Raw genomic sequence first — 57,671 nt, forward strand, 5'->3', positions numbered from 1 at the left:
GCCAGACAATCGTTCTTGAAAGCGGAACATACAATCTTACAAGCACAGTTAAGATTGACAGAGGAATTGACGGAACACCTGATAAGCCGATCAGAATGGTGACAGATGGTGGAAGAGCAATATTTGATTTCGGCAGAAGGTGCGCTGGATTTATCCTGGCAGGTAACTACTGGTATATTAATGGAATTGACTGCACTAAGTCAGCTAATTCACAGAAGGGTATCCAGGTTTCCGGAAGTCATATAACTCTTGAGGATATCCGTACATATGAGAACGGCAACACAGGTATTCAGGTTAGCAGATATCTATCGACAGATGACAGAGACTTATGGCCTTCATATGACCTGATCCTCAACTGCACATCATACAGCAATGCGGATGCAGGTTATGAGGATGCTGACGGATTTGCGGCTAAGCTCACATGTGGAGAGGGAATCGTATTTGACGGTTGTATCGCATACAACAACGCTGACGACGGTTGGGATCTCTTTGCAAAGGTTGAGACAGGCTCTATCGGCCAGGTTACAATCCAGAACTGTGTGGCATTTGACAACGGCTATGGCGTTGACGGAACAAACGAAGGAAACGGTAACGGATTCAAGATGGGTGGTTCAAGCATTGCAGGTAACCACAAGCTCATCAACTCTGTTGCATGGGACAATAAGGCCAAGGGAATTGATTCAAACTCAGGCCCTGATATTCAGGTTTACAACTCAATGTCCTTCAACAACGGATCAAACAACGTAGCTCTTTATACAAACGATACAGCTAATACAAATTACTACGTAGACGGTGTTATTTCTTTCAGAACAGATAACACGGGAACCAATGAGAATATCAAGCCTAAGGGAACACAGGATGAGAACAATATCTACGGAAGTCTCAACTTCTTCTGGAATGACAATAAGTCTGCCAACAAGGATGGACTTACTGTAACAGAGGACTGGTTCGTATCACTTAGTGCACCTAAGGCGGATGCTCAGAATCCTATTGCAGTCGCTGAAAGACTCAGGGCAGCAGACGGCTCAATTGATCTCGGAGATTTCATGAAGCTTTCCGAGACAGGGCTTAAGGCGCTTGCAGCTGCAGGACTTGATGCAAAAGACATTGTGGCTGACCTTGGAGGCGACTATGCTTCTATAAAGGATGAGAGAGATATTAACGGATCATCTGAAGCTGCTGATAAAGATAAAGAGATTCCGGAACCTGGAAGCAGTGAATCCGGAACAGGCAGCAGCGAGTCGGGAACAGGCAGCAGCGCAGAGTCAGGCAGCGGAAGCAGCTCGGAGTCAGGCAGTGGAAGCAGTTCAGAGACCGGAAGTGGAAGCGGCTCAGAGACTGGCAGTGGAAGCAGTTCAGAGACAGGAAGCAGCACCGATTCAGGATCAGGCTCAGAAAGCGGATCAACAAGCGGATCAACAAGCGGATCGGGCAGCGCGAACACCGGAAGCTCAAGCGGTTCCGGAAGTTCGGATAACTCTGACAGCAGTGCAACGGGGTCTGGAAGTGAATCAACCGGCTCAGGAAGCAGTTCAACAGGTTCAGGAAGCACATCAGGCAGCACCGGAAGTTCATCAGGCAGCACATCAAGCAGCACAGGCAGCAGCTCAGCTTCAAGTGCAACATCCGGATCCACAACAGGTACGACTGCAGAAGCCGGAATCGGCGCATCGACAGCCACAGGAACAACTACAGGTACCGGAACAGGAACTACAACCGGAGGAAATACATCCGTAACAGGCAATACCGGTAATAACGATGACACTTCAGTTGCAGGAGCTACAAGGGATGAGAACCAGACAACAGAGACTCAGTCTGCAGACAGCCAGAGTACTGAGGAGCAGTCTACAGATACTCCTTCAACTGGTGATGGTAATCAGCAGTCAATCCCAGAGGAGCAGCAGCCTACATCAGACAAGCCTGAAAATCCTGTATCACCTGTACTTCCTATAGCAGGTGCAACAGTGGTTGTGATTGCAGCGGTTGGCATTGCAATAAAGACAGGATTTTTAGCTAAGATACTTGCAATCCTTCATATCGTGAAGTAATGCGGATTTGCATTTACTGCACACCTTTCATTATACATTTGGGACAGCCTCGGACTTACTCATCCGGGGCTGTTTCATTTTTCAAAATGACCCCTTGACTCCGTCCCCAGGGACCATTTCTTTAAGTTTTCTTCTATGCTATAATCATCTAGTATGATGAAATTTGAATTGATAGCCCCATGCCATTTTGGGCTGGAGGCAGTACTGAAAAAAGAAATAATAGACCTGGGATATGACATCACAGAAGTGGCTGACGGCCGTGTTACCTTTGCGGGTGATCCGGACGCTGTTTGTCGTGCCAATATCGGCCTGAGGACAGCAGAGAGGATACTGATCAAGGTTGGAAGCTTTCATGCTGAGAGCTTTGAAGAACTGTTTCAGGGTACTAAGGCGCTTCCGTGGGAAGACTATATCCCGAGGGACGGAAGATTCTGGGTCAAGAAGGCGAGCAGTGTTAAGAGTAAGCTCTTTTCCCCGTCAGACATACAGTCCATCATGAAGAAAGCCATGGTGGAGAGGATGAAGTTGAGCTATCGCACCGACTGGTTTGAAGAAAAGGGCGATGATTTCCCTGTGAGGGTGTTCATCATGAAGGATGAGGTCACAGTGGCTCTTGATACCACAGGAGATTCCCTTCACAAGAGAGGCTACAGGAAGCTGGAATCCAAGGCTCCTATTGCAGAGAATCTGGCTGCTGCGCTTATTATGCTTACGCCATGGAGAGGCGACAGGATATTGGTTGATCCTTTCTGCGGAAGCGGAACTATACCGATTGAGGCTGCTATGATGGCTGCGCATATTGCACCGGGCATGAACAGGAATTTTACGGCTGAGAGCTGGACTCATATCATAGACAGGCAGAACTGGGCGGATGTCAGGGATGAAGCAAGAGATGAGATCCTGACAGATGTTGAGACCGACATTCAGGGCTATGATATTGACCCTGAGATGATCGAGATAGCCAGAATAAATGCAAGAAAGGCCGGAGTTGAGAATATGATACACTTCCAGGCCAGAGATATTGCTGATTTGAGCCACAGGAAGAAATACGGCTTTATCATCACCAATCCGCCGTACGGAGAGAGAATTGGCGACAATAACCTTCTTCCTCAGCTTTACAAGACCATTGGCGAGAGATATAAAGCTCTCGATTCCTGGTCGATGTATCTTATCACCGGTTTTGAAACTGCCGAGAAGTACATCGGCAAAAAGGCTGATAAGAACAGAAAGATCTACAACGGAATGCTTAAGACCTACTTCTATCAGTATATGGGACCTAAGCCACCCAGGAGAAATGATAAGGCATGACTAATAAAGAAATGAAAAAAGTGGCCGTTAAGGCTTCAGTTTTCGCTATTGTCTCCATTTCTCTGATGCTCTACAGGGCATCTACCAAGCATATCATGATCACTGATGCTGCGGGGGTACAAATAGACAGGGGCAAAAGCGAAAATGCATATACACTGCTGGTGGATAAGAATGTTCCTGAGGGCAAGAGCGGAGTGCTTACAATTCCACTTCCGAAGAGTGTCAGTTCAGACAATATTGTGCTGGAGGACAGGTACATTGACCATCAGCTAAGGATTTATATAGACAGCAGGGAAGAGGGCTTCTACAAGGACAACGCCATAGTTACCGATCTTGATATCATTGACAGTGCGGTTTGCGTAAATCAGAATGATACGGGAAGTGTTTGCCTTGATTTTGAGCTTGACGGTCTTTATGTCAACGAGAGCTCTTTGACGGAAGCCAGTACCATTGAGGTTAAGTTCTTCAGACCTTCCGATAAATATGACCGCATAGTAGTCGTGGATGCTGCCGCCGGAGGCCGGAATAACGGCTCTGCAAGCGGACTTCTTTTGGAAAAAGACATTGCTCTTGAGACAGCTCTTTTGCTGAAAAATAAGGTATCGCGGGAGCAGAACAGTGAAGTTAAGTTCTATTTCACAAGACAGAATGATGAAGATGTGGATCCTGAAAAGAGAAGAGCGCTTATCCGCGACAGTCAGGCTGATTTATTTGTGGAACTGTCGGCAAGCTCTTCGGAGAATGCATCGGATAACGGGATCACATGCTATTACAATGACAGGTTTTTCTTAAGAAGGCTTAACAATGCAACCTTCGCGGACATTATGGAGAGAAATTGTGCTTCCAAAGCCGGTGCAATAGCGCTGGGAGTTGCTCCGTCGACGGGAGATGAGCTTCTTGAGGGAGCAGGTATACCGGCAGTAAGGGTCAGTCTGGGATTTGTATCGGGGGATACAGACAGCGTAAACCTTGCGGAACAGTCTTATCTGAGCAAGGTATCAGACGGCGTTTATAACGCTGTTTTAGAAGCTTTTGAGGTGATGGAATGAGAATAGTATTTGCAACGGGTAATAAGGACAAAATGAGGGAAATTCGACAGATTCTTGCGGATCTGGATGCGGAGGTCCTCTCTATGAAGGAAGCCGGAGTTTTTGAGGATGTAGTGGAGGACGGACAGACTTTTGCAGAGAACGCCAGGATCAAGGCTGATGCAATATACAAGCTTCTTCAGGAAAAAGAGCCTGACAAGGCTGCTGAGACTGTTGTTTTGGCCGATGATTCGGGACTGGAGATTGATTATCTGAACGGAGAACCCGGCATCTATTCAGCAAGATATCTCGGAAAAGATACTCCGTACAGCGAAAAGAACAGTATCATCCTTGAGAGAATGGAAGGTGTCAAGGATGAGGACAGAAGTGCAAGATTCGTATGCGCCATAGCTGCTACACTGCCCGAGGGCAAAAAGCTTGATGCCCTTGGCAAGATGGAGGGAAGAATAGCCTACAGTATCGCAGGGGAGAACGGTTTTGGCTATGATCCTATTTTCTTTTTGCCGGAATATGGCAAGACAAGCGCTGAGATATCAGGTGAGGAGAAGAACGCCATAAGCCACAGGGGCAAGGCGCTCAGGGAGATAGAGGCTCTTCTTAGAAAAGAGCTTATGAAATAAGTTACGGTGGTAATTGATGCAAAAGATTTTAGTGGTGAGTGATACTCACGGCCATGACAACAATTTTTACGACGTGCTGGACATAGAAGAGCCCATTGATGGCATTATTCATTGCGGCGATTTTGAAGGTTCGGAAGGCAAGTTTGCTCTGGCAGCAAACTGTCCTGTGTATTTTGTGGCGGGGAATAATGACTTTTTTGCAGATTTAAATCGGGAGATTGAGTTTGATCTGGGAAGTCATCATTGCTTTGCTACTCACGGACATCAGTATCTTGTGTCCATGGATTTGGAGAATATTAAGGCTGAAGGGATATCAAGAGGCGCTGATATGATATTTTTCGGTCACACGCATAAGCCTGTGGCAAGAAATGTCGACGGAGTATATCTCTTTAACCCGGGAAGCTTATCCTATCCAAGACAGGAAGGAAGGCGTCCGAGCTATCTGGTAATAACGCTAAAAGACAGTGGTGACGTGGGTTTCGAGATAAAATATCTTTAATTAAAAAATTGTGTTGACAATCGATTCCCGAGCGTTATATAATAGCTATTGCGTTACGGCTTAAGACATAAGCTTGCAGAACGGGGTGTGGCTCAGCTTGGCTAGAGCACCTGCTTTGGGAGCAGGGGGTCGCAGGTTCGAATCCTGTCACCCCGACTTGAATACATTAAGTCGTCAATTAAATACTACATGCGGGTGTAGTTCAATGGTAGAACACCAGCCTTCCAAGCTGGATACGTGGGTTCGATTCCCATCACCCGCTTTGAGCAGAACAATGTTTCTACTCATATTTTAAATGTGTCCGTAGCTCAGCTGGATAGAGCAACGGCCTTCTAAGCCGTGGGTCGGGGGTTCGAATCCCTTCGGGCACATTTTTTTACATGGTGGCTATAGCGTAGTTGGTTAACGCGCCAGATTGTGGTTCTGGAGACCGAGGGTTCGAGTCCCTCTAGCCACCCTCTCACTACAGTAGTTACTGTTGATAATGGGCCATCGCCAAGCGGTAAGGCACAGCACTTTGACTGCTGCATACGACGGTTCGAATCCGGCTGGCCCAGTTCCTAGCTTTTTTGAGCCGCATTTTGTTTAAATGGGATACTAGCTCAGGTGGTAGAGCACTTGACTTTTAATCAAGTTGTCGGGGGTTCGAATCCCCCGTGTCTCATTCAATCCCTATTCTTTACGGAGTAGGGATTTTTATTTACCATAATGAGCGGGTATGGCGGAATTGGCAGACGCGCTGGATTTAGGTTCCAGTGGGCGACCGTGCAGGTTCAAGTCCTGTTACCCGCATCATAAGATGAAATCCGTTAATCAGGTATACCAATGCCGGGTTACCGGATTTTTTCTTTGGGGCAATTGCCGTAATTGTAGCGCCGGAGTATTATTTTTGTTTATAATATATCTAATGGTTTTAAAAAATATCTGGGGCATAGGAGTTGTGTATGAATCCTCGAAGAAGTCAGAACCCTTTTACAACGTTTGGTTTATTATTCCTTTGTGCAATCGGTTTTCTGTGGTTTGCAAGGGAAGTTAAGAATACGGATGAGATCTATAAGCGCCTTTGGGCTATAGAAGGTGTTACCGGCGTAGAAAAGCTTAGTTTTGAAAGAACTCATGAAGGCTGTATTCAGGATAAGTATCTTGTTACTTTTGAGCAGCCGATTGACTGGGAAAATCCTGAACTTGGCACGTTTTCCCAGAGAGTTGAAATAGGAATAACCGATAAGGCAACTGTCAATTTAATGCATTTGGATGGATATGCGCTTCAAAGTGATCTGCTTGGGCGGGATTATGTTCCTGAACTGGTGGAGATGTACAGGGCTAACTATATCCATGTTGAGCACAGGTTTTTTGGCGCATCAAGTCCGGACGACCTTTCCTATGATCAGACAGGGTATTGGGAATATCTGACAAGCCAGAACGCTGCTGCGGATTATCACAGTATTTATACCAGGCTGGCACCGCTTTTGGGGGAAAACTGGATGAGCTATGGTGAAAACTACGGAGGGCTTTTGTCAAATGTTTATGCAAGCCTCTATCCGGAGGATTGCAAGCTTTATGTATCCTTTGCTGCGCCATGCCCGGATGGTGCCAATGACAAGCGCTTATTTGATTATATATATACAGATATAGGTACTGATGCTTACGGTAAAACGCAGGCTAAGGAATACAGAAATCTCATTACACAATTTCAGGTTGATCTGATTAAGAATAAACAGGAGCTTCTGGGATTATACAATGATGCTATAGATAATACCGGTATGAGATTCAGAGAACACGCGTCAAAAGAAGTGTTGTATGATATCAATGTTCTTGAGTTTGCCGTTAAATTCTGGCAGTATAATCAGGAATTTGATAAGCTTGAGCAATTGCTGACAATGCCTGAAGATACTGCAGCCAACAGACATGCTAAGGCTAGGGCTGAATTTGAATATATGATAAGTGTGCAGGGACCTGAAGACTGGTCGCCTGATAAGTATACATGGCCGTATTATGTTGCGGCAGCTATAGAAACCGGCGAGTATTACTATGACTTTTTATATTTAAGAGCTGCTCTTACGGAGGCGGGAATACATAGCGGAATGACTGTTACTCCGGACATGGAAGAAACACTGCTTTGGGATTTAACATTTACGGTTGAGCAAAAGAATGCTTTTAGCTATAACGGTAATTTCCGTGAACAGCTCATTTCATCTCTGAAGAATACAGATGCCAAGATGCTGATGATCTATGGAACCACTGATCCGTTGTATGCAGTAAGACTTCCGAACATCAGCAATGACAACATCAAGCAGTATGTTCATCCCGAATTGGCGCATACGATCAACATACAGAGTTTTCCTGATGACACCTTAAGAGAAATAAAAGGATATATAGATCAGTGCATTAGTGAATAAACGGATTATAGAATCTGCTTCCGTTAATGTAAGTTAAAGTGAGGGAAATAACCAGTAACAGTGCACATACGATAATGCTGATATAGTCAAGGGGCTTGAATTTCTGAGCCATATACCAGGTTCTCTTTTTGTTCTTGCCAAAGCATCTCAGTTCCATGGCATTTGAAATTATTTCTATCCTGTCCATGCTGCTGAGGATCAGCGGTACTAAAATAGCAGATGCAGATTTAAGGCGTTTCACAAGAGACGCCTTTTTGCTTAGTTCAACGCCTCTAGCCTGTGAGGCCTGACTTATCTCATGGTACTGTTTCTGGATGTCTGGTATGTAACGGAGAGCAAGAGCTACAGAGTAGGATACCGAATAGCTTACACCGATCTTGTTCAGTGATGCGGCAAACTCGCTGGGATTTGTGGTGCAGACAAACAACAGCACGAAGGGAATTGTCGCAAAGTATTTCAGGATATAGTTAAACTGGAAAAATAACTGCTCTGCTGTCGGGGCAAATCTACCGGACATGCCGAATAAAAAAGTACAGGTGCCGTAAATCTCAGTTCCGTGGCGTGGAGAGAACAGATACACCAGTATCGTATTCAGAACCAGAAAAACGAGAGTAAACCACAGCATAAACGAAATGTCTTTTACCCCTATCTTACCTATGGGAAAAAGAGCTATTCCAAAGATGGCCAGCACCAGCAAAAGCCTGGTGTCATATGTAGTCATGGCTGCCATACTCCATAGAAAAAGGCACACGAGCTTGGTGGCTCCTGTCAGTCCGTGTATCGGAGATTCTTTTTCGATATAATTAAAGAGATTATTCATGTTTCCTTACGTTATCCCTCTCATAATAGATAAAGTTCTGCACAAAATCTGTGCTGTCATTTATTCCGCAGTGTCCTGCGAGATGATACAGGCTGGTCTCCTTGAGGCTGGCTCTGTCTACAATATCTGTGTTTGTCAGAACCTCTGCACAGCTCATATCGGCAATTATCCTGCCATCTGAAAAGACAATACTCCTGTCCGCATATTCAAGCATGAGATGCATGTCGTGAGTGATCATGACTATTGTGATGCCTCTTTCGTTGAGGTCCTTCAAAAATTCCATTATTCTTGTGTAATTTCTGTAATCCTGACCTGCTGTGGGCTCATCGAGGATCATCATATCGGGCTCAAGGACCAGGATGGAGCAGATGGTAACCCTCTTTTTCTGGCCATAGCTAAGAGCAGAAATAGGCCAGTTACGCATCTTGTACAGACCACATATTTCCAGAGCTTTTTCGACACGCGTTTTGACTTCGTCCTCCGGAACTCCTCTTAGCCTGAGGCCCATGGCAACTTCATCGAATATCATGATGTTGGAGATCATCTGATTGGGGTTCTGCATGACGTATCCAACATGCTCGGCACGTTCCTTGATGGAAAGCGCTGTGAAGTCAGATCCGCCAAACAGGATTTCTCCTGAATCCTGAGTCTCCATTCCGCAGATGACCTTGGAGAAGGTGGATTTGCCGGCGCCGTTTGTACCTACAATTGCGATCATTTCACCTTTGCCAATGCTGACTGAGATATCACTGAGGGTTTTCTGATGAGTCTTTTCATAGGTAAAAGACAAGTCCTTAACCTCCAGCAGCTTCTCAAACGGATGGGCTTCCTTTGGCTTTTGGTTTGCGATAAAGAACTGCCTGACCTTTTCTTTGTGCTGCTCGGAGAGAGTCAGATATTCAAGGCTGGAAGGATGGATTGTGGGATCGATATCAACTCCCGCATATTTAAGTGCAGTAAGATACAGGGGCTCCCTGACTCCGCATTCCGCAAGCCTTTTGGATGACAAAAGCTCATCGGGAGATGTGTCGGAGACAATTCGACCTTCATTCATAAGAACAATCCTGTCTACGGGTCTGTGAAGGACGTCTTCGATACGATGCTCAATGATAATGACAGCGGCTCCGGTGCTCTTTTGCAGCTCGTCGATAAGCTCAATGGCCTGTTTGCCGGTCTTGGGATCAAGGTTGGCAAGCGGCTCATCGAAGAGAAAAAGGTCCACGTCGCTGACCATTACGCCACCTACGGACACACGCTGCTTCTGACCTCCGGAGAGTTCGGAAGGCGCATGGAGCAGCACAGAGTTCAGATTCAGGGTTTTAGCAACTTCATGTACCCGATTTTTCATTCGGTCCTGTGGAATGCAGTCGTTTTCAAGCGCAAAGGCAAGGTCTTCTGCGACAGTCATTCCTACGAACTGTGCATCGCTGTCCTGAAGCACGGTACCCACAATGTGAGAGATGTCGAAAAGGGACATCTTTCTGGATTCTGTGCCGTTTATAAGAAGAGATCCGGTTATGGTTCCCTTATAGGAAAACGGGATAAGTCCGTTTATCAGGCTTGCCATGGTGGATTTGCCACAGCCTGAAGGGCCTGCAATCAGAATCTTTTCACCCTTTTCAACCTTCAGATTAATATTATAGAGCGTAGGGTTGGCCTGCGCTCTATACTGAAATCCCAGTTCTTTAAATTCAATGATAGTCTTACTCAATTTTCTTCCTTTAAGCTGCCCTTCTGAGGGATTGTCTTAGCGTATGCAAGGCAAACGATAGTGCCGATGATAGCTGTTGTGATGATATTGATGATTGCACCGGTGATACCCTGAAGGAATACCTTGTCGACTGGTTCCTGATACATAAGGATATCGAGGCATGGAGCTACGCCAACCCATGCAAGTAAATGGGAAATGGCCTGAGCAACGTTGAATGTGATGATTCCTTTTACGCTGAATTCGCCTTCGTCAATCTTGAGCTTGCTGCTGAAGATTCCCATGAGGCATCCGAATACTGCGGAAGCAATAACCCAGCTCCACCATATACCCCATCCGAAGCTGAAATCGATGAAGAAGTGTCCGATAAGGCCTGCAAGAGCTCCTGCGAAAGGTCCGAATACAGCGGCGATGAATGCCAAGAGGCCATACTGGATGGAAATGTTGGTGTTAGGAATAGGACTCGGGATGGCTACGAATCTTCCGAGAACAAAGAAAAGTGCAGCACCAATACCGATTGCAACAATTGTTTTAACAGTGAATTTTCTCATACATCTTCCTCCTTAACTATCACAATATAAACTCATTATACATCAAAACATAGTTTACTTTGACAGGTTTTTTCGTATAATAAGTTAGCAAGGAGTCTGACTTAAAAAACATGAAGAATAACAGTATTATTGAAGGACCCATTTGGAAGAACATGCTCTCGTATTTCTTTGCACTTCTTCTGGGGGCCTTTTTTCAACAGTTCTACAATACAATAGATGCAGTCATCGTATCCAGAGCGGTCAGCAGTGATGCTCTTGGAGCGGTAGGCGGCTCGGCAGCCATGATAGTAAATCTGTTTGTGGGTTTTTTCATGGGACTGTCCTCCGGAGCAGCGGTAGTTATATCCCAGTTTTACGGAGCATCCAGAAGGGAAGAGGTGGAAAAGGCCGTACATACTGCCATTGCACTGGCTGTCGCTGGCGGCCTTCTGATAACCCTTATAGGCGTTTTTGCATCGCCTTGGATAATCCGGACCATGAATACGCCGATAGAGCAGGAAGCGGCTTCTATTATCTATTTGCGCATATATTTCCTGGGGATGATACCAAACCTTGTTTACAACATGGGTGCCGGAATACTGAGGGCGGTGGGAGACTCCAGAAGACCTCTGATAATCCTTATAATAAGCAGTTTCTTTAATATCATCCTTGATCTTTTGTTTGTGATAGGACTTGGATTCGGTGAAAGAGGAGATGTATCCGGCGTAATGGGTGTAGCTGTGGCAACTATTATCAGTCAGCTCATCAGCGCTGTTATGGTGGTGGTTATGCTTGCAAAGAGCAATGATTCCTACAGGCTGGATATCAGGAGAATCCGATTTGACTCTCCGCTCCTTGGCAGGATTGTCCGGATAGGTATTCCTGCCGGACTTCAGTCTACAATGTATACTCTTTCAAACATTCTTATACAGGCGGCCATTAATGGCTTCGGAAAAGACACTACATCTGCATGGGCTGCATATGGCAAGATTGACGTACTGTTCTGGATGACAATGAATTCGCTTGGAACAGCGGTTACTACCTTTGCGGGACAAAACTATGGCGTGGGAAGGTATGACAGGGTGAGAAGATCTGCAAGAGAAGGCGCACTTATTGCGCTGGTTCTTACGATACCACTGAGCACTTTTCTGTGCATATTCGGAGAATTCATTCTGAGGATATTTGTTAAGAATGAAGAGGTTATCAGGATCGGATATCAGATGATAAGATTCCTGGCTCCCTTCTACGTGATATATATAGGAGTGGAGATATTCTCCGGTGTACTCAGGGGGATGGGAGATGCTCTTTTCCCGATGATAATTACAATGAGCGGAGTATGCGTTCTGAGGGTTATCTGGATCCTGTTCGTGTTCCCTCTCAATAAGACGCTGGAAATGGTGGAATTTAGTTATCCCATGACGTGGGCGGTGACATCGCTGCTGTATCTGGGGTATTACAATATTTTTATTCGGAAGAAAAATATATTAACTAAGTAAGGACAAGGGATGCTACGCGCAAGCGCGGCATCCCTTGACTTTTATACCCTTTATCACTTAATTCCCTGCAGCTACATTTTCCGGAACCTGATCAACCACTGTTTCCTGAGCCGGTTGTTCAGGCTGAGCGCCTTCTCCTGCGGCTGCAGCAGCTGCGGCCGCTGCGTCTTGGAGAAGCTGCCATTCTCCGGCTATAATTCCTTCAATTCCTTCCTGTTGCATATATTCAGGAGTATGACGGCACTGCTTCAGCACCATTACTGTTTCACCGTTTTCATTGACGGTGGTGGTATACGCTGAATTCTCCGGTGTGTAATTTACGAATCCGGACTGAAGAGCAGCGGGTACTTCAGGTGTGAGTTCAAATACACCCTGGGCCTTGAAAGGACATGTGTCACATGCCGGGAGCCCGTCCAGAGCACATATCTGACCGCCGTAATGTACATCACAGCTTTCTGTCGGAACTGTTCCCTCCTCAAAGTATTCTGAGATAAGAGTACCGTCGCAAAGTCCTGCTATCGGCTGCTTGCCGCTTCTTGCACATACTGTTGCAGATACGATTCCGCTTGGAGTAGTGAAGGATGAGTAAGGAAGGTCTTTGTGAACCTGTTCCATAACCTTTCTCCACATGGTCTTGGCGAGGTTCTTCTCTGCTGAGACTGTCATCTTGGCGTTGTTGTCGTAACCTGCCCATGTTGTTGCTGTGTAGTAGTTGGTGTAACCTGCAAACCAAACATCGTTGTAATCTGAGGTTGTACCTGTCTTGCCGGCGATGGCAGTTGTACCGAAGTTAACTGATCCGCCTGTACCGCTTGTTACAACGTCCTGCATAGCACTGGTAAGAAGGAAAGCAGTTGTTTCCTTGAGTACACGCTTTGATTCCGGTTCTGTGTTGTCCAGAATAACATTTCCGTCGTGATCTATGATCTTGGTATAGAGCTTGGGCTTGATATAAACGCCGCCGTTTGCGATGGATGCGTAAGCTGCATTGAGCTCGATGTTCTTAACACCCTTGGTAAGTCCGCCAAGCGCTGTTGATTGCTGGATATCGGAGAATACCTGGCCGTTGATCTCTTCTTTTTCAACAAGAGTCGTGAAACCGAAATTCTTGAGGTAGTCAAAACCGAGCTGAGGAGTGATGAGTGTAAGGGCCTCTACGGCAATTACGTTCATGGAATCTCTTATGGCTGTTCTGACTGTGTTAAGACCTCTGTATTCTGAGCCCCACCAGTTTCTTACAAGTGTTCCGTTTGTATAAGCAAAAGGAGCATCATTGAATACCGTTGCAAGAGTAAGCCCTGCACTGTCGATTCCGGGAGCATAGGTTGAAAGAACCTTGTAGGTTGATCCCGGCTGACGGTAGGAGTCGGTAGCACGGTTGAGGGTACGGCTGGCAGTCTTTTGACCACGTCCGCCCACCATGGCTACGATATAACCTGTATTCTGCTCTTCGATAGTGATTGAAACCTGTGGCTGAGGAGTCAGGGTTATCTTTTCGCCGAGAACCTCATCGCCTGCGTTCATGACCACGGACTTGTATTCCTCAATAGCTGCTTCTGCAGACTCATGAGAGTCGTAGATCATGTTAAAAGAGCTCTTTTGCTGCTTGAAATATGCCTGGAACATCTCACTGCTGTGATTGGTTACTGTTCCGTCTGCAGCCTTTACTGAAAGCTCATAGGCAAGCAGATACTTGGTACCTTCAGGATAATTGCTCTCGTCCTGGAATACTGAATCGCAGATTCTCTGGATATCAGGATCCTGAGTTGAATAAATCTTAAGACCGCCGCTGTAGAGCAGTGTGTAAGCCTGAGTCTCGTTATATCCCGCTGCTATAAGGTCAGCGATAACATCGTTGGTAAGAGCGTCAACAAAGTAGGAGTTGATAGTGGAATCACCGCCTGTCTCCTGGTTGACATTCTGTATCCTTGAATAGACATCATCAGCCATTGCCTTGTCATACTCAATCTGTGTTATGAACTCGTGCTTGAGCATGTTGTTAAGAACTTTGGTACGACGCTCGGCGTTCTTATCAGGGTGAGTGATGGGGTTGAATCTGCTGGGATTCTGGGTGATGGCAGCGATAACCGCACACTCTGAAAGGTTAAGATCTGAGACCGGTTTGTTGAAGTATCTAAGGGAAGCAGCCTGTACGCCAAGTGTATTCTGGCCAAGGTTAATGGTGTTCATGTAATTGAGAAGAATGTCTTCCTTGGACATCTGCTTCTCAAGCTGAACTGCCAGGTACTGCTCCTGGATCTTACGCTTAACGCTCTGAAGCTTGGTCTCGTTGGTCCATCCTGAGAACACGCTGTTCTTAAGAAGCTGCTGTGTAATGGTACTGGCACCCTGTGAAAAGTCACCGCCGGAGGTAATTCCGACATAACCTGCACGGATGATACCCTGGATATCTATACCGTTGTGTTCATAGAACCTCTCATCCTCGATGGCAACGAAGGCTTTTGAAAGAAGATCCGGGATCATATCTCCTGTGACAGGAATACGGTTTGAATCCGTCGATACGAGCTTCGCAATCTGATTGCCGTCAGTGTCATAAACGAAGGTGGAGAAACCCTTAGGTGTAACGTTAATGCTTGAAATGTCGGGAGCATTGTCCCTGATTCCGTTGAATACACCGATTCCTGCGCTTGTTCCGATGATTACTACACCAAGGATCAGCGCAAGCATAATATAGAATCCGAAAAGACTGAATTTCTTTCCCCATTTGTCGGTACCTGAATTCAGCGCTCGTGCCTGCTGAATGATACCTCTTTTTCCATAATTCATATTCTTTCCTCGCTGTTTTTAAAACTATTAAACCAATCTATTATACCATAAGCTACGGATTGCGCAAAATTTTGGTCCCCTGACTCCGTCCCCAGGGACCCAAATATGGTATACTCACTTTATGAGCAGAGAATCATATAAGGTTATAACTAAAGATGGCACAGGTGAGATCGTTGAGAAGAAGTCCCGTTTCATCGGTGCAGTATATAATGTGGAGAGCACAGAAGAAGCAGAGGCCAGGATTGCTGAGATTTCCAAGAAGTACTGGGATGCGAGGCACAATTGCTACGCTTATGTAATAGGAGAAAACAGCGAGATATCAAAGTGCAGCGATAACGGAGAACCCTCGGGAACGGCAGGTAAGCCGATACTGGAAGTCATAAACGGAGCAGGTATTACCAATGCCCTGATAATCGTCACAAGATATTTCGGAGGAGTACTTCTCGGGACAGGAGGGCTTGTAAGAGCCTACACTCAGGCGGCACAGTCAGCTCTTGCGGATGCTGAGGTTGGTGAAAAGGTCTTTTCCCAGAAACTCACACTGACCGTTGGCTATAACATGATAAATAATGTCCAATACTATCTCGGGCAGAACAATATAGCTATCGCCGATTCAAGATATGAAGCAGATGTAAGCTTCGATATCTGCGTAAAAGAGTCAGACCTTGAGACCATAAAAAACGGCCTTACACAGAAGTGCGAAGGCCAGATAACCATCACCGAAGGCGATAAGGGCTACTACATACTATAAAAGAAAAAGCAAGAACCGAATGTTACGGTCCTTGCTTTTATTATTTTATCAGTTGTTCTTCTTGAAACCTGCTCTCTTACGGAGTGTAGGATCAAGGATTCTCTTACGGATACGAAGGCTTGTAGGTGTTACCTCAAGGAGTTCGTCATTGTCGATGAACTCGATGCACTGCTCAAGGCTCATTACACGAGGGGGAACGAGACGAAGAGCTTCATCTGATGCGGAAGTTCTTGTGTTTGTAAGATGCTTGGTCTTGCATACGTTAACCTCTACATCCTCACTCTTACCGCTGGTTCCGATAACCATTCCGGAGTAAACCTTGTCACCTGTCTTGATGAAGAGCTGTCCACGGTCCTGAGCATTGAAAAGACCGTATGCTGTAGCTTCGCCATTCTCGAATGCGATGAGGGAACCTGTCTTACGATAGTTCATATCTCCCTTGTAAGGTGCATAGCCGTCAAAGATTGTATTGATGATTCCGTTACCCTTTGTATCTGTCATGAACTCACCACGATAACCGATAAGTCCGCGGGAGGGAATATTGAACTCAATTCTGGTATAACCACCGTTTCCGGCACCCATGTTGACAAGCTCACCCTTTCTCTCGCCGAGCTTCTGGATAACGCTTCCTGAGAACTCGTCGGGCACGTCGATGTAGCACTTCTCCATAGGCTCAAGCTTGTGACCCTGCTCGTCTGTGTGGTAGATAACTTCTGCCTTACTTACTGCAAACTCAAAGCCCTCACGACGCATGGTCTCGATAAGAACTGAAAGGTGAAGCTCACCACGTCCTGATACCTTGAAGGTCTCTGTTGTCTCTGTATCCTCAACTCTGAGAGAAACGTCAGTGTTAAGCTCTCTGTAAAGTCTGTCACGAAGGTGACGGCTGGTTACGTACTTACCTTCCTGACCTGCAAGAGGAGAGTCGTTAACGATGAAGTTCATTGAAATTGTAGGCTCTGAGATCTTCTGGAAAGGAATTGCAACCTGATTGTCTACTGAGCAAAGAGTATCACCGATCTTGAGATCCTCGATACCTGAGATGGCAACGATGGAACCGATCTTGGCTTCCTGAACCTCTACTCTTCCAAGTCCGTCGTACTCATAGAGCTTACCGATCTTGGTCTTGATGCGGCGCTCGGGATCGTGATGGTTTACAACAACGACCTCCTGGTTAACCTTAACAACGCCGTTGTCAACCTTACCTACACCGATACGACCAACGTACTCATTGTAGTCGATGGTGCTGATAAGTACCTGTGTGCTGCTGTCAGGATCGCCGACAGGAGCAGGAATGTAGTTGATGATAGTATCAAGAAGAGGCTTCATATCAGGACCCTGCTCATCAGGTGAAAGAGAGGAGGTTCCTGCCTTGGCTGATGCAAATACGAACGGGCAGTCAAGCTGCTTGTCGTCTGCGCCAAGATCCATAAGAAGCTCAAGTACCTCGTCGATAACTTCATTAGGTCTTGCCTCAGGTCTGTCAATCTTGTTGATACATACGATAACAGGGAGTCCTAATTCCATTGCCTTTCCAAGAACGAACTTGGTCTGTGGCATAGGTCCTTCAAAAGCGTCAACAACAAGGATAACGCCGTTAACCATCTTAAGTACACGCTCAACCTCTCCGCCGAAATCAGCATGGCCGGGAGTGTCGATGATGTTGATCTTGATATCTTTGTATGTGATAGCTGTATTCTTAGACATGATGGTGATTCCACGCTCTTTTTCAATATCGCCGGAATCCATAACACGCTCAACAACCTCCTGGCCTTCACGGAAAATTCCGCTCTGGCGGAGAAGTCCGTCTACAAGAGTTGTCTTACCATGGTCTACGTGTGCAATGATCGCAACGTTTCTTACATCATTTCTAGTCTGCTTCATAAATCTTTTGTCTCCTTAATATAGAAAAAACACATCCATTTCAAACTAAGGAATTATAGCACGCGTATATTACTTGTTCAACATAAAATTTTCACAGAAAACAAGGGCCTTTTATGATAAAATTAAGCATGGTTGCGCAAAAAGCGGCCAAATCATGTTATGAAAGGGGAAAATATGAAGGCGAAATTTTCCACATATTTAAATGAAATCGCGCCTGGATTGAAGGAAATGATAGCAGAGCTTGGGAAGAGCTACGACTATGTCAGCGTTCTTTCCACGGATTCTGTCGGATTCAATGTCAGAGTATCGCAGCGCGTTAAGGCTATTAATGGATCAACACTTACCACAGAGAGAGGAAACGTTGTCAGGGTTTACAAAGACGGTCTTTACAGCGAATACTCTTTTAACAGATTTGATCATGATAAGGCAAAAGACATGGCGGCAGAGGTGAAAAGCGTTCTGGACGCCCAGCTGTCCGTACTAAAGACCACCAATTCTGAAGTCTACAACACACCAAAGCTTGATGATGAGAAGCAGGAGCTCTTCGTGGAGATGGAGACAGGGTCTCTTCCCGAGGAGACAGATCTCTCGGCGCTTGTTGATAAGCTCCAGAAATTCAGCGACGAGGGTGTGGCGCTCTCCGATGAAGTCATCGACTGCAACTGCGTGGCTCAGTCCACCCACATCTGCAAGATGTTTTTGACGGCCAATAAAGATCTTCGCCAGAGCTATGTATATTCGGAAGGAACCGTGTTCATGATCGGCGCAAGGGATGGCAAGAGCGACCAGGGCTACAGCGGAATATCCGACAGGCTCGGACCTGAGATCTTTGACGGTCTGGGAGAAACTGTAAAAGAGAGCTTCAGAGGCCTTAACGATACTCTCGGTGCAGACCATGTCATTCCGGGAGAATATGAGATCATCACTTCTCCCGAAGTTTCCGGACTTATCGCCCACGAGGCTTTCGGTCACGGCGTTGAGATGGATATGTTCGTTAAAAAGAGAGCTCTCGGAGCTGAATATATCGGCAAGAGAGTCGGCTCTGATATGGTGACCATGCATGAAGGCGCAAAGTGCGTAAGAGACGTTACAAGCTATGCCTTTGACGACGAGGGAACACCTGCAGGTGATGTCATCGAGATCGACAAGGGAATCCTTAAGACCGGCGTTTGCGACGCACTCGCGGCTTTAAGGCTTGGAACAAAGCCCACAGGAAACGGTAAGAGAGAGAACTTCGAGCACAAGGTTTACACCAGAATGACCAATACGATGTTTGATCCCGGAACTTCCACCAAAGAAGAGATGATAGCAAGCGTCAAGAAGGGATATCTTCTTGAGGGCATGGACTCAGGCATGGAGGATCCCAAGCATTGGGGAATTCAGTGCATCGTGTCCAGGGGATATGAGATCATTGACGGCAAGCTCACGGGCAAAGTTATTTCACCTGTTATCATGACCGGATATGTGCCGGATCTTCTGGGCTCAATATCCATGGCAAGCACAGACTACGAATCTCACGGAAACGGCGCATGCGGTAAAGGCCACAAGGAATGGGTCAAGACTGTTGACGGAGGCCCGTATCTCAAGGCTGTTGCCAAACTCGGTTGATAACAAATTCAGATAGAGGAAGTAAATTATGACTGACAGAATAATACAACTTTTGAAAAACTCAGGCGCAGATGCCTGGGAAGTTAAAGATAAAAGCGTCAAGGCCTGGGAGTTTTACTTTATAAGACATCAGCTTGACCAGAACAGAGTGCGCGACGTCGAGCACATAGAAGTTACCGTATACAGAAAGCTGGAGGACGGCAAATTTCTAGGAAGTGCAACTCAGGAGATAGCGCCCACTGCTTCCGATGAGGAAGCACAAAAGATCATAGCAGACCTCTATAACAGAGCTGCCTATGTCAAAAACCCTTACTTTGAACTCAACAAAAAGCCGGTCAAGGGAGGCGGAGAAAGCTTTGATCCCGCCAAGATGGCAAGAGATTTCATAGAGGTAATGCAGCAGATCCCCGAGACAAGCGGAGAGGACATCAATTCATACGAGATTTTTGCCGAGAGCTGCACAAGAAGATATGTAAACTCAGAGGGTATCGACGTTACAGTAAGCTACCCGTCTTCAACGGTTGAGGTGGTTGTAAATGCAAGAAATGACGACCATGAGATCGAGCTCTATCGCATGTACACTTCAGGAACCTGCGACAAGGAGAATCTGGTAAAAGAGATCTCGAAGACCCTGAACTTCGGAAAAGACAGACTTGTGGCCGTTCCTACACCTGCCCTGGATAAGGCAGACGTTCTTTTTACAACTTCTGATGCCGTGGAGCTCTTTAAATGGTTCGCAATGAAGATGCACGCAGCATTTAAGTATCGTGGACTTTCGGACTGGGAGAAGGGCAAGGCTATCTGCGAAAATGTTGAGGGCGATACTTTCACCGTCAAGGCGGTAAAAGAGCTTCCGAACTCTTCTTACAATGCACCTGTGGATTCACAGGGAGCAGAGATCCGTGACATGTACATCTTAAAGGACAATGTTCCGGAGAACTTCTGGGGAGATGTACAGTTCAGCTATTATCTGGGAGTGCAGGATTCTTTTATTGCAAGTAATTTTGCTGCCGAGGGCGGAGAACTCTCAGAGAGTGAGCTTAGATGTGGCAATTATCTTGAGCCTGTCGAGTTTTCCGATTTCAGCGTTGATCCGATCACAGGAGATATCGCAGGTGAGATAAGACTTGCTTACTGGCATGAGGGTGACAAGGTAACACCTGTCACCGGTGGCTCCGTTTCAGGGACTCTTTCTGACCTGATCAAAAATGTCAGACTCTCTAAAGAACTCAGCCAGTACGATACTTCGCTGATCCCAAGTGCAATAAAGATCGCTGACGTCACAGTTACAGGAGCCTGAAGACACCTTGGATAATGCTCAGTTCATGGCAAAAAATGCCAATGTATTGACAGAGCATTGACCTGCGTTGTACTATTTAAAAAACACATAAGACATTAGATAGAGGTTGCGTATTTAATGAGTAACTTCGTGGATGCTTCAGGAGCAGTTGATACGGAGCGAAAGGGAAATACGCCGAAAGGTTCAGTGCCTGTACGCTGAACGCTTGGGCATACAGTTAAGAACTGTATGACTGTCATCGCAAGATGGGGCGCTATCAATAAGCTTAATCATTATGGTTTATTTTTGTTAGGCTTTTGGCGGCTCATCAGGATTTCTGATGAGCCTTTCTTTATCTAAGGTGATCAAGAAGGAGGAAAACATGGCTATATTTAAGGGAGCAGGAGTTGCCATTGCGACTCCATTCAAAGCAAATGGAGAGGTTAATTACGAGGAGTTCGAAAGACTTATTGAATTCCAGGTTCAGAACGGAACAGATGCCATCATCGTCTGCGGAACTACAGGCGAAGCAGCAACCATGTCTGAGAAAGAGCACATGGAAGTAGTCAAGTTCTGTATCGACAAGGTAGCAAAGAGAATCCCGGTAATTGCCGGAACAGGTTCCAACTGCACAGAGACAGCAATCGAGCTTTCAAAGCTTGCGCAGGAGTACGGTGCAGACGGTGTACTTCAGGTAACTCCATACTACAACAAGGCTACTCAGGGTGGACTTATTGCTCACTTCTCAGCCATTGCGGATGCTATAGATATTCCGATCATTCTTTACAATGTGCCCAGCAGAACAGGCTGTAACATTCTGCCTGAGACAGCTGTTAAGCTTGCAAAAGAGCACAAGAACATTGTGGGAATCAAGGATGCAACAGGCAATATTTCGCAGACCATCAAGATGATGCAGCTTGCAGAAGGATGTATCGATCTCTACTCAGGAGACGATGATCAGATTGTTCCTATCATGTCTGTAGGAGGACTTGGTGTAATCTCAGTTCTTTCAAACATAGCTCCGAGACAGACTCACGAGATCTGCCAGAAGTGTCTGGACGGTGATTTTGCTGCGGCACGTGAGCTTCAGTTCAAGGCTTATCCTCTTGTAAAAGCTCTTTTCTCAGAGGTCAATCCTATTCCCGTTAAATCAGCACTTAAGATGATCGGATTTAACGCAGGGCCTCTTCGTCTTCCTCTCACAGAGATGGAGCCACAGAATCAGGAGAAGCTCAGGGAAGAGATGATAAAGTTCGGTCTGGAGGTTAAATAATGGTTAAGATGATAATGCACGGCTGCAACGGCCGTATGGGTCATGTGATCGTTGATCTCTGCAAAGAAGATCAGGATATTCAGGTTGTAGCAGGCGTTGATGCTTTTGGAGAGAGCAGCTACGACTTCCCTGTATTTAAGAGCCTTTCGGAGTGTAATGTCGATGCGGATGTAATTGTTGATTTCTCCAATGCATCTGCAGTGGACGGACTGCTTGATTTTTGCACAGCCAAGGGGGTTCCGGTAGTTCTTTGTTCAACCGGTCTTTCAGCTGAGCAGCTTGATAAGGTAAAAGAGGCTTCGGCTAAGGTTGCTGTACTCAAGTCAGCTAACATGTCAGTCGGAGTAAATGCACTGATAAAAGTGCTTAAGGAGGTTTCGCCTCTTTTTGCGGCAGCAGGATTTGATATTGAAATCGTTGAGAAGCATCACAACCAGAAGCTTGATGCTCCTTCGGGAACAGCAATCGCTCTGGCTGATTCAATCAATGAGTCTCTTAACAATGAATATGAATATGTGTATGACAGGAGCACCAGAAGAGAAAAGCGTCCTGTAAAAGAGATTGGAATCTCAGCGGTACGCGGCGGAACAATCGTGGGAGATCACGACATTATCTTTGCAGGACTTGATGAGGTTGTTACTCTTTCACACAGAGCATATTCAAGAGCTATTTTTGGAAAGGGCGCCATTCAGGCAGCCAAGTTCCTGGCAGGAAAGAGCGCAGGAATGTACGATATGAGCGATGTACTTCAGTGAGGTTTGAAAGTATATGAGATTCAGGCCCTGTATTGATATTCACAACGGCAAAGTAAAACAGATTGTTGGCGGAAGCCTTGACAGCAGGGAAAGTGCCACAGAGAATTTTGTATCTGAAAAAGGTGCTGACTTTTATGCCAATATGTACAGAGAGATGGGATTTTACGGAGGACACATAATTCTTCTTAATCCTCCGGGAAGTCCTTACTATGAACTGACAAGAGAGCAGGCTATGGCAGCTCTTAAGGCAACACCGGGACTATTGCAGATAGGCGGCGGAATAACCGATGAAAATGCTGCCGGATTCATAGAAGCCGGAGCATCACATGTTATTGTGACGTCGTTTGTTTTCAAGAACGGCAATATCAGTATCCCTTCGATAAAAAAGCTTGTGAAGGCGGTAGGCAGGGAACGTATTGTTCTTGACCTCTCTTGCAGGGAAAAAGACGGTGACTACTATATTGTCACTGACAGGTGGCAGAAGTTCACCAAGGTGAAGCTCTCTGAAGAGACGCTTGATGAACTGTCAGAGTATTGTGATGAGTTTCTGGTTCATGCAGCTGATGTTGAGGGTAAGCAGCAGGGGATTGAAGAGAACGTGGCAAGGATCCTGGGCGACTGGGGCAAGATTCCCACAACCTACGCAGGCGGTGTTAAGAGTCTTAGCGATCTTGAACTCTTAAAAGAAGTCGGAAAAGGGAAAATAGATGTGACTGTTGGCAGTGCCCTTGATATATTCGGCGGCTCCATAAAGATAGCAGACATGCAGAAAATATTCAGTAAGTAAATAGCCAAAAAAAGCCATCCGATAAAATCGGATGGCTCTTTTTATTAATCATTGTTACAATCTTGCAAATTCAAAATAAATCTATTTTAGAATAAGGCACCTTGTAGTCTGATTAATTCGCTTTAGTTACGTTGAATTAAAGCTTGTTTACGTTTACGGCCTGAGGTCCCTTTTCGCCCTGGATTACATCATACTCTACAGAAGCGCCCTCTTCGAGAGACTTGAAACCTTCCATGTTGAGTCCTGAATAATGTACGAATACATCATTTCCAGCCTCGTCAGAAATGAAGCCGTAACCCTTCTGGTTGTTGAACCACTTAACAGTACCTTTGTTCATCGTAATACCTCCACAAAAATAAAAAGATAAATATGTTACGTTGTCTATGACAACATATTTACGATATCACATTAGTACGCAAAAGTAAAGCGATTTTAGCCAAGAGAGTGGAGGGATAACAGATCGATGAAAGCCCTGTAATATCTAAAGTGTGTCTGATTCCACAGTATTGTTTTTCCGACAGTGGAAATGATGAATATACATTTTCTGTTATCTTTGTCAAAAAACCTGATATAGATTATTGAGTATGTCTCTCTTTTATCCAGGAATTCCTTGATTTTATGGGCAAAAGGCGGGAGCGTTTCGGGGCGGTTTATAACAACGAAATCGTCCAGCGCAAAGTATTGTTCCAGCTCGGGACTATCTAATATCTTTACAACGAAGTCTGTTGCAACTTTGTCGTTTATAGCATCGCTTCCTGCTGAATATCTGTGTTTAAAGGGTTCTCCTACAAACAGCATAACATTTTGGAGACCGAAGGCCTCGGCAAATTCCGACATGTACTGCTCAATGGTGCTGGCTTTGTCATGAAGGGCCATGTTGAACATTTTGACGATCACATCACCATAGGAGAGATCTCTTTCATTTATCTTTCTTGTATTCTTTTGTTTGTGCCTTATCTCTTCAAGAGTTCCGTGTTTCTCGGGTGTGTATATGATATACCTGTTTCGGCCTTTTTCCTTGGCAAGATACAGGCAGTGATCGGTGATCTCAAACAGCTCGTCGTAGTTTTCTGCGTCCTTGGGGAAAACAGCTGCACCGATGGAAACCGAAAGAGGATTGTCTTTATCAATTCCTTTATCGGGGAATGTAGCTGTTACCTTGTTTTTTATTCCCTTAAGTTTGGCTCTTAGTTCTTTTTCTGATTCTATATCATAGAGCACAACAAGGAACTCATCGCCGCCGAATCGCCCGGATATGCCATCGGTTCCAACTTCATTGGATATGATGCTGGCAATTCTTTTGACAACTTCATCACCAAACTGATGACCAAAGGTGTCGTTTACGGTCTTGAAAAAGTCTATATCTATGATTGCAAGGGCAGTGCCTTCAAGCCTTCTCTCATCAATCCTCTCTTTGGCAATTCTAAGGATATCGCTTTTTTCAAGAAGCCCGGTCATGGAATCGTGTTTGATGCTGTTTATCTTGACGGCTCCCTGATTCCTTAAGAGCTGAATATGCCCTACAACACCTTTTGTTTCTTGATCATAGAAGACAAAGGATTCATCCAGGATAGTATGTGAAACGTCCGGATCATTGTTTAAAAGATTGCCCTTTACGGTTGTGGTACTTCTGCCGACGCAGGATTTTACCTGAGTGATAAAGCTCTTTACGCTATCAATCTGATCACCCACAGCTCTTGAGAGCAGGATATGCTCAAATTCACTTAAGGAATAAAGCTTTGTCTGGAAATCGGAAACTTCTGTATTGAATACGCTGACACTTTCTTCGCCGGGGGTGAATACAAAGTAAACATCCTCATACATATCAAGCTGAGCCTGAAATATATTTATGACCCTCATTAAGGAACTGTGAGCATTAAGGAGATCGGCGGCGTCTACGATGGTGAGCCTTATGAAGTCCTCATTTTCCCTGACTGCCTTCATATAGGTGTAATACATGGTATGAGGGCAGAGAAACTTGCTGGGATACCAGTTTCCATCGCAATTCTTAATGTTATTCAGATATATATCCATGTCCTCGACAGCTATGAGCTCATTCATGGGCTTTACTGCATAATTGCCGAGCTGATCATAGATCCAGGAATCCGCAGATACTATTTTCTGGTCCTTTTTTGAGATGACTATGTCGTAAAAACTAACGTCCTTCATATATTTTCCTCATAAATGAAATAACATTAACTCTATTATATATCAAAATATGACGGTTAAAAAGCATGTGAGCTGCGGACTTTACTTTAAAGTTTTAGCGTGATAAAATATTTAAGCATGAAAGTTTTGTTGACGGAATATAGTCAACATCAAATTTAATGGTTGGAGGGACCGAAATGAACAAAAAAATCAGAACAGATGCTGTTGATCACTTGTTTGATGCAATACTCTGCCTGCAAAATAAAGAGGAGTGCTACAGCTTCTTTGAGGATCTGTGTACAGTAAATGAGCTTTTATCACTTTCACAGAGATTTGAAGTTGCTTCGATGCTAAGAGATAAAAAGACATATCTTGAGATTGCCGAGAAGACCGGAGCTTCTACAGCAACAATCAGTAGAGTAAACAGATCTCTTAACTATGGAGATGACGGATACGAGCTGGTGTTTACCAGAATGCAGGATTAAATGATGACGTTAAAAAAAGAGGCTACATTGTAGCCTCTTTTTATGTGATCATTTTTTGTTTTTCTTGTCTTTATTATCCTTATCATCTTCCTTATTTTCTTCTTTTTTCTCTTCTGAGTTTTCTTCGGAAGACTTGTCGGCAACGGCGCGCTCTTTGGCAATCTCTGCAGAACTCTTGTCAATAGATGTCATATCGCATTTGCCATGGAATACTGCGTTCTCATCAATGATGATTCCCTTGCAGGTCACATCTCCGATAACCTTGCCGGTATCACTGATCTCAACCTTCCCCTGAGGTGCGGATACATTGCCGTTTATCTCGCCTGCAACGTATGCGTTCATTGCTGAAACGGTACCTGTGATCTTGCCTTCCTGTCCTACAATAAGTGCTCCGCTGATGGTTACGTTGCCATTTACGGTGCCATCGATTCTCGTGGAATCTTTGGTGGTAAGAGGACCATCAAGGATGGCTCCGGGACCGATAATGGTTCCGACCTGTTCCAATGCAGGATCTACATTGTTTTCTTTTTTGCTTCCAAACATGAAATTCCCTCCATCTAATACCCGGGTTATCACCCGTTGATTTCTATAAGTTCCTCCGGGTCGATATACTGCTCGTTCTGTTGTATCTGATAGCCTAGCGATATGTTGTTATCAGATATAACAAAGATGATATCACCCTTATCAATGGCGGATCCTTCTGTCACAAGAGGATCGCCGCTGTTTCTGTAAATTGAGATATAACCGTTGCCATGATCGATGGTGACCATGTTTCCGAATTTGACATCGGTAGTAACTGTCTGAACAGTACCGGAACCTGATGCAATTACACTGTTTCCGGCTGCGGAATCAAATAGAACAATAGGATTGCCTGTGGCTGTATCCTTGTTGTCTTCCGTAATCTTAGTTACCTGGGTTTCGTTCGGGTCATCTAAAGCCGGTGTCATGGACGCGGTTCCTGTCAAAGGAAATCCTGTGGGAACAGCAAGTGTTTCTGCTTCCTCGGCGGAAATCTGTTCGTCTTCAATTCTCTGATTGAGTGCAGCCGAAAGCTGCTGTACCTTGGTCTCAAGCTCGTTGTTGGAAGCTTCAAGAGTGGCGCTCTCGGTAGTAAGTTCATCAATCCGGGTTTTCTGATCAAGTTCAATTGAACGAAGATGATTGATGGTAATAGCTGAGTAAATAATATAACAGATGATGGCAAGTACTATACCAAAAGCTATGTAAGCTAAAAGCTGTGTCTTAAAGTGATTGAGATGGAGCCTCTTTGTGCTTCCGTCAGAATCACCGGATATAACCATGAAAGTATAGTGCCTCTTATGTCTGTGTTTTCTGGGCTTTGTATCTTTGCTCATATAAACCTCCGCCTTAAACACTTTATTTTAACATATATGATAGGTTTTGCGCAACCAAAAGCCCGGATGCGATGATCGCACCCGGGCTCCGGTTTTTGTTGTATTTAAGAAGGTTGTTAACCGAGGATAGCTTCTACAGTGTATTCCTTAACACCTTCCTCGTAAGGAATAACATTGCCCTGAACTTCCTTGCCGTTTACAGTGAGCTTGCTGATGCCCTTCTGAGCACCATTCTGCTTAACTGAAATGTTGTAGGTTGCTCCGCGATACTTTCTTGTGATCTGGAAATCGCCGAAGTCTTCAGGTACACAAGGATTAATTGAAAGTCCGTTGTGTGTAGGATATACACCCAGAATGTACTGGGAGATGTTTACAAATGTCCAAGCTGCTGTACCTGTGAGCCAGCTGTTCTTGCCCTGACCGTGGAACTTGGCATCTCTGCCGGCAACCATCTGTGAATAAACATAAGGCTCTGTGCAGTGGATGTCGCTGATCTCTTCAACGTATGCAGGACATGTCTTCTTGTAGATATCGAAAGCTCTGTTTCCGTGGCCGAGAACTGTCTCTGCGATAGAAACCCAAGGATTGTTGTGGCAGAAGATACCTGCGTTCTCCTTGTATCCCGGTGGATATGAGCTGACTTCACCGAGTTCTAAGTGATACTTGGTATATGCGGGCTGAAGGATCATGATTCCGTACTTGGTATCAAGTCTCTCTTCAACACTCTTAAGAGCTTTCTCTGCGAGACCTTCTTCAACACCGATTCCTGCAAGAACACAGAAGCCCTGAGGCTCGATGTAGATCTGTCCCTCTTCACACTCTTTGGATCCGACCTTATTGGAGTTGGCATCGTAAGCACGTACGAACCATTCTCCGTCCCAACCTGCTGTTGTAGCAGCATCGTAAACTTTCTTGATCTCAGCTCTTGCGCGTTCTGCCTCTGCCTTGTCACCCTTGAGTTCTGCAAGCTGAGCATACTCTTCACCGTATTTAACAAACATTCCGGCGATGAATACTGACTCTGCAACAGGTCCCTCTGAAGGTCCGAAGGTCTGGAATGACTCACCGGGATGCTCAGAGAAGCAGTTGAGGTTCAGACAGTCGTTCCAGTCAGCACGTCCGATAAGAGGAAGACCATGAGGTCCCTTGTGGGTTGCTGTGAAGTCAAATGAGCACTTAAGGTGTCCCATAAGAGTCTTGGCAACGCTCATGTCGTTATCGAAAGGAACCATCTCATCAAGGATTGAAAGGTCACCTGTTTCTCTTATATATGCGCTTGTGCCTGCAATGAGCCAAAGCGGATCATCATTGAAACCTGATCCGATATCGGAGTTGCCCTTCTTGGTAAGTGGCTGGTACTGGTGATATGCACTACCATCCTGGAACTGAGTAGAAGCGATATCAATGATACGCTGTCTTGCTCTGTCGGGGATAAGGTGAACGAATCCGAGAAGATCCTGACATGAATCTCTGAATCCCATTCCACGGCCGATACCTGACTCATAGTAAGAAGCAGATCTTGACATGTTGAATGTTACCATGCACTGATACTGGTTCCAGATATTAACCATGCGGTCAACTTTCTCATTGGAAGAAGATACATGGTAGATTGAAAGGAGCTCGCTCCAGTATTTCTTGAGTTCAGCAAGAGCTGCGTCTACAGCAGCTTCGTTGTTGTACTTGGCAAGCATTGCTACAGCAGGCTTCTTGTTAACTACTGAAGGTGCTTCCCACTTGTCATCCTCAGGATTCTCAATGTAACCGAGAGTGAAGACGAAGGTCTTGGACTCGCCGGGCTTAAGATCAACGTTGATCTGATGAGCTGCGATTGGTGACCATCCGCTTGCTATTGAATTGGTGCACTTGCCTGCAGCTACTGCATCCGGGCTGTCAGGTCCGTTGTATGCACCAAGGAAATCATCACGGCTTGTATCAAAACCGTCTACCTTGGTGTTAACGCCGTAAATAGCATAGTGGTTACGACGCTCTCTGTACTCAGTCTTGTGATAGATAACGCTTCCGCCATCTGTTACCTCAACTTCACCTGTTGAAAGGTTTCTCTGGAAGTTCTTCATATCATCGTCAGCGTTCCACAGACACCACTCTACATATGAAAAGAGAGTTACCTTCGCATCGCTGCTCTTCTTATTAGTAAGAGTTACTTTTGAAACCTCACAGTTGTCCTCCATAGGAACGAAGGTAAGAACCTTGGCTTCGATATCGTTCTTGGTTGAAACCCATGTGCTGTAGCCGAGACCGTGTCTGCACTCATAACTGTCCAGAGCTGTCTTTACAGGCTGCCATCCGGGATTCCAAACAGTATCACCATCTTTAATAAAGAAGTATTTACCGTTGTTATCATAAGGAACATTGTTGTAACGATATCTTGTAAGACGCAGGAGCTTAGCATCCTTATAGAATGTATAACCTCCGCAGGTATTGGAAATAAGTGAAAAGAACTCTTTGTTGCCCAGGTAGTTGATCCATGGAAGTGGAGTCTTGGGCGTTGTTATTACATATTCAAGAGCTTTGTCGTCGAAATAGCCGTACTTCATAGGTAACCTCCTCTGTACTTAAACGTTTAAGAAAAATTCTAGGCATATTATATATGTTAATGTACAGGATTTCAACATAAAATTCAACTTTTTTACAACTCCCCAAAAGCGCATAAATACTAGGTTTACATTTACTTATGCGTATAAGCTTTGCAAAAGCCGCACGCAGAGTGCGTTTAAATCGAAAACGTTTAAAGAAAATATGAACAAACTATGGACAAACTTGGAAAAATATATGAAATGACGTTAGCAAATTTGTAAAAGACTCACAAAAATATCAAAATTGCACAAAAACTAAAAAACTCAACTTGATTTTAGAGTAATTTCGTTGTATATTGAAACTACGAAAACGATTAAGTGAGAAAACGTGAGAAAAACAGATGGCTAGACGTATTGTTTCATTGAAAGACATATCGAAGGCCTGTGGAGTGTCAATAGCAACAGTTTCCAAGGCGCTTAATGATCACAGCGACATCAGTAAGGAAACCAAGGAGAGAGTCAGAGAGATTGCTGACAAGCTCGGATATCATCCCAATGCAGCAGCTCAGGCGCTCAAGACAAACAGGTCCAATAATATCGGAGTGCTCTTTGTAGACGAAGCCAACAGTGGACTTACCCACGATTACTTCTCTCACGTGCTCGACAGCTTCAAGAAAAAAGCTGAGCAGGAAGGTTTCGACATTACCTTTATTAATGGAGACAGATCAAGATCCAACAAGATGAGTTATCTGTCCCACGCAATATACAGAGGATTTGACGGAGTGGTCATAGCCTGTGTAGAGTTTTCGGATCCGGAAGTGGATGAGCTTATTAAGAGTAACATCCCGGTGGTTACAATTGACCACACCTTCTATAACAGAATTGCAATTGTCTCTGACAATATTAAGGGAATAAGAGATCTTGTTACTTATATATATGAACAGGGACATCGGAAGATAGCATACGTACATGGACTTGAGAATACAGCAGTAACTCAGTCACGACTTACCAGTTTTTACAACACTCTACAGGATTTGGGAGTTACGGTAAGAGACGAGTACATGGTAGCAAGTCCATACAGAAATACAGAAAAAGCTTTTGAAGCTACTGCCAAGCTTTTAGAGCTTCCCGATCCGCCGACATGCATCATGTATTCTGATGATTTCGCAGCTTTCGGCGGGATGAACGCCATCAGGCAAAAGGGACTTAGGATTCCGGAAGATATATCCGTAGCAGGATATGACGGAATTGAACTTGCCAGAAGGATAAGTCCTCTGATGACAACAATAGTTCAGGATACAGATAAGATAGGAAGAGTTGCAGCAAGTAAGCTCATTGATCTTATCAACAATCCCAAGGGAACTCTCATAGAGCAGATAGTAGTAGAAGGAACCTTGGAAAAAGGCGAATCAGTCGCCAATATTAACCCGGTTTAAAATGGCTATAGCCGTTTTAAATATAACTCAAAATTCTTTTAAGAGAAAAGGGAGGTAAAAGTAGTTATGAGAAAGAAAATACTTGGCGTATTACTTTCAACAACAATGGTAGCCGGAATGCTTTCAGCATGTGGATCAGCAGCTGAGGCACCTGCTACAGAGGCACCTGCAGCAGAAGCACCTGCAGCAGAGGCACCCGCAGCTGAGACACCTGCAGCAGAAGCAGAAGCACCTGCAGCAGAAGCAGAAGCACCTGCAGCTGATGAGGGCAAGGTTCTCAATATTTCAGCATGGAACGAGGAGTTCAAGAGCCGTCTTACAGATCACTATCCTGGATATGAGGTAGTTGATGGAACAACAGGTAAGATCGGTGATGTTACAGTTAACTGGCTGATCACTCCTAACGAGGAGAATGCTTACCAGAACAGACTTGATGAGCTTCTTCTTGCACAGGATAGCGCTGCAGCAGATGACAAGATTGACCTTTTCCTTGTAGAGGCTGACTACGCAGTTAAGTACACAGATACAGATTACACAATGCCTATTAAGGACCTTGGAATCACAGATGATGAGCTCAAGGATCAGTACTCATACACACAGGCAGTTGTAACAGATTCTAACGGTGTTCTTAAGGGATCATCATGGCAGGGCTGCCCTGGTGTTATGATCTACAACAGAGCAATCGCTAAGGAAGTATTCGGAACAGATGAGCCTGCAGACATCCAGGCTAAGTTCGCTGATTGGGATAAGTTCTTCGAGTCAGCCGGTGAGCTTGACAAGGCTGGTTACGATGTAATTTCTTCAACAGCTGATACATTCCGTGTATATCAGAACAACGCTAAGCTTCCTTGGGTTAATGGAACACAGATCCAGGTTGATGACAACCTTAAGAAGTGGGTTGAGGATTCTAAGAAGCTTGCAGACGCTGGCTACTGCAACACATGGGGCCAGTGGGGCGAGGACTGGAACAAGGGATTCTATCCTGAAGGAAAGGTATTTGCTTACTTTGGACCAGCTTGGCTGATCGACTTCTGTATGGCAGCTGACGTAGAAGGCTCAGTAGCACACGATGGTGGCTGGGCAGCTACAGAGGGACCTCAGGGCTTCTACTGGGGCGGAACATGGATCTGCGCTGCAACAGGTACAGACAATGCTAACCTCGTTGCTGATATCATGAGAAAGATGACAATGGATCCTGCAGTTATGAAGGACATCGTTCTTAAGGACAATGACTTCGTAAACAACAGACCTGTTATGGAAGAGCTTGCAAACGATCCTTCTTACCAGAACGCAGTTCTTGGCGGACAGAACCCTCTTAAGATGTTCTGTGCAGGCGCTGACAACATCGACATGGCTAACCTTACAGCTTATGACCAGGGTCTTCTTGGTGACTTCCAGACAGCTATGGGCGACTACATCAATGGCAACTATGCTACATATGATGAGGCTCTTGAGCAGTTCTACACACTTGCACTTCAGAGATATCCTGAGCTTACAAGATAATTTCTGCTAAAGTGTCAGAGTTTTAAAATTAAGTTGCCTGCCGGTTTGTCCGGCAGGCAATTTCTTGAAAAATCCAAGGGTAAAGAGTAAATATTTGCGGAGGTAAGGGTATGGACAAAAACAAGTCCACTAAAGCCAATCATAATGTGGTTAAGTTCAACCGCTGGGGATATATTTTCCTTATACCATTCTTTGTGACATATATCATCTTCAGTCTTATTCCACTTTTTTCAACTATATACAACAGTTTCTTTGAAAACTATCGTTCCGGACTTAAGCAGATCGGACCCAACTTTGTTGGTGGGGCCAACTATGTAAACCTGCTTACAACACCGGAAATTTGGAAATATTTAGGCAACACACTTATCATGTGGGTTGGTGGTTTCATCCCACAGATTGTTATAGCTCTTTTGCTGGCTTACTGGTTCTCAGATCCTTCACTCAGACTGAAAGGACAGAGATTCTTCAAGACAGTAATCTATATGCCGAACCTGATCATGGCATCAGCGTTCTCAATGTTGTTCTTTGCACTGTTTTCAGACAGTGGCCCTGTTAACCAGATTCTTATGAGTCTCGGTGCTATCAAAGAGCCTTTCAAGTTCTTCCAGTTTGTTACTGCTTCAAGAATTCTTGTAATGCTCATGAACTTTTTGATGTGGTTTGGTAATACCACCATCCTCCTTATGGCAGGTATGCTTGGTATTGATGCATCACTTTATGAAGCTGCCCAGGTTGACGGAGCTACAGCTTCACAGGTATTCTTCAAGATCACAATGCCTATTCTCCGTCCTATATTCATCTATGTATTGATCACATCTCTTATCGGTGGTCTGCAGATGTTCGATGTTCCTCAGATCTTGACAAACGGTCGTGGTAATCCTATGGATGCCCTTACCACAGTAATCATGCTCCTTAACAGATATCTTACAAGTAAGGACGTAGGTCGTGGTGGTGCTTTGTCAGTATTCTTGTTTGTTGTAACCGGTATTCTGAGTCTTATAGTATTCAGAATTAACAGTTCAAAAGAAAAGAATTAAGGAGGAAATAGGGATGAATAACGAAACAACAATGAAACCCCATGGAGTCCCAATTGGAGTAAGAAGAACTATTGCTTACATAACACTTATATTCTTTTCGTTCCTCTGCCTCATTTGGTTCTACATTTTGCTTATTAACTCAACCAGATCACATTCAGAGATGACACTGGGATTTACAGTACTTCCCAGCACACACCTTTTGGATAACTGGTCAAGCCTTATCAACGGAACTATTCCTATTGCGAGAGGCTTTTTAAACAGTATTATCGTATCAGTTTGCACAGCAGTGCTTTGTACTTACTTCTCTGCAATGACTGCTTATGCTATCAATACATATCAGTTTAAGGGAAGAGCTGCTATTGCAACATTTATCCTGGCAATCATGATGATTCCCGGACAGGTTACCGCACTCGGTTTCCTGCGTTTGATCGTTAGACTTGGAATGGATGACTCAATTGTTCCTCTTATCATTCCTGCAATCGCTTCACCTGTTACATACTTCTATCTGAAGCAGTACATGGAGAGTAACCTGCCTCTTTCACTGGTTGAGGCTGCAAGAATTGACGGTTCAGGAGAGTTCAGAACATTCAATACAATCATAATGCCGCTTATTAAGCCGGCTATCAGTGTTCAGATGATCTTTGCTTTTGTAGGAAGCTGGAATAACTACTTCACACCTGCCCTGATCCTGCACACTGATACCAAGAAGACACTTCCTGTTATGATTGCTCAGCTGCGTGGTGCTGACTGGCTCCGTTTCGATATGGGTCAGATTTACATCATGATAGCTGCATCCATTTTCCCGGTTATCGTTATCTACCTCCTTCTTTCAAGGTACATTGTAGGTGGCGTATCAGCCGGTGCAGTAAAGGGATGATCAATTAGCTATCCTCCTATTTTACTCTTTCCTTTTATAAGCGTTTTTGAAAAGCCATGGCGTTCCCCGACGCCGTGGCTTTTCGCTTTTTATGGAGCTTTTTGTTGCCATATGGGGGAGGTAATATTATGATTATGATTTGGAATAATTTTAAAAATCGGGGTATTGGTTAATGAAATGTAAGAATTGTGGCCAACCACTTATGAAAGGCGTTAATTTCTGCAGTAACTGCGGAGCACCGGTACCAAAGAAAAAATCTGTTTTAAAACCAATCTTGATTATTTTGTTAATCGCGGCTATTTTGACAGGATGTATAGCCGGTGCGATAGCTCTTTTGCCTAAAATGGGCAGTAAAAAGAAGAGCACCGGATCAGCGCTTGGTTCCATCAATGGAAGATATGAGGTAATGATCCCATGGAAAGAATCCGGTCTGCAGGATCATCCGATGCATTTTTACTCTGAAGATATGAAGAGAGCAGTCTATAATTCTCTTAAGGATCTGCGCGGGGAATTTGACGAAGATAAGGAGATCATGCTTAAGGATTGCTATGAGCTCAGATACCTTTCTGTAAGCGGAAGAATTGGTCAGAAAGAATTTGATCAGCTTGCAGAGCTTGAAAACCTTCAAAACCTTACCGTTACAGATGCACAGATTGAGAATATTTCTGCCCTTGCTTCTCTTAAGTATTTAAAAGAGGTACATCTTTCAAGAAATAATATTAGGGATATTTCTCCCCTGAAGGGACTTAATGAACTTCAGACCCTCAGACTTTCCGAGAATCCTATTGAAGATTACAGTCCTCTTCTTTCAATGGAGGGACTTCAGGATCTGACTCTGGCATATATGAAGACGCCATTGGATAAAAAAGTTATTGGAAACCTTGGGACAGTAACTACGCTGAATCTATCCGGAAATGACCTGGATGAGATTAACTTTTTGACAGGCTGTTCAGCCCTTGAGGCGCTTACTGTTGAGGCGAATAGCATTAAGGATGTTTCTATTGTAGAGACATTTCCTAACTTTTTTTATCTTGATGCGGACATGAACAAGATTACTGAACTGCCTGTTTTGAATGACGAATATGGCATATACAGTATAAGTGTGGACTACAACTATATCAGCAATCTGTCTGCACTTAAAGGCTCCAGCCTTATGAGCTTTTCTGCGGCATATAATCAGATAAGTGATATCAGCCCGCTAAAGGAAATCGGATACACTGAGGACATTGACACTATCGATCTTGCAGGAAACAGGATCACTGACATCAGTGCTTTGTCAGACATGAATCTGACCTACCTCAATCTCAGTGACAACAGGATAAAAGACCTTTCACCGATCATTCATATGACCCATCTGTATGATCTTAATATCGCAAGAACCGATATTGAAGGCGATTTCCATATGTTTGGTGAAGAGCTTGCCGGTCTGAGAACTCTTGATATCGGAGGGGATAAGATCTCAAGCTTTGATGGAATTGAGAATCTGCCTGCATTGCAGGAGATCAGATTTGATGATATGGGAATATCCAATCTGGATTTGGTGATCAACAGCGAAACAATAGATTATATCTATGGAAGAGACAGCGCATCCGATGCCATCAAACAGCAGATCAAGGACAACGGAAAGTATTACTTTGATTACGTAGCCGGCAAGGATCTTTTTGTCATCACTTTGAAAGATGTTGGCGATGATGATTATGAGGTCATGACTGCTATTGATGATACAACCGATCTGGGCTTTTCTACAGCTCGTGATCTTGTGGACAGAGGACCTTGCCAGATACTAACCACTTATTCATATGATGATGCAAGAAAGCTCATGGATGCTGTTGAAATGGCCGGCGGAGTACTTAGCGTTTCTTTTTCTTACGATTATTAATATAATTGAATTATGGAAAAGACCTTATTCTTTAATGTCTCCGAATACACAGATGAACTCGGGCAGGAGAATGAGATAAGGAAACAGGACAGTTCTTTTACCAAAGAATATGCAGTTGAACTTTGTGATAAAGTTTGGGGTAATCTGTGGAGATAAAAACCAAATAGTGATATATTATAAGTGCTACCCAGAAAACAACTGAGAGGAAGGGTTACAATGAAGGTAAACAGACTTTTTGTAGTATTGTTTTCATCGGTTATGATTTTTGCTGCAGCAGTCGCTGCTCCGGCACCTAAGGCAGGAGTTGTAAGGGCGGCTGAGGCTGTTGATTTACAGGAAAAAACTGAGAATACTGAGGATCAGGAAGAGGCAGAGCTCACTGAAGAAGAGATAGCGGAAAGGGAAGCTGAGGCAGCCAGAAAGGCACTTCAGAACGATCCCAATCATATCCATCACTTCAAGTGGATTGCCAAGATGAATGAGAGTGAATCCGCTGAGGGTACCATCAATTACATGTGTGCCGAGTGTGGCAAGATATGGTATTTCAGACCAATTGCTCCGTACTACGCGTTCCAGGGTGATGTTGCGAGGAGAATCGAGATCGCGCCTGAGGGAGCAACGGTTAAGGTCAAGACTTCTCAGTTCATAAATTTCAACAAGCAGGTTATGGAGGCTCTTGCTGAGAGACAGGATGTTTCTTTGTATGTAAGTTTCCTCGATCAGGAGTACAAAGGTAATCGTGTCAGCTTTGTGATTCCTGCTGATCAGGATACATTGTCACTTCTTGATGAGAACGGATATGCAGGATTTCTTTATCTGGGCGGCATTTATGGCCTGAAAATGGAAGTGCCTGTGGAAACCGATGATGTAAAAGAAAATGCCGTAGAAGAGGCTGCAACAAGCACAGAAGAGACAGTAACAAGCACGGAAGAGGCAGTGACAGTGACAGATACGGTTACTCAGTAAATCCAATATCTGAGGTTTTGGGACCATGGCAGATGCTGTGGTCCTTTTTTGTTGGCATTATGTACAAAGGAAAATGTATAAAACATGAATATTTATAAATTTTTCTACTTGTCTTTAAAACTTCACTGTGGTAAACTCTTTCGTATGCAGACAAATGTCCGCGCTACAAAAACACTTTTGGAGATAATGAAGTGCAGCAGGATACAGGATACTATGTAATCAGAAAGCAGGCGGTACCTGAGGTTTTGCTCAAGGTCGTTGAGGCCAAGAAACTCCTGGAATCAGGTAAGGTCAAGACAGCCAGTGAAGCAGCTCAGCAACTTGGAATCAGCCGCAGCTCTTTTTACAAATACAAAGAAGATATATATGAGTTCCACGACAGCCTTCAGGGCACTACGCTGACCCTGACATTCCAGATGAATGATGAGGTGGGACTTCTGTCATATGTGCTCAATCTCATAGCCGAGTTTGGAGCAAACATTCTTACCATACATCAGTCCATTCCGTTAAACGGCGTGGCATCTATTTCAATCACAATTCAGGTATTACCGACAACAAGAGATATCATGGAGATGATCTCCATCATGGAAAAGACTGAAGGCGTGCACAAGGTACATATTACCGGCAGAAGTGCTACGCTTACATAAGGAGGAAGATATGGCAAAGGTAGCAGTATTAGGATACGGTACAGTAGGAAGCGGTGTAGTTGAGGTTCTCGACAACAATGCGGCTGAGATCGAAAAAAGTGCAGGCGAGAAGCTTGAACTCAAGTACATCCTTGACCTCAGGGATTTCCCGGGGGATAAACACGAGACACAGGTTGTTCATGACATCAATATTATTCTCGATGATCCTGAGATAGAAGTGATCTGCGAGACAATGGGCGGACTGGAGCCGGCATTTTCTTTTGAAAAGAGCGCTCTCGAGAGAGGCAAGAGCGTTTGCACATCCAACAAGGAGCTGGTTGCTGCTCACGGACCCGAACTTGTTGAACTCGCCAAAAAGAACGGCGCGAGTTACCTGTTTGAAGCCAGCGTAGGCGGCGGAATCCCACTTCTTCGTACAATCAACGATTCACTTAAGCACGAGAAGATTGATTCAATTACAGGTATCCTGAACGGAACAACAAACTATATCCTTACCAAGATGGACAAAGAAGGTATCGGATTTGCTACCGTTCTCAAGGCTGCTCAGGATAAGGGATACGCAGAAAAGAATCCCGAGGCCGATGTTGAAGGTTATGATGCATGTCGTAAGATTGCCATCCTTTCAAGCCTTATGAGCGGAAAACACGTAAATTACGAAGATATTTACACAGAGGGAATTTCCAAGATCAGCATTGAGGATTTTGCCTATGCAAGAAAACTCGGAATGTCAATCAAGCTTCTTGGAATGTGCAAAAAGAACGAGAACGGATTCTTTTCCATCGTCGCTCCGTTCCTGATTCCAAGTGAGAATCCTCTCGCCAACGTAAACGGAGTATTCAATGCCATAAATGTTCACGGAAACATGGTTGGAGACGTTATGTTCTACGGCAGAGGCGCAGGCAAGAATGCAACTGCAAGTGCTGTCGTTGCCGATGTTATCGATATTATCAAGCACAAGGGCAAGCACATTGATGTTAATATGAACGCCGAGAAAGCAGTTCTTTCTCCCAAGGACAATGCAGTCAGAAAGTTCTTTGTGAGAGTACCTGCCGAGAACAAGGAACAGGCTTATGACGTCTTCGGACAGGGCATAGTTGAGGTTACAAGTGAAAATGTATATAACGAGTTTGCATTCCTCACCGATGATATCTCTGAGAAAGACTTCGATGAGAAGCTCTGGAAATTTGACAGCGTTAAGGGTTACATCAGACTTTACTGATGAATAAAATAAAGAAGGAAGATTGAGCAATGAAAAAGGTAGTTAAATTTGGCGGAAGTTCACTGGCCAGTGCAGAACAGTTCAAGAAGGTTTCAGAGATCATCAAGTCTGATCCTGACAGAGTATATGTGGTTCCTTCTGCACCGGGTAAAAGAAATTCCAAGGACACTAAGGTTACTGACATGCTATACAAGACCTACGCCCTTGCAGAAGCGGGTAAAGATTTTTCCAAGCAGCTTGCTGATATTAAGGCCCGCTATGACGAGATCATCAAAGGGCTTAAGTTAAAGCTCGATCTTACAAATGAGTTCAAGACAATTGAAAAGAACTTTAAAGCCAAAGCAGGAAGCGACTATGCTGCCAGCAGAGGTGAGTACTTAAACGGAATCATCATGGCTGCATATCTGGGCTATGAATTCATTGATTCTGCTACTGTTATCTGTTTCGACAAAAATGGTGAGTTTGATCCGGAAAAGACAAACAAGCTCATGGCCAAAAAGCTTGAAAAGACTCCTAAGGCAGTTGTACCCGGATTCTACGGTGCTTATCCTGACGGAAGCATCAAGACTTTCTCAAGAGGCGGATCTGACATTACAGGTTCCATCGTATCAAGAGCAATCAAGGCTGATGTTTACGAGAACTGGACAGATGTATCAGGATTCCTTGTGGCAGATCCAAGGATCATCGATAAGCCGCCGTACATCGAGACCATCACATACACAGAACTTCGAGAGCTTGCATATATGGGAGCCGGCGTTCTCCACGAGGATGCTATCTTCCCTGTAAGAAAAGAAGGTATTCCGATCAATATCAGAAATACCAACAAGCCTGAGGATCCCGGAACCTGGATCGTTGAGTCAACAGCTAAAAAGTCCAAGTATGTTATCACAGGAATTGCAGGTAAGAAGGGCTTCTGCTGTGTTAACGTTCTCAAGGATCAGATGAACTCTGAGATAGGATTTGTAAGAAAAGTCCTTCAGGCCTTTGAGGATCAGAATATCTCTATCGAGCATGTACCTTCGGGAATTGATACCATGACTGTATTTGTACAGCAGGATGAGTTCATTGAGAAGGAACAGGCAGTTGTATCAGAGATCCACAGACTGGCACATCCTGACATGCTTGAGATTGAATCAGACCTGGCACTTATCGCAGTTGTGGGACGCGGAATGAAGTCCACAAGAGGAACTGCCGGAAGAATCTTCTCCGCACTTGCTCATGCCAGTGTCAACGTAAGAATGATCGATCAGGGATCTTCCGAGCTTAACATTATTATCGGCGTTGAGACAAGAGACTTTGAGAAGGCAATTGAAGCTATCTACGATATATTTGTTTCTACAGTTCTTTGATATAAAAGAAAAAGTGGGGGCGGTTCTCTTTGAGACCCGTCCCCACTTATTATTAATTGATCGATCTTACTGCATAAGATATTCAATAAATGACTTGGCAGCATCTACTCGCTGTGTGTTGACAGCTATACCTGCGATCGGTGCTTCATCCGGATAAGCTTCACAGGATTTAAGTGCAGCCGAATTATCAAGGATGAAACCAACCGGAACAGGATCATCCATATCTTCTTTAGCTACACGCTGGTAGGTGAAATCTTCCTCATACTGCTTGGCCATGACCGCGTATTTGTTGTTCTCGTCATATTTGCCGGAAGTGATGTACTCTGTGTACTCCTCTGAGTTGAGGTAGTCGATATATCCCTGATCTACATAGAAGATTTTGTCAGCCATGCTCTCAAGTTCGCTTTCGCTGTAGATTGTCCTGAGATCTGTGAAAGTATCCTGAGAGGCATATCTGCCCATGGTATTCTCATCGCCGACTATCACATCGAGATCGTGTCCGGCAAGCATTGCCATAATCTTTTCACTGGTTGCAACTGAAGTTGTATCTACTATAGAAGACATAAAGTTTGATGAAGTGTCTACTATTACAGCATAATTCTCGGTATCAATATTTGCATATTCTGTAAAACCGTCCTGGAGAATACTCTGAGTATCCATTCCTCTGTTATTGATAAACATTGCATACATGGCGTATGGCTTATTGTTGGAAATATCTCTGATAGTAACAGCAATGAATATCAGCACCACAATGGCTACGATAGTGTGAATCTTGTAATACTCCCAAAAGTAATCCCAGTGGGCTTTAAACCCCTGTCCCTTTAGCTTTTTCTGCTGTTCTTTTATCTCATCACGTACTGACATGTAAAATTCCTCCCGAATGTCTTAGGACTCATTCGAGAATTTTACGTTTATTGGAAAGAACTGTCAAGTTGCTCTTAAACAAGAGTTTACAAATAAATAATATTTTTTTGGCGGTAAAACATATATAATAGAAATGATAGGTGATAACTGAGAAAAAACCTTGAAAGATTGAGAAAAGTAATATAACATAACTGTTAAAATTGATATTTTTTAAGGAGGAGAAGTTCTGTAATGGGTATCGATAACAATTATGTTGAGTGCCTTGTAGAGAGCAAAGCCTCACCATTCGTGAAGGTTTTGAGTTTTTTATCTCTTTTGTTGGCTGTTGTTTTCTTTCTTTCCTCAATCCTGGGTGTTCTGGGTATTGCAGGTCTTATCCTGTGCGTGGGCGCAGGCGCTTTGTATTATTTCCTTACTTTAAATGCCAATATCGAGTTTGAGTATCAGTACTGTGAGAGGGAAATCACAGTGGACAAGATCCTCAATAAGAGCAGACGTAAGAATGTTGCCAAGTATGATGTTAACAAGATTGAAGTGCTGGCACCATCACGCTCTTACCATCTCGATGAGTATAAGAATAAGACTCTTAAAGCTGTTGACTATTCTGCAAGACAGAAGGATCGTCAGCCTGATCCGACATATACATTTATATATGATGGCAAGGAAAGAGTAGTATTCGAACCAAATGCAGAATTTGTAGCAGCTGTTAAAAACGTAGCACCACGTAAGGTGTTTACTGACTGAAAGGATTAAGGGAGAGCGAGACAATGGGACAGATTATCGGCGAAGGAATTACATTTGATGACGTACTTTTAGTACCGGCATATTCACAGGTTATACCTAATCAGGTAGATGTTACTACATATCTTACCAAGAAGATCAAACTTAACATTCCTATGATGAGTGCGGGAATGGACACAGTTACAGAGCATAGAATGGCTATTGCCATGGCCAGACAGGGTGGTATCGGTATCATCCACAAGAACATGTCTATTGAGGCCCAGGCAGAAGAGGTAGACAAGGTTAAGAGATCAGAGAACGGTGTTATTACAGATCCTTTCTCACTTTCTCCTGAACATACACTGGCTGATGCAGATTCACTTATGGCTAAATTCAGAATTTCCGGTGTGCCTATTACCGAGGGCAAGAAGCTTGTTGGTATTATCACAAACCGTGATCTGAAATTTGAAAAAGACTTCTCCAAAAAGATAAAAGATGTAATGACAAGTGAGAACCTCATCACTGCCAAGGAGGGTATCACTCTTGAGGAAGCAAAGAGCATTCTCGCACGTTCCAAGAAAGAGAAGCTTCCTATCGTAGATGACGACTATAACCTTGTTGGTCTTATCACCATCAAGGATATTGAAAAGACAATTAAGTATCCTCTCTCAGCCAAGGATGACCACGGACGTCTTCTTTGCGGAGCGGGAGTTGGTATTTCTGCAAACTGCCTTGACAGAGTAGCTGCACTTGTCGATGCCAAGGTAGACGTTGTTGTTCTTGATTCAGCTCACGGACATTCAGAGAACGTTCTTAAATGTCTTCGTATGATAAAAGAGAAATTCCCTGACCTTCAGGTTATCGCAGGAAACTGTGCTACTGCAGCAGCTACAAAAGATCTTATTGAGGCCGGAGCTGATGCTGTTAAGGTAGGTATCGGACCCGGATCTATCTGTACAACCCGTGTGGTTGCCGGTATTGGTGTACCACAGATTACAGCAGTTATGGATTGCTACAGCATGGCCAAGCAGTACGGCATTCCGATCATCGCCGATGGCGGAATCAAGTACTCAGGTGATATCACAAAGGCTATTGCAGCCGGTGCCAACATCGTAATGATGGGCTCAATGTTTGCCGGATGCGACGAGGCTCCCGGAGAATTCGAGCTGTTCCAGGGCAGAAAATACAAGGTATATCGTGGAATGGGATCTATTTCAGCCATGGAGAACGGCTCCAAGGATCGTTACTTCCAGGAAGATGCCAAGAAACTTGTTCCTGAAGGTGTTGAAGGACGTGTGGCATACAAGGGAACAGTTGAGGATACAGTATTCCAGCTTATGGGTGGTCTCCGCTCAGGTATGGGATATTGCGGATGCGGCACAATTGAGGAACTCAAGGAGAACGGAAGATTCATCAAGATGACATCTGCTGCGCTTCGTGAGTCACATCCTCATGACATTCAGATCACGAAGGAAGCGCCTAACTATTCGGTTGACGATAAGTAATCACTACAAGTTCAAGTGCAAGGAGAGCTTGCATGCACGACACTAACACACCAGCTGAACTTATGCAGGCACAGAACAAGGGCTCGATCTCTGCAGAGAGCGGAGCTCTTGCTAATCTTGCGCCTAAAAATAAGGAAGAACTTAAGGCCTGGCAGGATAAGTTCTGTGAGATGGCCGGTGTGTATGCTCAGTGTCTGGACGACAACGGAGTTCCGATCACTGAGTTTTCCGGCAATGCACACGAGATAGATATAATCAAGAAATATGTAACCCCCATCAGGATACACAACATCTGTATGAGGGTTTCCGAGAGCGACCTTGAGGATCAGGCTGTGGAGATCACAGAGATCCCCAATCTCAGGCTCGCTGCGGTTGCAGTCGGCAATGGCGATAAGATTGAAGGCGTATGGATCGTATGCGGAATCTTTACTGATGCACAGTACGATCAGAGCTTTTTCCACTGTCCGCCGATTGATAATTTCCAGTACCAGATTTCCGAGAACAAATTTTATAAGACATTGGATCTTTTGAGAGAGACCTTAAATGTTCTTGTTAAAGTTGAGACATCAAGGTCCAGAGCTGTTGCTATAAGTGAGGAGAGCAAAGCCCAGGAAATGGAGATGACGAGCTCATTCCACAGGGCGGAGACCATGACTGAGATTGTATCGCTCCTTGACAGCGATGACGGTATAGAAGAGGTCATGGCTCAGGTTCTGTCAAAGCTCTGCTCTTATCTTCAGATAAGCAATGCATTTACCTGTAAGATACATCATCGCACTCTTATGGATATTATTGTCCAGTGGACACAACCGGGTGTCAGAAAGCTCTTTTCCGACACCACAGATCAGGAAGTCTGCTGGTTCCTCGGCAGTCCCAAGGCGATTGCTATATCCAGCGATACCCAGATGAACGCAGGTGAACGTGAGCAGATTGAAAACCTCGGCATCAGAGCTCTGGTGGCGATGCCTATTGTGATAAACGGCAATCCTGCGTTCTATGCCTGCCTCACCGAAAACAGGGAAGACAGGATATGGTCAATAGATGATATTAAATTCATCAATGACTCCATCAGGATTTTGCAGAGTATCATAACAAAGAGGCTGCAGACCAATTCCCTGGCAAGCTCTTTTGCATCTCTTGAAGCTGTTCTTGATAACGTGGGAAGTTCCATATATGTAAGAGACATCGCATCGGGAATCCTGCTCTTTGCAAACAGAAGTTTTAAAAAGACCTTTAGCAAAGAACTGACGGAGAACCGTCTGGTGGAGCTTTTTGAGAGCAATATTCCTTCGAGAAGTCACAGCGGAAATTACGAAGTACACCACAGGGATAGAGAGAAGTGGTACGACGTTTACTACACCAGGATCAAGTGGGTGGACGGCCGGCCTGTTTCTCTTTGCGCCATCTATGATATTACGGAAAAGAAATTGTACCAGAAACGTATAGAGCAGCAGGCATATACGGACTTCCTTACAGGTCTTTTCAACAGAATGTGCTGTGAAAAGGATCTTGCAAGATATGTGGATGAAGCCAGAACCACCGGCAAGAGCGGAGCTCTCATGTATCTTGACCTGGATGATTTCAAACATATAAATGACACCCTGGGCCATCAGTACGGAGATGTGCTGCTGCAGGATATTTCCAAGGCTATAAGCAGAATAGAGGGAATCACAAATTCCTGCTATCGTATGGGCGGAGATGAGTTTGTCATCATCGTTCCTCCCGAGAGCTACAGCAGGATAGACAAGATAGTAGAAGAGATAAAGAATGCTTTTGCAACGCCGTGGTACCTTAAGGACAGCGATTATTACTGCACCATGAGTATGGGTGTTGTGAGGTTCCCGGAGCACGGAGACAATGTTTCGGAGCTGATAAGGAAATCGGATGTGGCGATGTATGAAGCCAAGAAGTCCGGCAAGAACAGGATAGCTGAGTATTCGGATAACATTGATTCCTCCAATATTCACAGAATGGATCTGGAGAAAAATATGTATCAGGCAATCTCCAGGAAGGTGGAGGAATTTGAAGTTTACTTCCAGCCTGTATTCTTCAATGAGAAGGCCAAGGGAAGAGGCAAGAAGGATAAGTTAAAGCACCTTGGAGCAGAGGCTCTTGTAAGATGGAACAGCGATACGCTGGGACTTCTTGACCCGGAAGAGTTTGTTCCGCTTGCGGAATATCTGGGACTTATTACACCTATAGGTAATCATGTCCTTAAAAAGGCCTGTGAGTGTTGCAGACAATGGAATGAGTCAGGCAAGGGAGATTTTGCCATCAGTGTAAATATCTCTGTCGTTCAGATAATGCAGAATGATATCGTTGATATCATAAGAAGCTGCCTTGAGGAGAACAATCTGAAGCCGGAGAATCTGATACTTGAGATCACGGAGAGACTTGCAATAAATGATCTGGCAAGGACCAAACAGACCATTCTGGATATCAAGGCGATGGGAATCAGGCTTGCGCTGGATGATTTCGGAACAGGCTATTCGGCGCTCAGCAGCATAAGGGCACTGCCTTTTGATATAATTAAGCTTGATCGTGAGTATGTAAAAGATATTGCGGATAATGAATACTCCAAAGCATTTGTGCGTTCCATGGTAGATATGGGTAAATCCATCGGTGCAGACATCTGTATTGAGGGCGTTGAGACCAAAGAACAGATGGAGATCCTTGAGGACATGGGCGTTAAATACATACAGGGCTATTACTACGACCAGCCACTGCGTCGGGCAGCCTTTGAGGAAAAGTATGTGTATAACTAGTCTGTTTATGCTACAATAGAATGTAAACATTTTTAATAGAAAGTTGGTTTAATAGAGTAAATGGCAGAAGAAGTAATTACAAACACAAATGAAAATCCTGAGGAAGAAAGCGGCTCAGGCAGGCACTTTATAGAAAGAGCCATAGACAAGGACCTGGAGGAAGGCGTATACGATCACGTCTGCACACGTTTCCCACCCGAGCCCAATGGCTTTCTGCACATCGGCCACGCCAAGAGTATACTTCTCAACTACGGAATGGCCAAGGAGTATAACGGCAAGTTCAACATGAGATTCGATGATACCAATCCTACCAAGGAGAAGTCCGAGTTCATGGATGCCATCATCGAGGATGTTAAGTGGCTTGGTGCCGACTATGAGGACAGGCTTTTCTATGCCTCTGATTACTTTGATCAGATGTATGAGGATGCTGTTAAGCTCATCAAGAAGGGCAAGGCTTATATCTCAGAACTCACAGCAGATGAGATAAGAGAGTACAGAGGAACTCTCACTGAGCCCGGCAAGAACGATCCCGGCAGGGACAGAAGCGTAGAAGAAAACCTTCGCCTCTTTGAAGAAATGAAGAGCGGTAAGGTTGCTGACGGCGCTATGACCCTTCGTGCCAAGATCGATATGGCATCACCTAACATCAATATGAGAGATCCGATCATCTATCGTGTTGCGCATATGACACACGCAAGATGCGGAGATAAATGGTGCATCTACCCTATGTATGACTTTGCTCATCCTATTGAGGATGCCATCGAGGGTATCACTCATTCCCTTTGCACACTGGAGTTTGAGGATCACAGACCTCTTTACGACTGGGTTAAGACAGAGTGTGAATACAAGAATCCTCCACGTCAGATTGAGTTTGCCAAGATGTATCTCAATAACGTGGTTACAGGAAAAAGATATATCAAGAAGCTCGTAGAAGACGGAATAGTTGACGGATGGGATGATCCAAGACTTGTTACCATCGCATCACTCCGCAGAAGAGGCTTTACACCTGAGTCCATCAAGATGTTTGTTGATATGTGCGGTATCAGTAAGGCACAGGCTACAGCCGAGTATGCAATGCTTGAGTATTGCATCAGAGAGGATTTAAAGCTCAAGGCTAAGAGAATGCTTGCTGTTCTTGATCCTGTCAAGCTTATCATCGACAACTACCCTGAGGGCGAGACAGAGTATCTTGAGATTGAGAACAACAAAGAGGTCCCTGAGATGGGAACACGTAAGGTTCCTTTCGGAAAAGAGCTTTGGATAGAAAGAGAAGACTTCATGGAGGAACCTCCCAAGAAGTACTTCAGACTCTTCCCCGGCAACGAAGTAAGACTTATGAATGCTTACTTTGTAACATGCACCGGCTTTGAGAAGGATGAAAACGGCAACATTACCGAGATCCACTGCACATATGATCCCGAGACCAAGGGTGGAGACAGCGCAGACGGAAGAAAGGTCAAGGGAACAATCCACTGGGTTGCTGCCAAGGAAGCCTTTAACGCAGAGGTAAGACTCTACGAGAACATCATTGATGAAGAGAAGGGTGTTTACAACGAAGACGGATCACTTAACTTAAATCCCAACTCCATCAAGGTTATTAAGAACGCTAAGCTCGAGCCTGAACTTGCAAATGCCAAGGCATATGAGAAATTCCAGTTTGTAAGAAACGGATTCTTCTGTGTGGATTGCAAGGATTCAAAAGACGGAGCACCGGTATTTAACAGAATAGTTTCACTTAAGAGTTCATTTGTGCTACCTAAAAACTAACTTACTAAGAGAGGTAATGGGTATGGGCATTTTTTCCGGATTTGAAAAACTGGGACTTGGAAACATCGAAGGCGAGGATCTTTTTGAAGATCCCAGGAAAAAAGAGGTAACGGTCAAAAAGGAAGAAGCACCAAAGAAGCTTCAACTTGTAAATGAAGAGGATTACCTCTTTGACAAGAAGTATAAGTGCCCTGTATGCGAATCTGAATTCGAGGCAAAGACTGTCAGAACAGGTAAGGTCAGAATGAAGAACGTGGATATTGATCTGCGCCCTGACTATGATGAGCTTGACCAGAACAAGTACGATGTAATTGCATGCCCGGCCTGTGGATATGCTGCCCTGGGCAGATATTTCCCGAATCTCAACAAGTATCAGATCGATGATATCAGAGTCAAGATCTGTATGAATTATAAGCATGAACCCTGCAGGGATGCTATTTACAGCTATGATTATGCCAAGAGACTTTATCAGCTTGCTCTTGCCAATGCAGTGGTAAAAAAGGCCAAGAACAGTGAGAAGGCATATATCTGCATGAAGTCGGCATGGGTTATCAGAGGTGAGACCCAGAGACTCGATCCCAACGATGAGAACTACAAGACCAAGAAGGCAGAGAATGATGCTCAGGAAAAAGAGCTTTTGACCAATGCCCTTAATGGTTTTGTGATGGCGAGACAGACAGAGGAATTCCCTATTGCAGGAATGGATTCAACAACTCTGGATTATCTGATGGCTGCCCTTGCGGTAGAAACAGGTCAGAAAGATATCGCATCCAGGATGATAAGTGAGATCCTTACATCAAGAGTTGCCAACAGCAGGATAAAAGACAAGGCAAGAACTCTCAAGGAAATGCTTGGAGAAATAGAATAAACTTAAGCATAATAAAATCCCTTACGGACTTAGGTCTGTAAGGGATTCATCATATTCGTATGTAAATTATTTATCCTCGTCGTCGAAGAATTCTTCTGACTCGTCGGGGCCTTCTGCTGTTTCAGCCTTGGGCTCTTCCTTGGGCTCAGCAGCCTCTTTTGATTCGGAATCAGATGAAGTAGATGTGATATCTACGTATTTACGTGAACCGAACTTTGAGTCAGAACTTGCATCCTCGTCATCATCAAAGTCATCGAAATCGTCGAAATCATCGTCATCAAAGCTGTCAGCGATTTCCTCTTCTCTCTTGCTGAGATAATAATATGCTCCGGCTGCGGCAGCACCTGCAGCGGCACAGAATAAAACGAACTTACCGAATGCGTTGTTCTTGGACATTTTTAGCTCCCCTCCTGTTTCAAACGGTTATCTAAATTTTAATACAATTTGATTTTAAATAAAAGCCCTGAGTATTAAAATTTGATAAATAACGTAAAATCGTTTGAAGTGGTTTTATATAAATGGTAAACTAGTTTTAGACTGATGCAGTCAATACATTTGGAATGAGGATATTCCATGAACGACAGATTTTGGGAACTTAAAAAAGAGAAGCAGGACAGAATGATAAATTCAGCCCTAAAGGTCTTTTCCCAGTATGGCTACAAACACGCCAGCACTGATGAGATCGTTAAGGGAGCAGGCATCAGCAAGGGGCTTCTGTTCCATTATTTTGAGAGCAAGATCGGGCTATATGCCTTTCTTTATGACTATGCCACAAGGTTCGTGGCGCTGGAGCTTACAGCCAATGTAGAGAAGGATGAAAACAGGTACTATGAACTCTACAAGCAGATATTATCTGCCAAGGCCAATTCGATGTCCCAGTATCCCTATATATTCCTTTTTTTGAATAAGGCTGATGAAGAGACTGACAATGATGCACTCTCGGTCATAAGCGAGAGACGTGAGAAATATCAGAGAATCCTTCATGCCCTCAGGGAGAGAGCGGATATCACAGCATTTGTTCCGGGGATTGATTTTGAGAAGGTTGGGGTAATACTTGATTTTACAATTGATGGACTTATACAGAAATCCGTGCTTTCAGAGAATTTCAGGGCTGATTTCTTTTTGGAAGAGGCCACTGAGTATGTTGATATGATGCAGAATATGACATCATAAGAACAAGGAGGGTTATATGAGCAAGTTCTTAGTAGCAGGTGTTACACAGATTGAGACCATCGTAAGAGTTGACAAGATCCCTGTGAGCTATGCTCCTCTTACAAGCGTCGGCAACTCTATATTCACGGCTGTTGGCGGCGATGCTTATAACGAGTCTCTGGCCCTTAAATGGCTCGGGGACGAAGTCTGCTTCATGTCCATTGTAGGACGTATCTTTGATCTTGAGATGATCAATCCTCCGGACAGAAAGATCACTCTTTCAACCGAATACATCATTCCTCAGATGAAGGAAACACCCACAGAGGTTGTACTGTATGATAACAGTAGAAAACAGCAGATCTTTGAGGATATCAAGGACCTCAGAGAAAATGTGTATGATATGTCCATGGTTGCACCTATTGCTGAGAGCTGCGACATGATGGTCCTTGCCAATGCAAATTTCTGCAGACCTTTTGCCAAGGTTGCAGCAGAGCATCATAAGCCAATTGCAGTCAACATAAGGAACTACAACCCTGAGAAGGAAAAATACAACACGGATTTCCTTGAGCCGGCCAAGGTTCTTTACTTCAGTGATGATACTCTTGCGGAGGACCCGTATGAGTTTATTGATCGTATCTCAAAGACCTACGGAACGGAGATCATTATTCTTGGACAGGGCAGCGACGGACTTATTCTTTTTGATAAGACAAAAGACTTAAGGGTTCACTATAACACTGTGAAGACCAACGAGGTTGTCAACACAATCGGTGCCGGAAATGCGCTGTTTGCATGCTTCCTTCACTACTACATGGAGACCGGCGACAGTGTAAATGCCATCAAGAATGCGCTTTTATTTGCATCCTACAAGATCGGATATATGGGAACATCCAATGGATTCATGACAACAGAGCAGCTTGAGCAGTGGAGAAATCTGATCTGGGGAATCAAAAAAAGCGAATTTGAAGAGAATCAGAATTAATAGAAAAATTCTTGTATTGAAATCAAAAAATGTGGTAAAGTAGAGCTATGGAAACGTTACCGGTAACGGCGAAATTTCCGTAGCTCATTTAAACTGTAATCAGTTTTTCACGCAAAAGGAGAGGTCAGATATGGCAAAGACAAGCAATAAGTCCGGCAGAAGATGTGGTGTTTTACTTCCGATTTTTTCACTGCCTTCCAAGTACGGTATTGGAACTTTTTCAAAGGAAGCATACGAGTTTGTGGATTTTCTTAAGGAAGCCGGTCAGAGTTACTGGCAGCTGCTTCCATTGGGGCCGACAAGCTATGGAGACTCTCCTTATCAGTCATTCTCTACATTTGCGGGGAATCCTTATTTTATAGATATAACTTCACTGATTGAAGAAGGTCTTTTGACAGAAGAAGATGCTGATAAGTGCGACTTCGGCGGATCTGAGGAGTACATCGACTATGAGAAAATGTATAAATCGAGATTTGTGCTACTGAAAAAGGCATATGAAAATATCGATAAGGCAAAAAATGCAGCCGGGCTCAAGAAAGACTTTGAGGCCTTTAAGAAAAAACGTGAAAATGACTGGCTTTTGGATTATTCACTTTTCATGGCACTTAAGAACGATTACGACGGCAGAAGCTGGAATACCTGGGAGGAGAGCATCCGTCTCAGAAAGCCTGAGGCCATGAAGAAGGCAAAAGAGAAATATGCGCAGGAGATAGATTTTTACAGCTTCCTGCAGTTCCTGTTCCTTGAGCAGTGGACCAGGCTTAAAAAATATGCTAATGACAACGGAATTGAGATCATCGGTGATATTCCGATTTATGTAGCGTTTGACAGCGCAGATACATGGGCTAATCCACAGCTCTTCCAGCTGGACAAGAAGAACACGCCCATTGATGTGGCAGGATGCCCTCCGGATGCTTTCAGCGCTACCGGACAGCTCTGGGGAAATCCGCTGTACAAGTGGGATTATCACGAGAAGACGGGCTACAAGTGGTGGATGAAGAGAATCGAGCACTGCTACAGACTTTATGATGTTGTAAGGATTGACCATTTCCGTGGCTTTGATGAGTACTATGCAATTCCATACGGAGACCCTACAGCGGAGTTTGGTGAGTGGAGAAAAGGACCCGGATATAAGCTTTTCGAGACCATGAAAAAGGAACTCGGAGAGAAGAAGGTTATCGCGGAGGACCTTGGATTCCTTACACCTTCAGTAATAAGACTGGTTAAAAAGACAGGCTATCCGGGAATGAAGATCCTTCAGTTTGCCTTTGATTCCAGAGAGGAGAGCGACTATCTTCCTCACAACTACACCAGGAACTGCATCGTTTATACAGGAACCCACGATAACGACACTACAAGAAGCTGGTTTGACCATCTTCCGAGAGATGATAAGAAGTTTGCCAAGGAATACCTTGGAATCAAGACTGCCAAGGATGCTGTATGGGCAACTATCAGAGCAAGCTTTGCAAGTGTGTCGGATACTGTTATAATTCCTATGCAGGATTATCTGGAGCTTCCCGGCTATGCAAGGATTAATACGCCTTCAACCCTTGGCGGAAACTGGGTTTGGAGAATGAAGAAGGATGCTCTTTCACAGGAGCTTTGTAATAAGATGCATGACTTTGCCAGGATTTATCGCAGAACAGCTAAATAATTATTTTGGATGTGAGACATGTCAGAGATTACTATAGTTGAGATTGCCAGAAGGTGCGGTGTTGGTGTCAGCACCGTATCAAGGGCTATTAACAATCATTCGGATATCAATCCCGAAACCAAAAAGAGAATAATGGAGGTTATCAGGGAAACCGGCTATATCCCCAACAACAGTGCCAGAAACCTTAAGAGAACCGATGCCAAGTGTATCGCAGTTCTTGTAAGGGGAATCACCAATCCTTTCTTTGCGCCCATGATAGAAGTGGTTGAAAAGGAAGTGGAAGAGAGGAAATACGCCCTGGTCATAAGGCACGTTGAGTCCAATGAGGACGAAGTAGACGTGGCACTTGAGCTGGAGAAGGAAAAGAGACTTCGCGGAATCATCTTCATGGGCGGAGCTGCCAAGCATTCGGCTGATAAGATCAAGCAGCTCAATGTCCCTGCTGTGTTTGCTACAATCGGTTCCGATATTGCGGATGACCTCAGCAGAAATGAGTATTCCACCGTTTCTGTTGATGATGAAAAAGAGAGTTTCAAGGTTGTTGAGTATCTTATCGGCCTTGGACACAAGAAAATCGCTATCCTGACTGAGGGAAGTGATACACCTTCCATTGTTAAGCTTCGTTTTAAGGGGTACCTTGATGCACTCAAGAAGCACGGTATCAAGCCGGATGAGAAGCTTATCAGATACGTAGACCGCAGGATCTATACATTCGGCAACGGATATGAGACTACCAGGAATCTGATTGAATCGGGAGAGAAATTTACAGCAATCTACTGCATTTCCGATGTACTGGCAGTGGGAGCTTTGAGAGCTCTTGCTGATGCAGGAATCAGGGTACCTGACGATGTCAGCGTTGTCGGATATGACGGACAGGAGATCGCAGAGTACTGCGTACCAAGGCTCACTACACTCAGACAGCCCATGGTAGATATGGCTGAGGAAGCTATGAAGCTGCTGTTCAGCATTATCGACAAGGAGTCCGGACATAAGCATATTGTGTTCCCGGGTGAGCTTATTGTAGGAGAATCAACAAGGAAGATAAAGTGATGGAAAATCTGGAATATGAAGGATACATCGGAACAGTAAATTATGATGAGAAGTGCGATTATTACACCGGAGAGGTGAAGATTGACGATCGCATTTATACCTATGAAGGGGATACTCTTGAGGAACTTCAGGAGGACTTTGAGGATATAATTGATTCTGTTATCGCATTTGATGAGATGGATGATATAGATGAAGATGAGGAGTAATCGCAAGGAGTAATGAGAACTTGCAGTATATAATTCTATGTGCCTTCCCCCGCTTTGGGGATTGTAGCATAAAACGCCGGGCTATCAAGGACAAGCTAAAGTGCGCTAAAAAGCAGCGCATCCTTGAGAGCCCGGTGTTTTATGCATTTGGGTCACTAAGGGGGGAAGGCAGGAAGTGTAGTATCGGGACGGAAAAACGTGGCAATTGGAGAAATTCTTGTGCAAATTAAACTCAGGGTGGAGGAGGCCTGTGAGGTATGGGGTGTGGATTGTGGTATCCCTACTGTCCTAAAAGGAAAATTGAAAAAACACCGTAATGAAAAACAGGGCGATTAAGAGACGATACTGTCCTAGAGTGAAAACTACAAGTAGACAGTAGTGGAAAATGAGTAGATATGGGAAGACCTACTGTCCTAGGGGAAAAACTACAATAAGACAGTAGCAGGAGAAAAGTAGTTGTAGAAGACCTTACGGTCCTAGGAGAAAAACTATAATTAGACAGTAGTGGAGGGCGAGTGGGTATGAGAAGCTCTACTGTCCAATAGGGAACAATTAAAGTGGACAGTAGTGGGGAACAGATCTGAATGGTAAGCGCTACTGTCCTAAATGAAAAACTGTAAGTAGACTGTAGTGGAAGGGTATGGAGCATGAATAGAAGAGTTATGTGATAAAAGCGTACTGCTTTAATTGGATAAATTATTTCCACAAACTTAGGTTCAAATATGATATACTACCTATGTTTTTGGAGGTAATGTATGAAAGAAGCATTGGATATTTTTCTTAAATATGTTCTGCCGTTTTTAGTGGCATATTTCCTTAACATGATATTAAATAAAGTCCTCAGCAAGAAGACCCTCAGGGGCAAGCTTCACCTGATATTCTTAAAGGGTATCATACTGGCACTTATCTGGGCGGTTGCTGCACTTACGGCACTTAGCGGGATTCCGGCATTTTCCAAGACATGGGAGACTGCGGTGGCTTCTTCCGGAATTGCAGCTGTAGTACTCGGTCTTGCTGCCCAGTCGACTTTGGCCAATGTGTTTTCCGGAATTGCTCTTTCTGCATCCCATTCAAGACCCTTTGATATGGGAGACAGAATAAAGATAGACAGCTATGATCCGGGATTTGTCGAGGACATCACCCTCAGACATACAGTGATCAAGACATATCAGAATGAAATCATATATATCCCTAACTCAATAGTCGGTTCATCAACAATTGTGAACTATACACAGGAGCAGTCTTTCTCTTATCCGATAAGAGTGTCTGTTGCCTATGGAACAGATATGCAGAAGGCTATGGATGTTATCGCCGATACGATCAAGAATCATCCCAAGCACTACGGCAAAAGACCTGTCGTTTTATGCAAGAGCTGCGATGACAGCGGAGTAACACTGCAGGCGCTTGTTGAGACAGAGGATTTCAGGGACAATCCAAGGACATGTTCCGAGTGCCTTGTTGAGATAATGAAGAGATTTAAGGAAGAGGGAATCGAGATTCCTTACAACAAACTTGTGCTTTTACAGGGAGAGGAGTAAACAACACTTTACAAAATACAGGTAATCTGTTTATACTACTTTGTCTGATAAATAACTGTGATTATATGGGAGGTGACATTACCGCATGGTTGCAGTTGGTAACTATTGATTTATTTATGGAGGAAACCAACAATGAACAAAACAACCAACAAAACACTTTACATTGCACACGCGGCAATCATTGCAGCACTTTATGTGGTGCTCACAGCCCTTGCTGCAGGATTTGATCTTGCAAGCGGTGCTATTCAGGTGAGATTTTCGGAATGTCTTACAGTCCTTCCTTTTTTTACACCGGCAGCAGTACCCGGCGTAGTAATAGGATGCCTTATTTCAAACATCTTTTTTGGCGGAGCTCTTCCTGATATTATCTTTGGAACTCTGGCCACACTTATTGGCGCAATCGGAACATATATGCTCAGAAAGAACAGATTCCTTTGTTCTGTACCGCCTGTAGTTTCAAATGCGCTTATCATTCCTTTTGTACTTAAGTATGCATATGCTTTACCGGGAACACTCTGGTTTTTTGCACTTACAGTAGGAGCAGGAGAGATCATTACCTGCGTTTTCTTTGGACAGATCCTTATTTCGGCGCTCCTTCCGTTCAGAAATAAAATATTCGGAAACGGTTCAGAGGCCGTTAAGAAAACAAAATAATAACAATTTGAGGGGTATGGTATGGGTAAGTTATATTTCAGGTATGGAGCTATGGGGAGTTCCAAGACTGCAAATGCACTGATGGTCAGGTACAACTATATCGAGAAGGGCCAGAACTGTATTCTGCTAAAGCCCGGCATCGAGAACAGAGACGGAGAGAAGGTAGTAAGATCCAGGATGGGACTTGAGGCTGAGTGTACCTTCGTAGAGGAATTCCTTGACGAAGTTGTAAACGAGTGGTTCACCAAGAAGTCAGATTCATGGAAGAAACTTGACTGTGTTCTTGTGGATGAGGCCCAGTTCCTTACTGAAGAACAGGTTGACCTTCTGGCTGAGGTTGTAGACAGATATGACCTTCCGGTTATCTGTTACGGCCTTAGAACAGATTTTACAAGTCATCTGTTTACAGGCTCCAAGCGTCTTATGGAGATTGCCAATTACATCGAAGAAGTTCCTACCGTATGCTGGTGCGGGCGAAGAGCTCACTTTAACGCAAGAGTATGCAATGGTAAGATAGTAAGAGATGGTGAGCAGATCATGATGGGAGGCAATGAATCCTACGTATCTGTCTGCAGAAGACATTACCTCAGCGGAGAAGTTAACGGAGTCCGTGAAAGAGATATACAGGAATAAACAGTGAAAACAATAAGCCCGAGTGGAGTCATTTCCACCCGGGCATTTTTGTTTTTGTGCATTATGTGGTTATAGTGCGGCCAGATCAAGCTGCTGAACCAATCCGACACCTCCGCTTTCCCGGAGGAAGACACCGGAGGACCTCATCATGGCTGCTGTGAGGAAATCAGAATTATGATGTGTAAATTCTGTTTCTGCATTGCCAAGATATATAGCTCCCACATCAGATTCTTTTAAACTGAGAAGACTGTCTGTACCATCTTCATTTCTGATCCAAATG

Annotated in this window: 50 protein-coding genes, 7 tRNA genes and 1 riboswitch (2 of these 58 cut by a window edge); of the genes, 44 read left to right on the forward strand and 13 right to left on the reverse strand. The window is 44.4% G+C overall.

The annotated features are described in order from the left end of the window. The 13 genes from G590_RS18755 to G590_RS0107485 all read left to right on the forward strand — a co-directional run. On the forward strand, positions 1 to 2,048 hold the 3' end of the coding sequence (locus G590_RS18755; RefSeq protein WP_022765044.1) for a pectinesterase family protein. It extends 6,694 nt beyond the left edge of the window; 2,048 of the gene's 8,742 nt are visible here — the last part of the coding sequence; the start codon falls outside the window, past its left edge; its stop codon occupies positions 2,046 to 2,048. A 153-nt stretch (positions 2,049 to 2,201) separates the two neighbouring features. After that, positions 2,202 to 3,356, forward strand: a complete 1,155-nt coding sequence (locus G590_RS0107430) for a THUMP domain-containing class I SAM-dependent RNA methyltransferase (RefSeq protein WP_022765045.1) — start codon at positions 2,202 to 2,204, stop codon at positions 3,354 to 3,356. Then, positions 3,353 to 4,405 (forward strand): N-acetylmuramoyl-L-alanine amidase, encoded by a 1,053-nt coding sequence (locus G590_RS0107435; protein ID WP_022765046.1) that lies wholly within the window; start codon positions 3,353 to 3,355, stop codon positions 4,403 to 4,405. The genes G590_RS0107430 and G590_RS0107435 overlap by 4 nt, the downstream gene beginning before the upstream one ends. After that, positions 4,402 to 5,025 (forward strand): RdgB/HAM1 family non-canonical purine NTP pyrophosphatase, encoded by a 624-nt coding sequence (gene rdgB / locus G590_RS0107440; protein WP_022765047.1) that lies wholly within the window; start codon positions 4,402 to 4,404, stop codon positions 5,023 to 5,025. The genes G590_RS0107435 and rdgB overlap by 4 nt, the downstream gene beginning before the upstream one ends. Before the next feature lie 16 nt (positions 5,026 to 5,041). After that, positions 5,042 to 5,524, forward strand: a complete 483-nt coding sequence (locus G590_RS0107445) for a metallophosphoesterase (protein ID WP_022765048.1) — start codon at positions 5,042 to 5,044, stop codon at positions 5,522 to 5,524. An 81-nt stretch (positions 5,525 to 5,605) separates the two neighbouring features. Beyond that, positions 5,606 to 5,680, forward strand: a tRNA-Pro gene (locus tag G590_RS0107450). 35 nt (positions 5,681 to 5,715) lie between these two features. Further along, positions 5,716 to 5,786 (forward strand) — tRNA-Gly (locus tag G590_RS0107455). Positions 5,787 to 5,821: 35 nt separating this feature from the next. Next, a tRNA-Arg gene (locus G590_RS0107460) sits at positions 5,822 to 5,895 on the forward strand. A 12-nt stretch (positions 5,896 to 5,907) separates the two neighbouring features. Further along, positions 5,908 to 5,981 (forward strand) — tRNA-His (locus G590_RS0107465). Between the two features lie 28 nt (positions 5,982 to 6,009). After that, positions 6,010 to 6,081, forward strand: a tRNA-Gln gene (locus tag G590_RS0107470). A gap of 34 nt (positions 6,082 to 6,115) precedes the next feature. Then, positions 6,116 to 6,188, forward strand: a tRNA-Lys gene (locus G590_RS0107475). A 48-nt stretch (positions 6,189 to 6,236) separates the two neighbouring features. Then, positions 6,237 to 6,316 (forward strand) — tRNA-Leu (locus G590_RS0107480). A gap of 152 nt (positions 6,317 to 6,468) precedes the next feature. Beyond that, positions 6,469 to 7,923 carry a S28 family serine protease gene (locus G590_RS0107485; protein WP_022765049.1) on the forward strand — a complete coding sequence of 485 codons (1,455 nt, stop codon included), beginning with the start codon at positions 6,469 to 6,471 and terminating at the stop codon, positions 7,921 to 7,923. Here the strand turns inward: G590_RS0107485 and G590_RS0107490 are convergent. The 3 genes from G590_RS0107490 to G590_RS0107500 are packed head-to-tail and all read right to left on the reverse strand — an operon-like array spanning position 7,913 to position 11,002. Then, complete coding sequence (locus tag G590_RS0107490) at positions 7,913 to 8,743, reverse strand: energy-coupling factor transporter transmembrane component T family protein (RefSeq protein ID WP_022765050.1); 831 nt, start codon at positions 8,741 to 8,743, stop codon at positions 7,913 to 7,915. The genes G590_RS0107485 and G590_RS0107490 overlap by 11 nt on opposite strands. Further along, the gene (locus G590_RS0107495) at positions 8,736 to 10,454 is read right to left on the reverse strand and encodes an ABC transporter ATP-binding protein (RefSeq protein ID WP_022765051.1); all 1,719 of its coding nucleotides are present in this window, start codon (positions 10,452 to 10,454) and stop codon (positions 8,736 to 8,738) included. The genes G590_RS0107490 and G590_RS0107495 overlap by 8 nt, the downstream gene beginning before the upstream one ends. Further along, entirely contained in the window at positions 10,451 to 11,002 is a 552-nt protein-coding gene (locus G590_RS0107500; protein WP_022765052.1) for an ECF-type riboflavin transporter substrate-binding protein, read from the reverse strand. The genes G590_RS0107495 and G590_RS0107500 overlap by 4 nt, the downstream gene beginning before the upstream one ends. Positions 11,003 to 11,112: 110 nt before the next feature. Here G590_RS0107500 and G590_RS0107505 point away from each other — a divergent pair, with 110 nt between their 5' ends. After that, on the forward strand, positions 11,113 to 12,477 hold the full coding sequence (locus G590_RS0107505) for an MATE family efflux transporter (RefSeq protein WP_022765053.1): 1,365 nt from the start codon (positions 11,113 to 11,115) through the stop codon (positions 12,475 to 12,477). Between the two features lie 57 nt (positions 12,478 to 12,534). Here the strand turns inward: G590_RS0107505 and G590_RS0107510 are convergent, their stop codons facing one another. Continuing rightward, a complete protein-coding gene (locus G590_RS0107510; RefSeq protein WP_022765054.1) occupies positions 12,535 to 15,264 on the reverse strand; it encodes a transglycosylase domain-containing protein in 2,730 nt (909 codons plus the stop codon). A gap of 121 nt (positions 15,265 to 15,385) precedes the next feature. On the opposite strand from G590_RS0107510, the gene G590_RS0107515 reads away from it, so the two are divergent. Further along, positions 15,386 to 16,015 carry a YigZ family protein gene (locus tag G590_RS0107515; protein WP_022765055.1) on the forward strand — a complete coding sequence of 210 codons (630 nt, stop codon included), beginning with the start codon at positions 15,386 to 15,388 and terminating at the stop codon, positions 16,013 to 16,015. Between the two features lie 48 nt (positions 16,016 to 16,063). Here G590_RS0107515 and typA read toward each other — a convergent pair whose 3' ends face one another. Further along, entirely contained in the window at positions 16,064 to 17,899 is a 1,836-nt protein-coding gene (gene typA / locus G590_RS0107520; protein WP_022765056.1) for a translational GTPase TypA, read from the reverse strand. A 174-nt stretch (positions 17,900 to 18,073) separates the two neighbouring features. On the opposite strand from typA, the gene G590_RS0107525 reads away from it, so the two are divergent. The 5 genes from G590_RS0107525 (at position 18,074) to hisA (ending at position 23,601) form a co-directional block, all read left to right on the forward strand. After that, positions 18,074 to 19,507 (forward strand): TldD/PmbA family protein, encoded by a 1,434-nt coding sequence (locus G590_RS0107525; RefSeq protein ID WP_022765057.1) that lies wholly within the window; start codon positions 18,074 to 18,076, stop codon positions 19,505 to 19,507. Between the two features lie 28 nt (positions 19,508 to 19,535). Next, positions 19,536 to 20,807, forward strand: a complete 1,272-nt coding sequence (locus G590_RS0107530) for a metallopeptidase TldD-related protein (protein ID WP_022765058.1) — start codon at positions 19,536 to 19,538, stop codon at positions 20,805 to 20,807. 92 nt (positions 20,808 to 20,899) lie between these two features. After that, positions 20,900 to 21,071: riboswitch (Lysine riboswitch) on the forward strand. A 97-nt stretch (positions 21,072 to 21,168) separates the two neighbouring features. Next, positions 21,169 to 22,059 carry a 4-hydroxy-tetrahydrodipicolinate synthase gene (dapA, locus tag G590_RS0107535; RefSeq protein WP_022765059.1) on the forward strand — a complete coding sequence of 297 codons (891 nt, stop codon included), beginning with the start codon at positions 21,169 to 21,171 and terminating at the stop codon, positions 22,057 to 22,059. Further along, on the forward strand, positions 22,059 to 22,814 hold the full coding sequence (dapB, locus tag G590_RS0107540; protein ID WP_022765060.1) for a 4-hydroxy-tetrahydrodipicolinate reductase: 756 nt from the start codon (positions 22,059 to 22,061) through the stop codon (positions 22,812 to 22,814). Before dapA ends, dapB begins: the two co-directional genes overlap by 1 nt. Positions 22,815 to 22,827: 13 nt before the next feature. Next, positions 22,828 to 23,601: a phosphoribosylformimino-5-aminoimidazole carboxamide ribotide isomerase gene (gene hisA, locus G590_RS0107545; RefSeq protein WP_022765061.1), complete on the forward strand. Its 774-nt coding sequence runs from the start codon at positions 22,828 to 22,830 to the stop codon at positions 23,599 to 23,601. A gap of 136 nt (positions 23,602 to 23,737) precedes the next feature. On the opposite strand, the gene G590_RS0107550 is transcribed toward hisA, so the two are convergent. Both G590_RS0107550 and G590_RS0107555 read right to left on the reverse strand, forming a co-directional pair. After that, positions 23,738 to 23,938, reverse strand: a complete 201-nt coding sequence (locus G590_RS0107550; RefSeq protein WP_013281837.1) for a cold-shock protein — start codon at positions 23,936 to 23,938, stop codon at positions 23,738 to 23,740. Between the two features lie 95 nt (positions 23,939 to 24,033). Then, entirely contained in the window at positions 24,034 to 25,770 is a 1,737-nt protein-coding gene (locus G590_RS0107555; protein WP_022765062.1) for a GGDEF domain-containing protein, read from the reverse strand. A gap of 176 nt (positions 25,771 to 25,946) precedes the next feature. Between G590_RS0107555 and G590_RS0107560 the strand changes: the two genes are divergently transcribed. Then, positions 25,947 to 26,234 carry a YerC/YecD family TrpR-related protein gene (locus G590_RS0107560; protein WP_022765063.1) on the forward strand — a complete coding sequence of 96 codons (288 nt, stop codon included), beginning with the start codon at positions 25,947 to 25,949 and terminating at the stop codon, positions 26,232 to 26,234. A gap of 48 nt (positions 26,235 to 26,282) precedes the next feature. Here the strand turns inward: G590_RS0107560 and G590_RS18760 are convergent, their stop codons facing one another. From G590_RS18760 to G590_RS0107575, 3 genes are all read right to left on the reverse strand, one after another. Then, positions 26,283 to 26,777: a bactofilin family protein gene (locus G590_RS18760; protein ID WP_022765064.1), complete on the reverse strand. Its 495-nt coding sequence runs from the start codon at positions 26,775 to 26,777 to the stop codon at positions 26,283 to 26,285. A 29-nt stretch (positions 26,778 to 26,806) separates the two neighbouring features. Further along, entirely contained in the window at positions 26,807 to 27,589 is a 783-nt protein-coding gene (locus tag G590_RS0107570; protein ID WP_022765065.1) for a M23 family metallopeptidase, read from the reverse strand. 116 nt (positions 27,590 to 27,705) lie between these two features. Then, complete coding sequence (locus G590_RS0107575) at positions 27,706 to 30,144, reverse strand: GH36-type glycosyl hydrolase domain-containing protein (protein ID WP_022765066.1); 2,439 nt, start codon at positions 30,142 to 30,144, stop codon at positions 27,706 to 27,708. A 392-nt stretch (positions 30,145 to 30,536) separates the two neighbouring features. Between G590_RS0107575 and G590_RS0107580 the strand changes: the two genes are divergently transcribed. The 9 genes from G590_RS0107580 to G590_RS0107620 all read left to right on the forward strand — a co-directional run bounded on the left by G590_RS0107580 (position 30,537) and on the right by G590_RS0107620 (position 41,036). After that, on the forward strand, positions 30,537 to 31,559 hold the full coding sequence (locus tag G590_RS0107580) for a LacI family DNA-binding transcriptional regulator (RefSeq protein ID WP_026494007.1): 1,023 nt from the start codon (positions 30,537 to 30,539) through the stop codon (positions 31,557 to 31,559). A 66-nt stretch (positions 31,560 to 31,625) separates the two neighbouring features. Next, on the forward strand, positions 31,626 to 33,062 hold the full coding sequence (locus G590_RS0107585; RefSeq protein ID WP_022765068.1) for an ABC transporter substrate-binding protein: 1,437 nt from the start codon (positions 31,626 to 31,628) through the stop codon (positions 33,060 to 33,062). A 110-nt stretch (positions 33,063 to 33,172) separates the two neighbouring features. Further along, complete coding sequence (locus G590_RS0107590) at positions 33,173 to 34,099, forward strand: carbohydrate ABC transporter permease (protein WP_022765069.1); 927 nt, start codon at positions 33,173 to 33,175, stop codon at positions 34,097 to 34,099. Positions 34,100 to 34,112: 13 nt separating this feature from the next. Further along, positions 34,113 to 34,976 (forward strand): carbohydrate ABC transporter permease, encoded by an 864-nt coding sequence (locus G590_RS0107595; RefSeq protein ID WP_022765070.1) that lies wholly within the window; start codon positions 34,113 to 34,115, stop codon positions 34,974 to 34,976. Positions 34,977 to 35,148: 172 nt separating this feature from the next. After that, positions 35,149 to 36,855 (forward strand): ribosomal protein L7/L12, encoded by a 1,707-nt coding sequence (locus G590_RS0107600; RefSeq protein WP_081641012.1) that lies wholly within the window; start codon positions 35,149 to 35,151, stop codon positions 36,853 to 36,855. A 216-nt stretch (positions 36,856 to 37,071) separates the two neighbouring features. Next, positions 37,072 to 37,821: a hypothetical protein gene (locus G590_RS0107605; protein WP_022765072.1), complete on the forward strand. Its 750-nt coding sequence runs from the start codon at positions 37,072 to 37,074 to the stop codon at positions 37,819 to 37,821. Between the two features lie 191 nt (positions 37,822 to 38,012). After that, positions 38,013 to 38,468 (forward strand): ACT domain-containing protein, encoded by a 456-nt coding sequence (locus G590_RS0107610; RefSeq protein WP_022765073.1) that lies wholly within the window; start codon positions 38,013 to 38,015, stop codon positions 38,466 to 38,468. 10 nt (positions 38,469 to 38,478) lie between these two features. Beyond that, positions 38,479 to 39,687, forward strand: a complete 1,209-nt coding sequence (locus G590_RS0107615) for a homoserine dehydrogenase (RefSeq protein WP_026494008.1) — start codon at positions 38,479 to 38,481, stop codon at positions 39,685 to 39,687. A gap of 29 nt (positions 39,688 to 39,716) precedes the next feature. Beyond that, on the forward strand, positions 39,717 to 41,036 hold the full coding sequence (locus G590_RS0107620; RefSeq protein WP_022765075.1) for an aspartate kinase: 1,320 nt from the start codon (positions 39,717 to 39,719) through the stop codon (positions 41,034 to 41,036). A gap of 66 nt (positions 41,037 to 41,102) precedes the next feature. Here the strand turns inward: G590_RS0107620 and G590_RS0107625 are convergent, their stop codons facing one another. Continuing rightward, entirely contained in the window at positions 41,103 to 41,900 is a 798-nt protein-coding gene (locus G590_RS0107625; RefSeq protein WP_022765076.1) for a hypothetical protein, read from the reverse strand. Positions 41,901 to 42,131: 231 nt separating this feature from the next. On the opposite strand from G590_RS0107625, the gene G590_RS0107630 reads away from it, so the two are divergent. The 5 genes from G590_RS0107630 to G590_RS0107650 are packed head-to-tail and all read left to right on the forward strand — an operon-like array spanning position 42,132 to position 49,525. Then, positions 42,132 to 42,644: a DUF6106 family protein gene (locus tag G590_RS0107630; RefSeq protein ID WP_022765077.1), complete on the forward strand. Its 513-nt coding sequence runs from the start codon at positions 42,132 to 42,134 to the stop codon at positions 42,642 to 42,644. A 23-nt stretch (positions 42,645 to 42,667) separates the two neighbouring features. Further along, on the forward strand, positions 42,668 to 44,125 hold the full coding sequence (gene guaB, locus G590_RS0107635; RefSeq protein WP_022765078.1) for an IMP dehydrogenase: 1,458 nt from the start codon (positions 42,668 to 42,670) through the stop codon (positions 44,123 to 44,125). A 32-nt stretch (positions 44,126 to 44,157) separates the two neighbouring features. Continuing rightward, positions 44,158 to 46,890 carry a putative bifunctional diguanylate cyclase/phosphodiesterase gene (locus G590_RS18765; protein WP_022765079.1) on the forward strand — a complete coding sequence of 911 codons (2,733 nt, stop codon included), beginning with the start codon at positions 44,158 to 44,160 and terminating at the stop codon, positions 46,888 to 46,890. A gap of 60 nt (positions 46,891 to 46,950) precedes the next feature. Further along, positions 46,951 to 48,657 carry a glutamine--tRNA ligase/YqeY domain fusion protein gene (locus G590_RS0107645; protein WP_022765080.1) on the forward strand — a complete coding sequence of 569 codons (1,707 nt, stop codon included), beginning with the start codon at positions 46,951 to 46,953 and terminating at the stop codon, positions 48,655 to 48,657. 22 nt (positions 48,658 to 48,679) lie between these two features. Next, complete coding sequence (locus tag G590_RS0107650; RefSeq protein WP_196802473.1) at positions 48,680 to 49,525, forward strand: DUF2225 domain-containing protein; 846 nt, start codon at positions 48,680 to 48,682, stop codon at positions 49,523 to 49,525. 66 nt (positions 49,526 to 49,591) lie between these two features. Here the strand turns inward: G590_RS0107650 and G590_RS18770 are convergent, their stop codons facing one another. Next, positions 49,592 to 49,921, reverse strand: coding sequence for a hypothetical protein (locus G590_RS18770; protein ID WP_022765082.1), 330 nt, complete (start codon positions 49,919 to 49,921; stop codon positions 49,592 to 49,594). 177 nt (positions 49,922 to 50,098) lie between these two features. Here G590_RS18770 and G590_RS18775 point away from each other — a divergent pair, with 177 nt between their 5' ends. From G590_RS18775 to G590_RS0107700, 9 genes are all read left to right on the forward strand, one after another. After that, the gene (locus tag G590_RS18775; RefSeq protein WP_022765083.1) at positions 50,099 to 50,698 is read left to right on the forward strand and encodes a TetR/AcrR family transcriptional regulator; all 600 of its coding nucleotides are present in this window, start codon (positions 50,099 to 50,101) and stop codon (positions 50,696 to 50,698) included. A gap of 16 nt (positions 50,699 to 50,714) precedes the next feature. Next, positions 50,715 to 51,656, forward strand: coding sequence for a carbohydrate kinase family protein (locus tag G590_RS0107665; RefSeq protein WP_022765084.1), 942 nt, complete (start codon positions 50,715 to 50,717; stop codon positions 51,654 to 51,656). A 130-nt stretch (positions 51,657 to 51,786) separates the two neighbouring features. After that, positions 51,787 to 53,310 (forward strand): 4-alpha-glucanotransferase, encoded by a 1,524-nt coding sequence (gene malQ, locus G590_RS0107670; RefSeq protein WP_022765085.1) that lies wholly within the window; start codon positions 51,787 to 51,789, stop codon positions 53,308 to 53,310. 18 nt (positions 53,311 to 53,328) lie between these two features. After that, positions 53,329 to 54,360 (forward strand): LacI family DNA-binding transcriptional regulator, encoded by a 1,032-nt coding sequence (locus G590_RS0107675; RefSeq protein ID WP_022765086.1) that lies wholly within the window; start codon positions 53,329 to 53,331, stop codon positions 54,358 to 54,360. After that, entirely contained in the window at positions 54,360 to 54,566 is a 207-nt protein-coding gene (locus G590_RS18780) for a hypothetical protein (protein ID WP_022765087.1), read from the forward strand. The genes G590_RS0107675 and G590_RS18780 overlap by 1 nt, the downstream gene beginning before the upstream one ends. Positions 54,567 to 54,764: 198 nt before the next feature. Continuing rightward, positions 54,765 to 54,902 carry a hypothetical protein gene (locus G590_RS21295; protein ID WP_022765088.1) on the forward strand — a complete coding sequence of 46 codons (138 nt, stop codon included), beginning with the start codon at positions 54,765 to 54,767 and terminating at the stop codon, positions 54,900 to 54,902. A 419-nt stretch (positions 54,903 to 55,321) separates the two neighbouring features. Then, on the forward strand, positions 55,322 to 56,104 hold the full coding sequence (locus G590_RS0107690) for a mechanosensitive ion channel family protein (protein WP_022765089.1): 783 nt from the start codon (positions 55,322 to 55,324) through the stop codon (positions 56,102 to 56,104). A gap of 132 nt (positions 56,105 to 56,236) precedes the next feature. After that, complete coding sequence (locus tag G590_RS0107695; protein ID WP_022765090.1) at positions 56,237 to 56,758, forward strand: QueT transporter family protein; 522 nt, start codon at positions 56,237 to 56,239, stop codon at positions 56,756 to 56,758. Positions 56,759 to 56,779: 21 nt separating this feature from the next. Next, the gene (locus G590_RS0107700; RefSeq protein ID WP_022765091.1) at positions 56,780 to 57,391 is read left to right on the forward strand and encodes a thymidine kinase; all 612 of its coding nucleotides are present in this window, start codon (positions 56,780 to 56,782) and stop codon (positions 57,389 to 57,391) included. Between the two features lie 69 nt (positions 57,392 to 57,460). Here G590_RS0107700 and G590_RS20515 read toward each other — a convergent pair whose 3' ends face one another. Further along, positions 57,461 to 57,671, reverse strand: the 3' portion of a protein-coding gene (locus G590_RS20515) for a hypothetical protein (RefSeq protein WP_022765092.1). 851 nt of this gene lie beyond the right edge of the window; the window shows 211 of its 1,062 coding nt (coding positions 852-1,062); the start codon falls outside the window, past its right edge; the stop codon is at positions 57,461 to 57,463.

Origin of the sequence: Butyrivibrio sp. XPD2006 (assembly GCF_000420865.1) — a bacterium.
GTDB lineage: Bacteria > Bacillota > Clostridia > Lachnospirales > Lachnospiraceae > Butyrivibrio.

Excerpts from the sequence above, each read along its gene's own strand:
- malQ (WP_022765085.1), top strand. The coding sequence starts at position 51,787 with ATGGCAAAGACAAGCAATAAGTCCGGCAGAAGATGTGGTGTTTTACTT.
- G590_RS0107435 (WP_022765046.1), top strand. The coding sequence starts at position 3,353 with ATGACTAATAAAGAAATGAAAAAAGTGGCCGTTAAGGCTTCAGTTTTC.
- typA (WP_022765056.1), bottom strand. The coding sequence starts at position 17,899 with ATGAAGCAGACTAGAAATGATGTAAGAAACGTTGCGATCATTGCACAC.
- G590_RS0107525 (WP_022765057.1), top strand. The coding sequence starts at position 18,074 with ATGAAGGCGAAATTTTCCACATATTTAAATGAAATCGCGCCTGGATTG.
- G590_RS0107560 (WP_022765063.1), top strand. The coding sequence starts at position 25,947 with ATGAACAAAAAAATCAGAACAGATGCTGTTGATCACTTGTTTGATGCA.
- G590_RS0107590 (WP_022765069.1), top strand. The coding sequence starts at position 33,173 with ATGGACAAAAACAAGTCCACTAAAGCCAATCATAATGTGGTTAAGTTC.
- G590_RS0107695 (WP_022765090.1), top strand. The coding sequence starts at position 56,237 with ATGAACAAAACAACCAACAAAACACTTTACATTGCACACGCGGCAATC.
- G590_RS0107550 (WP_013281837.1), bottom strand. The coding sequence starts at position 23,938 with ATGAACAAAGGTACTGTTAAGTGGTTCAACAACCAGAAGGGTTACGGC.
- G590_RS0107575 (WP_022765066.1), bottom strand. The coding sequence starts at position 30,144 with ATGAAGTACGGCTATTTCGACGACAAAGCTCTTGAATATGTAATAACA.
- dapA (WP_022765059.1), top strand. The coding sequence starts at position 21,169 with ATGGCTATATTTAAGGGAGCAGGAGTTGCCATTGCGACTCCATTCAAA.
- G590_RS18775 (WP_022765083.1), top strand. The coding sequence starts at position 50,099 with ATGAACGACAGATTTTGGGAACTTAAAAAAGAGAAGCAGGACAGAATG.
- G590_RS0107490 (WP_022765050.1), bottom strand. The coding sequence starts at position 8,743 with ATGAATAATCTCTTTAATTATATCGAAAAAGAATCTCCGATACACGGA.
- G590_RS18770 (WP_022765082.1), bottom strand. The coding sequence starts at position 49,921 with ATGTCCAAGAACAACGCATTCGGTAAGTTCGTTTTATTCTGTGCCGCT.
- G590_RS18760 (WP_022765064.1), bottom strand. The coding sequence starts at position 26,777 with ATGTTTGGAAGCAAAAAAGAAAACAATGTAGATCCTGCATTGGAACAG.
- G590_RS0107615 (WP_026494008.1), top strand. The coding sequence starts at position 38,479 with ATGGCAAAGGTAGCAGTATTAGGATACGGTACAGTAGGAAGCGGTGTA.
- G590_RS0107430 (WP_022765045.1), top strand. The coding sequence starts at position 2,202 with ATGATGAAATTTGAATTGATAGCCCCATGCCATTTTGGGCTGGAGGCA.
- G590_RS18765 (WP_022765079.1), top strand. The coding sequence starts at position 44,158 with ATGCACGACACTAACACACCAGCTGAACTTATGCAGGCACAGAACAAG.
- G590_RS0107645 (WP_022765080.1), top strand. The coding sequence starts at position 46,951 with ATGGCAGAAGAAGTAATTACAAACACAAATGAAAATCCTGAGGAAGAA.
- rdgB (WP_022765047.1), top strand. The coding sequence starts at position 4,402 with ATGAGAATAGTATTTGCAACGGGTAATAAGGACAAAATGAGGGAAATT.
- G590_RS0107485 (WP_022765049.1), top strand. The coding sequence starts at position 6,469 with ATGAATCCTCGAAGAAGTCAGAACCCTTTTACAACGTTTGGTTTATTA.
- G590_RS0107675 (WP_022765086.1), top strand. The coding sequence starts at position 53,329 with ATGTCAGAGATTACTATAGTTGAGATTGCCAGAAGGTGCGGTGTTGGT.
- G590_RS0107595 (WP_022765070.1), top strand. The coding sequence starts at position 34,113 with ATGAATAACGAAACAACAATGAAACCCCATGGAGTCCCAATTGGAGTA.
- hisA (WP_022765061.1), top strand. The coding sequence starts at position 22,828 with ATGAGATTCAGGCCCTGTATTGATATTCACAACGGCAAAGTAAAACAG.
- G590_RS0107630 (WP_022765077.1), top strand. The coding sequence starts at position 42,132 with ATGGGTATCGATAACAATTATGTTGAGTGCCTTGTAGAGAGCAAAGCC.
- G590_RS0107665 (WP_022765084.1), top strand. The coding sequence starts at position 50,715 with ATGAGCAAGTTCTTAGTAGCAGGTGTTACACAGATTGAGACCATCGTA.
- G590_RS0107445 (WP_022765048.1), top strand. The coding sequence starts at position 5,042 with ATGCAAAAGATTTTAGTGGTGAGTGATACTCACGGCCATGACAACAAT.
- G590_RS0107690 (WP_022765089.1), top strand. The coding sequence starts at position 55,322 with ATGAAAGAAGCATTGGATATTTTTCTTAAATATGTTCTGCCGTTTTTA.
- G590_RS0107700 (WP_022765091.1), top strand. The coding sequence starts at position 56,780 with ATGGGTAAGTTATATTTCAGGTATGGAGCTATGGGGAGTTCCAAGACT.
- G590_RS0107500 (WP_022765052.1), bottom strand. The coding sequence starts at position 11,002 with ATGAGAAAATTCACTGTTAAAACAATTGTTGCAATCGGTATTGGTGCT.
- G590_RS0107555 (WP_022765062.1), bottom strand. The coding sequence starts at position 25,770 with ATGAAGGACGTTAGTTTTTACGACATAGTCATCTCAAAAAAGGACCAG.
- G590_RS0107600 (WP_081641012.1), top strand. The coding sequence starts at position 35,149 with ATGAAATGTAAGAATTGTGGCCAACCACTTATGAAAGGCGTTAATTTC.
- G590_RS0107585 (WP_022765068.1), top strand. The coding sequence starts at position 31,626 with ATGAGAAAGAAAATACTTGGCGTATTACTTTCAACAACAATGGTAGCC.
- G590_RS0107510 (WP_022765054.1), bottom strand. The coding sequence starts at position 15,264 with ATGAATTATGGAAAAAGAGGTATCATTCAGCAGGCACGAGCGCTGAAT.
- G590_RS0107650 (WP_196802473.1), top strand. The coding sequence starts at position 48,680 with ATGGGCATTTTTTCCGGATTTGAAAAACTGGGACTTGGAAACATCGAA.
- G590_RS0107515 (WP_022765055.1), top strand. The coding sequence starts at position 15,386 with ATGAGCAGAGAATCATATAAGGTTATAACTAAAGATGGCACAGGTGAG.
- guaB (WP_022765078.1), top strand. The coding sequence starts at position 42,668 with ATGGGACAGATTATCGGCGAAGGAATTACATTTGATGACGTACTTTTA.
- G590_RS0107570 (WP_022765065.1), bottom strand. The coding sequence starts at position 27,589 with ATGAGCAAAGATACAAAGCCCAGAAAACACAGACATAAGAGGCACTAT.
- G590_RS0107625 (WP_022765076.1), bottom strand. The coding sequence starts at position 41,900 with ATGTCAGTACGTGATGAGATAAAAGAACAGCAGAAAAAGCTAAAGGGA.
- dapB (WP_022765060.1), top strand. The coding sequence starts at position 22,059 with ATGGTTAAGATGATAATGCACGGCTGCAACGGCCGTATGGGTCATGTG.
- G590_RS0107530 (WP_022765058.1), top strand. The coding sequence starts at position 19,536 with ATGACTGACAGAATAATACAACTTTTGAAAAACTCAGGCGCAGATGCC.
- G590_RS18780 (WP_022765087.1), top strand. The coding sequence starts at position 54,360 with ATGGAAAATCTGGAATATGAAGGATACATCGGAACAGTAAATTATGAT.
- G590_RS0107505 (WP_022765053.1), top strand. The coding sequence starts at position 11,113 with ATGAAGAATAACAGTATTATTGAAGGACCCATTTGGAAGAACATGCTC.
- G590_RS0107620 (WP_022765075.1), top strand. The coding sequence starts at position 39,717 with ATGAAAAAGGTAGTTAAATTTGGCGGAAGTTCACTGGCCAGTGCAGAA.
- G590_RS0107605 (WP_022765072.1), top strand. The coding sequence starts at position 37,072 with ATGAAGGTAAACAGACTTTTTGTAGTATTGTTTTCATCGGTTATGATT.